The sequence below is a fragment of the Succinimonas amylolytica DSM 2873 genome (genome assembly GCF_000378405.1).
In the GTDB taxonomy this organism is placed as follows: domain Bacteria; phylum Pseudomonadota; class Gammaproteobacteria; order Enterobacterales; family Succinivibrionaceae; genus Succinimonas; species Succinimonas amylolytica.
The window spans coordinates 862,798-906,134 of the sequence record NZ_KB899636.1; the positions used below are offsets into that span (position 1 = coordinate 862,798).

Here is a 43,337-nt window from a genome sequence, read left to right on the forward strand (position 1 = left end):
TTGGTTCTACACGGATGCTGTGGTGAACGGACTGGGCCGGGGTTAAAATGAAAGTCTGTTTTCTGGATGAAAAAATGTGCTGAATATAGGTAGGCTAGAGCAGTTATGTGAGGGTTACTCTGAAGTTCGACAGTTGGTCTTAAAAAATTGCCCGAAGCCCAATGGTGGCTTGCTTTTTTGCCTAAAAAGGTTAATTTGAGGGTTACTTTACTAGGAGAGAATATTCGGGACTCATCAGGCATAAACTGGATATGAGGCTCCGTTACGGGGATTAAACGGAGAATGGGACATAGGAATTACAGTTTTGAAGAACTCCAGGGCGCCAGGGACATCAAAATTCCTGAACCCATAGGCCTTTTGCAGCAGTTCGCGGCTAAGGAAACTGTCATATTTTTCAAATTCCAGGTTGCTGACGGATTTTGCCAGCTCCTCTTCGGTAGGGGGATTCATACTCAAAATGGTTTTTACTGTATCTTTAAACCTGATACTGGTAATTTCCGGAATGTAAATGTAGCTGCCAATTTTTTTAGCGCGGCGAATACCGTGCTTTTTTAGAATTTGGACTATGGTGTGCATGATACGATCTCCCTTCCATGGCAGAAGGTAGATTCCGGTAATGCCGATAATAAAGCGATTATCTGAAAGGTTGAGATCCTTGAAATGCCGGCGCCCCTCTTCAAAATGCTTCTGTGCTGTCTTGTTGAGGTATGGCAGAGGTTTTTCTCCAATGTAGAGCTCCAGCATTTTTTCCCGTACTCCGTCGTGAATTCTTCCGCTGTTACCGTCAAGCAGAAGCGGATCTGTATCTTCTTTGCAGCTTCTAACATAGATTTCATGCTTTTCGTCGCTGAGGTACACCACCTCCCATCCTTTACCGGCGAACAGAAAAGTATCTCCTACCTCCAGAGGTTGGTTCAGTGGGATTGTTCCAATTTTCTGGCCGTTGTTGTCGATGGTATATTCCTCCTGAACCTTGAAGGCGCTGTAGAAGCTGTAATTTGAAAGCAGCTTTTCTCCCGTCAGGCCCAGAGTAAGACAACCGTCCCCCATTTGGGTTAGCAGGTCATGCTTGCCCAAAGAATGCAGAAGATCGCCGAAGGTTTGAGGATCCACGAGATTGAACGGTCCTGTTTTGCAGAGCAGTCTGTAGAGACTTCTAGCCTGAACATTGCCGTACTGTGCCGTTACCGCCAATACCTGCTGCGTCAGTGTAGACAGGGCATATTCATGTCTTGTGGGCGGTTCGAACCATCGGTTAAGTACCAGTTCGATCATGGCGGCAGAGGAAAATGTTTCATCACGAAGAAGGGCATTAAGTGCCGGTTTTTCGTTTTCAGGCTCCTGGATTTCTGGAATGAATATCCGTAGTACGGCATCCTTGTCGCGCCTTCCGGATCTTCCGATTCTCTGACGTAGACTGGCTACTGACTGAGGTGAGTTTATTTGGGCAATGGAAGATATGTCGCCGATATCAATTCCCAGTTCCAGAGTCTGGGTGCAAATGGCTGTAGTGGGAAGGCGTCCTTCCTTAAGCCGGTTTTCCAGTCTTTCCCGAAGATCCTTGGACAGCGAGCTGTGATGAGGGAAGAATTCCACCGGGACAAAGTTGTCCTGACACAGTCTGGTGAGAGTTCCTGCTATTAGTTCGGTTTTGTTGCGGCTGTTGGCGAAAACCAAATTTGTACTGCCCCGGAGAAGCCGGAAAATATCCCGGGACAGATATTCATAATCCTTAACTTCGTCTTCGGGAGTGGCGGCTTTGCGAATATCGTAACCCCGAATCTGGAGTTTTATGCCCTTGGATCCTGCGGAGCTTTCAATAATTTCAGTGTTTCCTGTGCTGTTGGGCCGCAGCCACTGTTTCACTGATTTTATATTGCTGAGCGTGGCACTGAGAGCTATCCGCGGAATCTTCCTCTTCTGCATGAATTCAATGCGATGCAGCTGGCTTAGGAGCTGGTAACCGCGTTCAGTACCGATAAAGGCATGAAACTCATCTATGATAAAGTAGGTTAGATTTCGAAAACTGGAGATACACCATTCCTGGTGATTTATTAGCAGAGATTCCAAAGATTCCGGAGTGATCAGAATAATCCCCTCCGGGGCATTGAAAAGATTCTTTTTGTGGCTGAAGCCAATATCGCCGTGCCATGGAGTTACTGAAATGCCGGTAGCCTCTCCCAGGGCGTTGATGCGTTTATACTGATCGTTTATCAGTGCCTTTAGAGGGCTTATGTAGATAATTCTGACGCCGGGAAGGTTTCGGGAGAGAATTCTGGTGCATGCCGGAAGAAAAGCGGCTTCTGTTTTGCCGCTGGCAGTGGCAGCACTGATGATAATATCATCCTGAGCCTTCAATACTGGCATGATGGCCTTTTCCTGAATATCGTGAAGACGTGTCCAACCCTGGCGGTTAAGCCATTTCAGGATTACAGGATGCAGATTATTGATGTTGGTATCCATGCGGTTCAGAGAGTAAATCCGGTCAGCTCGTCATCGTCCTCAGCGTTACCACTGCCGTTATCTCCGTCCATACCAAGATTGTCAGAGTTTTCGATACCCACCTTGACATCCTGAAGCAACTTTTTCCAGTCCAGGGAAGGATTCTGTTCGATTACTGAAAGGAGATCCACAAAGGCCTTAATAGTATTGCGAGGAGTTTTGAAGTAAGCATCTCCGATATTCTGGGAGCAGTGGGTGAGGAATTTTTCCAGAGCCTCATCAGGAACCAGATACTTATCCTGATCGTAAAAAGCGAAGATGTTTCTGATATTGCAGAGAAGAATGTAAAGCTCCTCCGGGGTAAGATTGTCCAAATGCATTACCGGACCGGAAAGATCGTTTACTCCGGCCTTCTTGGCAAAATTATTAGCAGCAAGACGGGATCTAAGGGCCTCATAGCTGAACAGCCCCTTCCGGGGATCTTCCAGAAAATCCGGGGTGCCGCCGAAGATAAAGCCGAGACCTCTGACATTTCCCTGCATACAGTCATTTATGATGCGTAGGATTTGTTCGTAGTTTGCCTCGCGGGATCTGATGTTGTGGATTTTGTAAAGGTTTACCATCTCATCCATGCTTATCAGGAGCCCTTTGTATCCGGCAGCCTGAACAAAAGCACTGAGCAGTTTGAAGAAATCATAGATGGAGGCATCATCCACAATGGTTCTGACTCCGAGCTCCTGCCTGGCTTCGGTTTTGGTGTGATATTCTCCCCGAAGCCATTTTACGGCATTGTTTTTAAGATCGTCGTTTCCAGAATCATAGCCTTTCCAATAGGCCTGAATTACCAGAGCGAAATCATAGCCGCCGACAAAATCATTGAGAAATGCCAGCCTGTCTTTGATGATTTTACCGGGATCTCCGTCAGGATTCTCTTCCCGGAGTCCTGTGATGAACTTTTCGATAACGGAGTTCAGGGCACTGCCGTTGGGTCTTGCTCTGGTGGCCATATTCCGTGTCAGTTCCTGATAGAGATTGAGGGCCTGACCGCTGGAGGCCTGAAGTCTTCTGTCGGGTGCCAGGTCTGCATTCATGGTCACCAGCCCCTTTTCCAGGGCGATAGTTTTTACCAGTTGCAGAAAAAAGCTTTTGCCGGCTCCATAATCCCCGATAATCATCTTGAAAGAGCTTCCCTCGTCGGCAATGCAGTCAATATCCTTTACCATGGACTTGATTTCGTTAACACGGCCTACCTGGATATACTGAAGTCCGGTTCTGGGTGTTACCCCCGCACGTAACGACTGAATTATGGAATCTCTTTCTCTTTGTCTGATTTTCGGGGTCATTTGTTCTGCCTTAAATTACCTGGATCCCTGAATTATAGACCATCGGTTTTTGAGTGCCATAATTTTTCTGAAAAATCTCTGGGGAGTTTCTCAATTTTGGGCAACGGCTGGCAATAGCCGGGAAAGAACAGATAGTGTCAGCCGGAAATGCCGTATTTTTTAAGCTTCTTGCGGAGAGTGCCGCGATTGATTCCCATAATCCGGGCGGCTTTTGTCTGATTGCCGGAGACGTATTTCAGAATTCTTACAAAGAGGGATTTCTCCACTTCCTGAATTACCTGATCGTAGATATTGGAGGGCTCGTTCTGCGCGTTATCGTTAAGAAAGTGAATGACAGATATGGAAATATTGTCGCAAAACGGGTTAATGGTGTATTTGCTGGCCAGGCTCTGGGGTTCGTTTTCGGTATTACGGACTCCGAAATTGGTGCTGTCCATTGCTGCGCGGTTTTGATTCATTCCGTCTGACGTGAAATTTAACATTTTTTGACCTTCATTGATGATTGTATTTCGCCCCTGCAACGGGTGTCGGAATACCGGAGGTTTAAGAATTCCTGCGAACCCGGGGCTCTCTTTCGTAACAACGGGGCGTATATTATTATTTTTTTTGCTTTTTTTAAAGCTGATTTTGTGATTTAGGTAAAAGTTTTTTGGGGGTTTGGTGATTTTTTGAACCGAGCGGACCTGAAGTGGGCAGGGGAAATGCGCGAAAACAGTGGCAGCTATTATGCCTGGGGTGGAAACGCTGTGCAAAATCTCAAAACCAGGCATTTGCACAGTCCAACATAACGTTTTTAGACATTAGGAAAGATGTGGTTCACCATTTCCCTTCTATTTTCTTATCCCGCTCACCAGACACCATTCTTCCCGGAACACCGGTTCATTGAGCTTAAACCACTGTGAATAAATCTCCTGAATCTCCGGACACTGGGAAGCAATGATTCCTGACAGCGCAAAGCTTCCTCCGGGAGCCACCATACCGGCAATTGTCGGAGCCAGCTCTCTCAGGGGGCCGGCCAGAATGTTTGCCACGAGAACATCCGCCTTGATTTCCTGGGGAGTATCCTCCGGAAGATAGAGACTTAGTCTTTCTGCTACGCCGTTTCTTTCTGCATTATCTTTGCTGGCGGTGAGAGCCTGAGGGTCAATGTCGATGCCTACGGCTTCCGGAGCTCCCAGCTTAAGTGCGCTTACTGCCAGAATGCCGGAACCGCAGCCAAAGTCGATTACTTTTTTGTTTTCCAGATGAAGACTGTCCAGCCAGTTCAGGCACATGAAGGTCGTGGGATGTGTACCGGTTCCGAAAGCCAGTCCGGGATCCAGCATGACGTTTACCGCATCAGGATCGGGAATTTCGCACCAGCTGGGGCAGATCCAGAGCTTTTCTCCGCATTTCAGGGGATGGAACTGGTTCATCCATTCCCGAACCCAGTCCTTGTCCTCCAGTTGTTCCGCCCGGCAGGTGATTTCGTCGTGGAAGTGATCTTTGAAGAACTTAATTATCGGTTCCGGATCGGTGTCCGCCTCGAACAGGCCGGTTACGGTGGTGTTTTCCCAAAGCTTGGTCTCCCCGGGAAGAGGCTCGTATACCGGAGCGTCCTCGGTATCGGTGTAGGTCACACTGGCAGCTCCGAATCCGGATAGCATGCCGCTGATTTTTTTTGCCTTTTTGCTAACCGTTCCGATTTTAATCTGTATCCAGGGCATAGACTTCCTCCTGTGTGCTGAAAAATGATTTGAATTTGCTGTCTTCCAGGGCGTAAGGCCTGATTTCCCGGTATTCGGTCTGGACATCAATGTTCAGGGCATCCGCATATATAAGAAGCTGCTTTCTGATTATTTCGGCGTTGTTTTCCATTTCAATCTGGCAGAGCATGGTTTCGTTGTCCAGCTTCATTTTGCAGCCGATAAGTGAAAGCGAGCCGGCATTAACCAGGTTTGCGGTGACAATTTTCATCTGCAGCTCTTTATCAGTTGCTTCTCCGACCCAGATGACATTGTTGAAGCCCCCCATGATTTTCAGAAGCTCCAGAGCTCTGACGCTTTCATCACGGTAAACAGCCTTGTTTCTAAGCTCTATAGTGACAGCCCTGATTGCGGACATGCCCCGGCTCATAGCCTCGGCATAGGTCCCCTGAAGCTCAATTACCATATATGCCAGAGCCATGGAGGCACTGAATACTGCTATTCCGGTAATGATAAACGAGGGATCGGAAACCACAATGTCTGACAGCATGACATCCGGTCGATAAAAAACATCCGGATTTACCAGAACATCAAATTTAACATTGCAGGTAACCAGATAAATGATAGTGCAGATTACCAGGTAAAGTGCGAAAAGTGAAGGGTACAGCCATATCATGGTCATCATGAGCAGAGCGATGCTCATTCCGGTACTGCCGCTGCTCAGGGCCAGAAGAAACAGGAGAATGGTGAAATATTTGTGTTGTACTCCTTCCCACAGGGCCACCGCTCCGAAGATTCCTGACAGCACGCAGAAGAAACAGAGCAGTGTTCCGGTGTAGATGCCGTTACTGCTGCGAAACACCGGAGAGGCTGCAACTATCTCAAGAATTCTGTCTCCGGAGCCGAACGCCTGAGCTGTCTGGCATAGTGTTCCGTAGATGAAACTGAAAAAATCTGTAGTTGAAACAGAGAACAGGGCATATCTGATACCTGATATGGCATAATGCAGGATAGCCCATACCGGAAAGGTCAGTACCAGAGTGAAGATGAGTACAAAAAAACCGGCCAGAACATAATTGAGGAGGGGTTCTCCCAGAGAGGAGCTTCCGGAATTTGCCGGAGATGGCACTGAGGCGGCAAAGGGGGCAAGAAAAGCTGCCACAATTCCTGGAGATACCGACTGGGTGCCGCAGACCTTTACAATTTCAAAGGCGGTGACATAGGAAATGGCGCAGCCGAAAAGCCGCCAGAATTTATTATCCTGTTCGTATATAAGAGAGCAGGCCAGTGCAAAGGTAAGCGTTATGAGACTGGAATTCGAAAGCAGTCTGATGTCTGCAGGATCAAAGATATACACCCCGGTTGTATCACACAGTGTGACCATGGCTACGGGGAGCATAATCAGAAGGGTGCGATAGTTAATGTTTGGATGCATGTGACAGGTCTGACTGGTTAAAATTGTGAAGCGGGTCATATAATAATAAAATTTGCCGGTTCTGAACAGATAGAGACGCAGATTATTTTTAAAAAGTTGTTTTTTTGAAGTTCGGGATACTAACAACTATTGTTTAAAGACCTGTAAAATACGGATTATGGCTGCGGAAACAGGGATGGGGGGCATCTGGTGTTTTCGGTTCGCTTTTTTTGTAATGTTGAGGGAGTTCCGGATTCATTTTTATGAAAATCCTACGTCGCGATGCCGCAAAATTCGGTCCTCTGCCGAAATGGAAACTGGATCCGGTGCTCACGGAGTTATTCTGGAAGCGCGGTATCAGGAATACTGCAGAGCTTTCATATTCTCTCCGGAATCTACTGCTGCCGGATTTCAGGGATATGGATCGGGCCAGGGAGATCATTGGTCTGGCCGTGATGGAACGAACCAGGATTAGGATCATTGGGGATTATGATGTGGACGGAGCCACTGCTACGGCTTTGGCTATGAGATTTTTTCAGGATCTGAAATTCGGAGAGGCCGATTTTTATGTTCCCAGGAGGCATAATGACGGCTACGGTCTTAGTGCCGCCATGGCGGAGAAGGCTGCAGCCGATGGTGTGGGCCTTATTGTCACTGTGGATAACGGCATTTCCGCCCTGGACGCGGTGTCCCGGGCCCGGGAGCTGGGGATCCGGGTGGTGGTTACCGATCACCACATCCCGGGCGAGAAACTGCCGGAAGCCGATGCAGTGGTGGATCCCAAAAGGAAGGACTGTCCGTTCCGTTCCAAAAATATTGCCGGAGTCGGTGTTATTTTTTATGTACTGACACAGGTGCGCTCATATCTCAGAGAAAATGGGTGGTTTCGGGAACAGGGGATTCCCGAGCCGAGGATGCAGGACTATCTTGATCTTGTGGCCCTGGGAACCGTATCTGATGTGGTTCCTCTTGATTATAACAACCGGATAATGGTGCAGTACGGCATCGGTCTTATCAGGAAGCATAATACCACCTGCGGCATTGACGAGCTTATCAGGGTTTCAGGAGTTTCTGCTGTAAAAATCACCAGTTCCGACATTTCTTTTTCTCTGGGACCGAAACTGAATGCCGCCGGGAGAATTGACGATATGAGCTACGGGGTGGAATGTCTGGCTGCCAGGGATGCCGACACTGCCCGGAGAGATGCCAGTATTCTTTTTAATTTCAATATTCGGCGGCGGGAAATGGAGTCTGAGATGATGGCAGCTGCCGAAGATCTGATCCGGAAAATGCCGGGGCATGACGTATCCGGAGGAATAGTAATCTATAGTCCGGATTTTCATTCTGGGATCTCCGGAATTATCGCGGCCCGGCTTAAGGATCGCTACCGGGTGCCGGTAATTGTTTTGGCGGATGGTCTTCAGGAAAATACTGTCGTAGGCTCTTGCCGTTCGGTGGATAATTTCAGTATGCACGGAGCACTTGAAAGGATCTCCGATATGCTTCCGGGGGTGGTGCTGCAATGTGGCGGACATGTTAGGGCAGCGGGCCTTACCATGCGGCGGGACGGTATTCCGGCCCTGCGGGATAAATTTGCGGAGCTGGTGCGGGGATTCATGAGAACCGGAGTTTCTGAGGAGACCTTTGAGAGCGACGGCGAGCTTCCGGGGGCATATTTTATTCCCAGCTTTGTACGCACGCTGGTTTATGATCAGCCATGGGGGGAGGGCTTTCCGAATCCGGTATTTGACGGGGTGTTCTTTATGAGCCACCAGACGGTGATGAAACAACACCTCAGATTTCGGCTTTCACTGGCGGACGGTCGCAGCTTTCCGGCTTTTTATTTCTACTACGATGAAAGATTCTGGCCCAATCAGAGTGTCACCATGGTGCGGGCTGTGTACTGTTTTCAGATCAGCAGCAACAGCAACTCAGGCAAAATCAGTCTGATTGTAAGAGCTATGGAACCGGCCATGGACAAAAAAGAGGAGAGGATCCTTTGGAATGGCGGGTTGGGGATCCCTTATGCGGATTTCCGGTGAGGCGGCACAAATGAAGCCGGGATGAAATATTCTGGCCTTGCTGCGCTACCTAACCGGCGGCGTTATTCGTCCTGAATGGCCAATGCCTCTTCGCTGGCCAGAAGATTGGCCACGGTCTGCTGTCCCAGCGGTTCGTAGGTTTCCCGCTGAACTTTCTTCACGACTACCAGCTCTTCTCCCTTTTTGTCATATTCGTCACGTTTGTGGTCGGCCTCGTCAAGCCAGGCAATGGAATCGGTTACGGCCCGGATAACCATGTCGTCCATTTCCTGACGCTTTTCGTCAGAGGTGAAGTAGAGCATGTCCACATCGTAGCGCACATAAAGAGCGGGAAGGCGGTTCAGCGTCATGCAGAAAAGATCCGTGAGATAGTCAGTATCCCGGGTCTGGGCGAGCTCCAGGGCGTTTATGTAGTCCCGAACCAGCTTTTCGTAATAATTGTGGACTTCTTCGATTGTTGCCATAAGTTTGTTACCTGTTATTCAAATGTAAGGTCTGCCGCAAGGGAGATTCCGGGGCGACAGTCTTATGTAGTCTGGCTCTGTGTGTGGTCTGTCAGTCATCTTCAGCCTCGCTTTTCAGGCTGCCGGTCAGTTTTTTATGTTCTTTTCGGTCGTGTTTGGCCTCGGCTTCCAGCATCTTTCTAATATATTCTTCCGCACCGTCAATATTGGGAGTGAGTCCGGCCTGGGACTGACCGGCCGCGTAGACGGCAGCACCGATAATACCGGCCAGGTTCAGGGTTTGTGCCGGTACCACGGGGGTTCTGACCCGGATTTTTTCCTGGTACTTGACAAAGCTCTTCGATGCCCCGCCACCCAGGATGATAAGATCCGGATTGAAAAGGAACTGCAGCCTTTGGAGATAACGGTTGAATCTTTTTCCCCATTTGTTCCATCCCAGATCCTCTCGCTGTCTTGCGGCATCGGAACAGTAGTGTTCGGCGATATCGTCAGAGAGAATAAGATGACCGAGTTCGGTGTTTGGCATCAGAACTCCGTTTACGAATATTGCCGATCCCAGGCCTGTTCCGATGGTGATCATCATGACAATGCCGTTTCGGTGTTCCCGTCCGATTCCGAAGTTCATTTCAGCAATGCCAGCGGCATCAGCATCATTAAGCACAAATACCGGACGCCCCAGGGTTTCGGTAAAGAGCTTCTCCACCGGGGTGTTGATCCATGTTTGGTCGATATTGGCAGCTGTAAAGGCAATTCCATGGTGTACTGTGGCCGGAAATCCGCAGCCGATGGCTTCGTAGTCGCTGAACTTTGAGGCCAGCTCCTGGAGTGTGGCTGCAACTGCCTCGGGAGTTGCCGGCTGCGGAGTTGCGATACGGATTTTTTCTGACAGAATCTCTCCGGTCTCGGTGTTTACAACGGCTCCTTTTATTCCGGAGCCTCCTATGTCTACTCCCAGTGCAATCATCCGCATTTCCTCCGTAAATCCTTAACTGTATCCTGCCCGGCAGTCAGGGCGTGTCTAAGCTATTATAATTTTTTGAGATTTGAGTTAATCCTTTTATCTTGAAAAACAGGCATTTACTATTTTAAATTGTGAGCAAAATTTGTTTTTTTAATTTCGTTCCGAATGAGGAAGCTGGAGTTTCAGATTGTTTTCAGCGGGAGAATTTTTATGGTGGCTTTCTCCGAGTTTTCGGAGCTGTGCCTGAATAGCCATTTCAAGAGTACGGGGATATGCAACGGTGCCAATTCGGGCACGGAGTTTTTTTAGAAGCTCCGGATTTCCGGGAGCATTGGCTGAAGCGGCAAATACGTTTCTCATAAATGCCTGATAGCCGATTCGGTGGATTGGACTCCCTGCAAAGACCTTTAAGAATTCCTCGTCTGTCAGATCCAGAAGAGCAGTCAGCTTAAGAAAATCCCGGGAATATCGGTTTTTTAAATCGGAATCCGGGATGAGCTCCGGCGACTTGTGTTTTTTGCTCCGAAGAAGTCTTCGGTTTTCAGGGCAGGAAAGCTGGCATTCATCACAGCCATAGATGCGGTTCCCCACAGCTTCTATCATCTCATCGGGGATTTCTTCGGGGTTTTCAATGGTAAGATAGGAAAGGCATTTTTCGATTTTAAAGCCTTCTGGGGTAAAGGCCTTTCCCGGACAGCAGCGACGGCAACGGTCGCACCCGGGAGGGCATGGGGGCGGACAGTTTTTCCGGGGAAGACAGTTGAAAGCAGAGTTTTCCGAAATTTCTGCCTTCAGGCTAGTCAGAAGTTCACCCAGAAAAATCCAGGAACCGCCTTCCTTTATTCGAACCAGGTTATTTCGTCCCCGTATTGCCGATCCCGTGATTTCGGCAAAAAACTGTTCGTAGAAGGGGGCGCTGTCCGTAATTGCCCGGGTTTGAATTTCTGGTATCAGATCTTTAAGGAAGCTTCCGATAATGTTAAGCTTTTTTCTGAGAACCCGGTGATAGTCTCGTCCCAGAGCGTAAATACTGATACGCCCGCTGTCCGGCTCGGAGTAGGGGAGCTCCTGGAAATATGGCAGTGCAAAACTCATGATGATTCCGCAATCTGGTAAAATCAGAGCGGGATTGTTGCGCACCTCCTGATTCCTGGCGAGATAGTAAACTCCGGCAGGAATGCCGTTCCTGAGATGCTCTGAAAAGGATTTTTCACCCCCGGGGGCCTGATCCGCTGTGGAGAACCCCAGGGGAATCAGGCCGATTTCCCGGGATTTCAGGGACACTGCTTTCAGGAGTTCCGTATAATCAGTGCCGGTTTTTCCGGATTTTGGGGAGATAACAGTCATGAAGCACTCTTCTTTCAGCGGAAAACAAACAGCTGGGTCTTGCAGCATTTCTGTGGACCCTGATTTCCGGGATACCGCTGTCCCGGAATCGTGCGCCGCAGATTTTATCCGGAGTTTTCTGACGGACAGAAGCAAAAAGGGCATTAATAATTTATCAGATATTGTTCTCAGTGTCGCCGCCACCAGGAAAATTGAGCAAATATATCTGACAGAAGACGGTTTTTCTTTGATGGATAAAGCCGGTACCGCCATGGCCGGGGAGATAATGAAGTTTTATCCGTCTAGAGAAATTCCGTTTGTTATTTTTGCGGGTAACGGCAATAACGGCGGAGACGGGTACGTTGTCGGACGTGAGCTCATCAGAAACGGCTATCGTTATGTAGTAGTGGTGCAGACGGTGCCCCAGAAGAGCGGAATAGCCGCAGTTCGGGCCCGGGAACGCTATCTTGCCGCAGGAGGTGTTCAGGAATCCGGAAACGGCGGGTGCGTGGACAGCGTCCGGATTTCCGGGATTATTTCATCCCTGAGGGCGTCGGGAATGGGAGTTCCACCGGTGATTATTGACGCCATTGCCGGGATTGGTGTGCTCTCGGCGCGTCCCGGCAATCCGGATTTTGAGAGGATGGCCGCTGCAGTACGGGAAATAAACCGAAGCGGCTGTGAAACTGTAAGTCTGGATGTGCCGTCTCTGCTGAATGCCGATACCGGTGTTCCCGTGGTACCGGGGCTGGCGGTGCGGGCCGTTATGACTATTACGGTTTTCACAAAAAAGCCCGGACTTCTTTTGGGACTGGCCGGAGATTTTGCCGGCAGCATTGTCACTGTGCTGGATCAGCTGCCGGAATTTGCGGTCAATGCCCGCAGAGTTCAGGAGGGTGAAAGGCTTTATGCCATGGATTATCATGATCTGGAAGCCTTTTTGCCGGTACGTGCCCGCTGTGCTCACAAGGGTAATGCCGGAAGGGTGCTGCTTGCAGGAGGCTGTCCGGGTATGGAGGGGGCTCTTATTACCGCGGGAAGAGCGGCTCTCAGAAGCGGTGCCGGGCTTGTCAGAACGACATTTTTAAGTGAAAAACGGGATGCCATGAATTTTTTGCAGCCGGAAGTCATGACCGGCACTCCGGAGACTCTAAGAAATGATCTTGGCTGGTGTGACTGTGCGGTGGCAGGCCCAGGAATGGGGAGATCTGCCCGGTCTTTCGGGATGTTCCGGGAGATTTTCGGGAGAGCCAGAACGCTGGTGGCGGATGCCGACGGACTCAAGTGGCTCCGCAGGATGCGGGACAATCCGGCGGCAAGACCGGAGAATCTGATTCTTACTCCTCATGTTGGAGAAGGTGCCATACTGGCGGACCGGACAGTTTCGGAGGTTCTGGACGACCCGCTGGGCACGGTCAGGAAAATAGCGGAAGGCTATGGAGCGATTGTTGTTCTCAAGTCGGCAACTACAATGGTGTCAGACGGCAATCATACGGTAATTCTCAGTACCGGATCCCGGGGCATGGCCTCTGGCGGCATGGGCGATCTTTTGTCCGGGGTTATTGGAGCGCTGATTGCCGGAGGAATGGAGCCATTTCAGGCGGCGGTTTTAGGAGTGGCAGTTCACGGAGAGGCTGGTATTCAGTCTGAAAAAGCGGACGGTGCCATCGGAATGTGTGCCGGGGATCTTCTGCCATTTATCAGAAAGCTCCTTAATGGCAGATAAGTACCTATTTGTTTATATTTTGGTAGATAACAGGAGACAGAAATGTACAGAATGACTGCCGGCGGCATTTTCCTTGAAAATGAGTCTGATACGGAAATCCTAGGGGGAATTATGGGGGAAGCGGTAGCTGAAAGCACAACCATTTTTCTTCTCGGGGATCTTGGTGCCGGGAAAACTACCTTTACCAGAGGCTTCCTGCGATCCCGGGGCTGGCAGGGAGTAGTAAAGAGTCCGACATATACGCTGGTGGAGGCCTATGATTTTTCGGAGATTCCTGTCTGGCATTTTGATCTGTACCGGCTTCAGGACCCAGAGGAACTGGAGCTTCTGGGAATTCGGGACTACTTTGCGGATCGCAGTGTTCGCATTGTGGAATGGCCGGAACAAGGGCGAGGATTTTTGCCTCAACCGGATGTTATTGTCAGAATCAGCTATTATGATGGCGGGAGACTACTGACTGCCGAAGGGATGACTGCTCGGGGCGCCGCTGCTGTTACGGCGTTTTCCAATAATATCTCTGCTTCCATTTCAGGTGGCAGAGTTCCAGGTTCCGATAGTTCGGGTGCTGCAGTTTACTGATTTTCAGAAGATGGCGCAGTGATCGTTTTTAAATCCTGAAACCTCTTTCATGTAACAGGATAAATATCGTTTTTAAAATGCTATAATCCTGAAATTCAGATGTTTTCAGAGTCAAGTGGTTGGATGAAATGTATAAAGCGTTTTTTATTTCTTTTCTTGCCCTGTCCGTTTCCGCGCTTCTTGCGGGGGGAGCTGCGGCCAATGAAATATTGAACGTTCAGTCATCCGCCTGTGTGCAGGGAAAAAATGACTGTACCCGTGTCATCTTCACAATGAAAGATCCTCCGAAATTCAATGTTTTTAAAACAAAGGATGATCGCACGGAATATACGGTGGTGCTTAGCGATATCGCGGATCCCTCAAAGAAAACAGGAGTTATTTCCATAAAGAGATCCAGCGTGATTTCCAATGTAGGAATCAAACGGGCACCACGAGGGCAACATGATCAGGTTCACTATGTGTTCTTTCTCAAAAGCGGCGTGACTCCTGGTGTTAAAAAATCCGGGAGTTCCTTCTGGGTAGATTTTCCGCATCAGGAGCCGGGAGCGTCGAAAGGGGAGTCCTCCACTTCCCCTGCAGCGGATTCTCCAGGATACTCTAGGAAAGAGCATGCAACTTCTGGCAATTACGAACCTGACGACAGGAAGACTGCCAAGAACCGTAATGAATCTGATACAAAGCAGCTTCCATTTTCCGGGAAGGAAAATGGTAATGCTCATGCCGACAGCAGAGATTCGGAAAGGTCAGGCAGCTCCGGGTTTTCAAAGAATGACATCTCGGCGGACAGAAGAGATTCGGTGCCTGCCGGGAAGAAGCCTGCTCCAGGAAATGAGGGAAAGCCTGGTGGTGAAAACAGGACTGATCGGGAAGCCGGCAGGGAAACTGTCCGGGAGACAAATAGCGGGAAAAACGGAGACAGCGTAAAGAAAACGAATTCTGTCAGTGCCGGGAATCCCTCCAGAGGAAAGAAGAGTCTTCAGGATATCCGGGAACTTGAGGAAGAACTGTTTCAGGATTTAAATTCCGAGGGGGATAACAAGACTCCATCTGAATCCCTGGAAAAACGTTTGGCCGCTCCTGAACCGCCCAAGCCGGCGGCATACAAGCGAAAATCCTCCGCCACTTGTACGGTGGTTGTTGATCCGGGGCACGGCGGCAAGGATCCCGGAGCTATCGGTGTAGGCAACGTGCAGGAGAAGGCGGTGACACTGGGTATTTCCCGAAGTCTTGTGGCATATCTTGACAGTGATCCTTTGCTGGTGGGCAAGCTGACCCGCAACAGGGATATATTTATTGAACTGGGGCAGCGTTCCCAGATTGCCAGAAACAAGAATGCCAACTTTTTGATTTCCATTCATGCCGACAGTGCTCTAAACAGTCAGGCCCAGGGCGTATCAGTGCTGGTACTTAACCGGGATCGTGCCAACAGGGAAAATAACAAGAGCGTGCAGAATAATGACAATACCAGGATGCTTTCCGGACTAGGAGAATTTCTTAAGGATCATGCCGATCCGATGCTTCAGAAGGTGGCGGTGGATATGGCCTCCAATACCAGCAGATCTGATGGTAATGATCTGGCTAAAGAGATTCTTGGTAGTTTGGGCAAGATTACCACGCTGCATAAGTCCGTGCCCATAAACAGATCTCTGGCAGTGCTTAAGGCTCCGGACATTCCTTCGCTGCTTATTGAAACAGGATACCTTTCCAATCCTGACGAAGCCAGTCTTCTGGCCACTGGAAAATATCAAAGAGCCATTGCTCATGCCATATATCTCGGCATCAGAAGCTTTGTGTACAAGAACAAGGACACCTTGAGATGTGGTATTACTGCCAGAGAGCCAGCTGATGAACATCGGACGACTCCGGCAAAGAACAGAAGGACTACCGCAGGAAACAGTAAGGCCCCTGCCACCGGTCAGACTGTTATCTATGTGGTAAAAAAGGGAGAGTATCTGGCAAAAATTGCCCAGAATCATGGAGTATCCCTGGAGTATCTGAGAAAGCTGAATCATCTTTCCAGCGATAAAGTGCATACGGGGCAGCGTCTTAAGGTGCCTAAGAAAAAATAATGGCGATTCATCTTCTGCCACCGCAGGTGGCCAATCAGATTGCGGCCGGCGAGGTTGTGGAACGACCAGCAGCTGTGGTCAAGGAGCTTATGGAAAATGCCCTGGATTCAGGAGCTGACAGTATCAGTGTGGTTATTGAAAACGGCGGTTCCCGGCTGATTCAGGTCCGTGATAATGGTTCCGGCATCCCCAGAGACGAGCTTCCTTTGGCTCTCAAAAGACATGCCACTTCCAAAATTACTTCTATTGAGGATTTGGATCATCTCCTCAGTATGGGGTTTCGCGGAGAGGCGCTGGCTTCCATTGCTGCCGTTTCTAGGCTTCTTCTGGTTTCTCGTCCCCGGGAGCAGGAAATGGCCTGGGCTGTCAGTGTTGAAGGTTTGGGGCAGGACCCCGAGCTTCACCCGGCTGCTTATCCGGAGGGAACCTCGGTAGAGGTACGGGATCTGTTTTTCAACACTCCTGCCAGAAGACGTTTTCTGCGTTCCGAAAAGACAGAATTTTTGCAAATTGAGGAAATATTCCGAAGACTGGCACTGTCTAGGAGGGAGGTGGCCTTTTCACTTAAAAACGCTCGGCATTCTATTTACGATCTCCGGAAGGCTCAGGACGAAAAAAGCTATCGCGAAAGACTGAAATCCATTATAGGAAACGGCTTTTTAAATGATCTTTTGCAGTTTTCCGAAGAAAGCTCCGGAATTTGTTTTTCCGGGTATGTCAATCCTGCACCGGTAGCGCATCCCTGTCAGTATTTTTTTGTCAATGGACGGATCGTCAAGGATAAAACCCTGGTTCATGCTATCAATACTGCTTTTGAGGATGAATTTGGAGAAAAGAGATCGGTTCAGTATGTCTTCTTTCTGGAAATGGATCCTGGTGAAGTGGACATCAACGTGCATCCTCAGAAGTACGAAGTACGTTTTCAGAAAGCCAATGAAATCCATGATTTTATCGCCTTGGTTCTTAAGAATTCCCTGAGAAGAGCCCAGCAGCTTCTTCCGGAAACCCTGGAGGAGACCATGAATCCGGATCCGGAACATGGTTATACCCCGCGTCCGATAGCTGTCAGAGACTCCCGGATTCAGGATCTCAGAAGGGAGAGTCTGGGGACAAAATCTTTTCGGGATACTGGAGCAGACGCAGTTTCCGAAGAGCAGTGTGAGCAGGCGATTTTCAATGCGAATTCTGCTGCAGTATCTTCTGCACTTTCTTCCGGAGTCAGGGATTCACATTCTGCTGATGCAGCGATTATTGATTATGACGGCACGGTACCGGCATCTTCTGAAAGCGGGCCGGATGAGGTATATCGGCGGCTTTTCGGAAACAGAACAGGAAAAAAGGAGGAAGCTGTCTCTGTTCCGCCGAATTCCGGACAGATCTTTTCCGCGCCCGCACATCTCCTGCCTCAGAGAACCGATTTTCAGAATGGAAGCGTTTTTTCCAAAGATATCGCTAGGTATAATGCCAACGCCAGGGCTCAGGAGTTTTCCAAATCTCTGCTGGATTTAAGCAGGGCGAATCCTATAGGAGGCGGCGAAAAATCCGGTTTAGGAGAAATCCCTCAAAATGATGGAATCAGAACCGGAATTTGCGCTAATTCCGGTAGGCCCTCTGTACTGGAGTCTTCTGATCACCTTTCTGGATCTGATGTAGCTACCGGTTATAGTCCCCGGACAGATTTCGGGACGGATTTGGAAACGGATCTGTTACCGTGGATCGATACCCATTCCGGTGATTCTCTTTTTGTTCCGGTGCTTATTCCGGAAAGAGATTATGTTGTCGCCAGGTTGGCTCAGCAGCTTTTTCTGGTTAATACTAAAAAGCTTGCCGCCAGCCTTTTTATTTGGAGACTTCGTGAGAGACTGAAAATGAGGGCTGGGGATCTTTTACGGAGATCGGATCTTCCCGTACCATTCTATTTCCATATGACTCGCAGTTTATCTCCCGAGATGCTGAATGCTCTGGCGGAACTGGGTTTTGTCATTGAGGCCGGTCTTTATGATGCCGGAGCTACTGCGGTGCCGGCACTTGTGCGGGGAAGCGATTTCGGAAAATTTTTCAGGAATTTTCTGGGAGATATTGATGAAGCTGCGGTTCTTGATGAGCTGCAGGATCCGGCGGGACAGGTTACGCTCTCCGGAAACGGAATATCTGTATGCACCTCCCGGACCCTGGTGAACGCCTTTTTTGAGGCTCTTTTCCTCGAAAAAACGCCCACTTTTTTCAGTCAGGAAATGACGGAAAGAATTCTGAGGGCGGTTCCTGATGCTGACTTTATTGCGGAGCTGTCTCAGGACGTTATATGGGAAATCCCTCTTGAAATGATGATAAGGGAGCATTTTTCTCATGATTGAAGGTACTGATGCTATTGTGCTGATGGGCCCAACTGCTACCGGAAAAACCAGTCTGGCCATCAGGATTGCTCAGGCTCTGGACGGAGAAATTGTCAGTGTTGATTCGGCTCTGGTTTACCGGGAAATGGATATTGGCACTGCCAAGCCTGAAGCCTCTGAAATGGCCGGAATTCCGCATCATCTGATATCCGTGAGAGATCCCGGAGATCCCTATAGCGCAGCTGATTTCAAGGCTGATGCCGACAGACTGATTCCTGAAATCCGGAAACGTGGCAGGGTTCCGATTCTGGCCGGGGGAAGCATGCTTTATTTAAAGGCCTTTGAGGAAGGTCTTTCCTGTCTTCCGGAAACCAGTTTGGAAGTCAGAAGTCAAGTTAATGAGCTTATTGAAGAGAAGGGGCTTCCTCATGTTCGGGATTGGCTCAGAGAGTTTGATCCGGAATCCTGGGAAAGACTTGCTGCTAATGATGTTCAGCGCATTGGAAGAGCCTGCGAGGTTTATCTTATGACCGGTAAATCACTGACAGAGCTTATCAGAAGTCAGCCCAGAACAGGGTGCTCCTGGAGACTGAGACGGTTTGCACTGCTTCCTGATCCGGAAAGAAAACTGCTGCGACCGATAATCAGGAAACGTTTTGAAAAAATGCTGGCAGACGGATTTGAGGCAGAGGTCAGGAAGCTGTTTGAAAGAGGGGATTTGACCCCGGATCTTCCGGCTTTGCGATCCGTTGGCTATCGTCAGATGTGGCAGTATCTGTCCGGGGAAATATCGTATGAGGAAATGATGGAACGGGCTGTTATTGCCACCTGTCAGCTGGCCAAAAGGCAGATGACCTGGATTCGGGGGTGGAAGCAGCCATATACCGCTCTGGAGATGGGCGCTGCCGTCAATCTTGAGATAATTCTGCAGGAACTGAGGGAGCCTGTCACTGCTGAGAAAGGGTAGGCATGATGATTGTAAAAAACAGTTTTCAGACGGGAAAAAGTGATCTGATTGTCAGTATTTTCATGTTATTGAAAATATTTGTTTCGGTTAAGTGTTTTTTATTATCATTATAGGAGAAGAATTTTCAGGGCGTTGCAGCCGTAAGGCGAATTTTTAATTTGACGGCTGTCAGTAAGTTCCTGCTAATTGTCCTGTAAAACATGATTACTTAGTGTATAATGTCGTGCTTTTAGTAGCTCTTTGTTAGGAGCTGTTTGATTTTTGAGATATGGGATGGCGTGGTCGGACGCGCAGTCCGGTATCGGAAGGATGGCGTGATTTTGCGGTTTTGTTCGGGGATTTCGCCAGTTGATTATAATTATTATTTGTTTATCGAAGGAAAAACTGTTTTTATGTCAAAAGGCCAGTCATTGCAAGATCCGTTTCTGAATACACTGCGGAAAGAGAGAATTCCGGTATCCATTTACCTTGTGAACGGCATTAAGCTTCAGGGGCAGGTGGAGTCATTTGATCAGTTTGTAATACTGCTTAAGAACAATGTAAATCAGATGGTTTACAAGCATGCCATTTCTACGGTTGTTCCCGCAAAGGCCGTTGCGATTTCTGACGACGATGCGGTTCCGCAGGTTCCTGATTCCAAGGAGAAGTAACACCTGCTTTTACGCAGATGATGTTTTTAGGCTGAGGAGTTCAAGATTACAGCTCTTTTCGATTTCGATGAACGCTACAAGGGTGGTGCTAGGGCATTCCTTGTCAGCGTTAATTTTTCCCAAAATGATGATTCGGGCAGTCTGGAAGAGCTGAAGATGCTCGCTATTTCATCAGGTGCCGAAATTGTCGGTATTCTTACATGTACCCGATCCTCTCCAGATCCCAAGTATTTTATTGGTTCCGGCAAGGCAGCCGAGCTTAAATCACAAGTGGAGTTCTGGGACGGAGAGACCGTTATTTTCAATCATGAGCTTTCCCCCTCCCAGGAACGGAATCTCGAAGGCCTTCTTGGTTGTAGGGTGATTACCAGAACTGCGCTTATTCTTGATATTTTTGCAGATCGTGCCAGAACCAGAGAGGGCAAGCTTCAGGTAGAGCTTGCTCAGCTGGGGTATCTTGAAACGAGACTGGTCAGGGGATGGACGCATCTGGAGAGACAGCGGGGTGGATTCGGTCTCCGGGGCGGTCCTGGTGAGACCCAGCTGGAATATGACAGACGCCTGCTCAAGGAAAGAGTTAACACCCTCCGGAGGGAACTGGCGGTTGTCGAAAAGCAGCGAGATCAGGGAGGGCGAGCCCGCTCACGCCGTGGGCTGCCGGTGGTGTCACTGGTGGGATACACCAATTCTGGAAAGTCCACTCTTTTCAATACCCTTACTAATGCAGATGTTTACGCTGCGGATCAACTTTTTGCCACGCTGGATCCTACTCTGAGAACTGTCACTCTGCCCAGGACTGGCAAAACTGTATTTGCTGATACCGTTGGTTTTATAAGAGAACTGCCCCATAATCTGGTGGCTGCCTTCAAAGCTACCTTGCGGGAGGCTCGGGAGTCGGATCTGGCCCTTATGGTGATTGATTCCGGCGATGAAGACATGAAAGAAAAGATTGCCTCGGTAGAGGAGGTCATGGAGGATATCGGAGCGGGGAGTGTCCCGGTTCTGAAGGTATACAACAAGATTGACAGGATTCCGGGGATTTCACCTCATGTGGAGCATGACAGCTCCGGGATGCCCTGTGCGGTCTCCATTTCCGGAAAGGAAAAACTTGGTATTGATCTGCTACTCCAGGCTATTTCGGAGCGCCTGGGCCGGGATCGTGTCTGTTTGGAGCTCTGTCTTCCTCCCGATGCTGGAGCCTTAAGGCAGCGACTTTTCGAGATGGGGGCCATAGATTCTGAATCCTACGACGATATCGGCTGTGATCATCTCCGGATTACGCATTCCCTGACTGAGCTGGCTAGGCTTTCCGCTAGGTTTGGCGGAGACCTGGAGCGTTTTGTGACTGTTCCTGCGGGATTCAGGTTTCATAAAGAGTCATGGGAGGACTGAGTTTTTCAGTTTTTGCCCGGAATTCCCTTCATAAAATTCCTTTCCGCAAGGTGTCTTTCATTATTTGCTGTGAACGGCTATAATTCACTGTCATTTCTTTTACAGTTTCGCCCCCTTTGGAAGAGGAGTTTTGTCATGTCCTGGAATGAGCCTAGCGATCACGGAGACGGCCGTGGCCGGGATGATCACGATAAGCGTGATCCCTGGCAGAGAGAGCGGCGTCCCGATAACGGCAATGGCAGCGATAACGGGTTCGCTTTTATATCAGATTTCTGGAAAAAGCTTTCCGGAGGCAACGGAGGCAGTCCTTTTGACAGAAAAAGAACTTCGCCTGTTACTGGAATCTGTCTTATTCTTGGTGTTGCTGTTTTGGGGATCGCTGCTACCGGATTTTATACGGTGCGTGAGGCGGAGAGGGCTGTGGTGCTTTCTCTGGGCAAATTTGACAGGGTTGAAGAGCCAGGATTGCACTGGTACTGTCCTTTTCTTCAAAGCTATAAGACCGTTGATATTCAGATGGTTAGATCGACCAGATCCAAGGGATCCATGCTTACTCAGGATGAAAATGTCGTCAATGTGGAGATGGAAGTTCAGTACCGGGTGGACAATCCCGTTAATTATCTCTACCGGGTTGTTAATCCCGATGACAGCCTGAATCAGGCAACTGACAGTGCTCTCAGGTACGTGATCGGTCATACCTCCATGGATGATGTGCTGACAAATGGCCGTGAAAGAGTAAGACAGTCTACCAGGGAGCTTTTGGGCAATATCATCTCTCCATACAATATGGGCATTACCGTTGTTGATGTGAATTTTCTGCCAGCGCGGGCACCGGATGAGGTAAAGGCAGCTTTTGACGATGCTATTGCCGCACAGGAGGATGAACAGAGATTCAAGCGTGAAGCAGTGGCCTACAAAAATGAAGTTCTGCCGAAGGCCGAAGGCAAGGTTCGCCGTATTGTCGAAGAGGCCGAAGGCTATCAGCGCGAGGTTGTAGCCAAGGCTCATGGTGACGTGGCCCGTTTTGAAAAGATTCTTCCGGAATATCTAAAATCTCCCGAGATCACAAAGCGCCGGATCTATCTGGAAACCATGGAGGAGGTTTATGCAAAGAATCCCAAGGTGATCATCAATACCGGTAGCAAGGGAGCCCAGCAGCTGATGTATCTTCCGTTGGATCAGCTTATGAAGCAGGGAGGCAGGGAATAATGAAAATATCGGGGAATGCCCTTATTGCTGCTCTGGCACTGCTTGGAATTCTGCTTTTTAATGCAGTGTTTGTCGTGCATGAAGGGGAGAGAGCTTTGGTAACGCGTTTTGCCAAGGTAATTCGGGACAGCAGCGGCCAGATTATTGTCTATGAGCCGGGTCCTCATTTTAAATGGCCCTTTGTGGAGAAGGTAAAGCTTCTGGATGCCAGAATTCAGACTTTGAATTCCAACGAGGATCGTTTTGTTACTGTGGAAAAGAAGGATCTTATTATTGACTCCTATGTGAAATGGCAGATTGAGGATTTTGTTAAGTTCTATCTATCCACCAAAGGGGATCGTTTTCAGGCAGAGAGTCTGCTCAGAACCAAGATTACAAACAGTCTCAGAAGCCAGATTGGTCTTCTGACCATCAAGGAGATTGTTTCCGGAAAAAGCGATGACAAGGCGGTAGCTGGCAAGGAAGACAGTCAGGATTCCAAGAGGGATCAGGTGATGCAAAAGGCTCTTCAGGCCACTTCCGTTTCTGCCCGGGATCTGGGAATCCGGATTATTGATGTCAGGATGATGAAGATTAATCTTCCGAAAGAGGTTTCCGATTCTATTTACCAGCGTATGCGGGCGGAGCGCGATGCTGTGGCCAGGTTGCATCGTTCTCAGGGACGTCAGGAAGCAGAGGCTATCAGAGCCAATGCTGATCGTCAGGCAGTGGTAAAGCTGGCTGAAGCTGAAAAGCAGGCAAAGACCATCAGGGCGCAGGGCGAAGCGGAAGCAACCCGGATATATGCAGACTCCTATTCCAGAAATACTGGACTGTTTGATTTTCTGAGAAGCATGGATGCCTATCGGAACAGTATGGACAGGGGCGGCAATATTATTGTTACCGATGAGGATAACGAGTTCTTTAAGTATATGAAGTAATCCTTTTTGCGCTTGTTTCCTTACCGCTTTTTGCTGACGGATGACAGCAGACAAACCTCCGCTACCCTGACGGGGTGCGGAGCTTTTTTTTGGGGTATCTTCTGGCGGCGATTCAGGTTTTGGAGAGATAGCGTGTCAACATGGGGATTTTTTGTTAAAATCATTCTGTTTGATTGTTAAACTGCTGCTTTCGTAGTACCGGGAAGCAGCCATTTGTTTTAGTGGCAGAGAAAATGGCTCAAAGTGTAGTTGTCTTAGGCACCCAGTGGGGTGATGAAGGAAAGGGTAAGATTGTAGATTTGCTTACTGGAGAAGCGGATTATGTGGTTCGTTATCAGGGAGGAAACAACGCCGGTCATACTCTTGTAGTTGATGGCAAAAAGCAGGTGCTACGCCTTATTCCTTCTGGGATTCTGCGTCCTGGCTGTACCTGCGTAATTGGAAATGGCGTAGTAGTTAATCCGGAAGCTCTCATGGGGGAGATTGCCGAACTTGAGTCCAAGGGGGTTCAGGTAAGGAACAGAATGGTTATTTCTCCCGCCTGCCCTCTGATCCTGCCGTATCATATTGCCATAGATCGATCCCGGGAGGCCAAGCTGGGCAGGAAAGCTATCGGTACTACTGGCCGCGGTATCGGTCCAGCCTATGAGGATAAAGCCGCCAGAAGAGCAGTTAGGGTCGGGGATCTGTTTAATATGGACGATTTTGCCGACAAGCTGAAGACGGTTATGGAATACCATAATTTCTGTCTTACCAGCTATTACGGTCAGCCGGCTGTTTCCTATGAGGAAGTGCTGGAGAGCTGTCGTAAATATGCGAAGGATATTTTACCGATGGTGGCCGATGTTACCTCTCTTCTTGCAAAGGCTCGGGAAAAAGGCTGCCGGATCATGTTTGAGGGAGCTCAGGGTGCTTTCCTGGATATTGATCAGGGGACTTATCCGTACGTTACATCATCAAACACTGTAGCCGGAGGAGTCAGTACCGGAGCTGGATACGGACCGCGACATATTGACTATATCGAAGGCATTGTCAAGGCCTACACTACTCGGGTTGGCGGCGGGCCTTTTCCTACCGAGCTTTTGGACAGTGTGGGGGATTATCTCTGTGAAAAGGGCGCGGAGTTTGGGTCGGTAACCGGCAGACGGCGGCGTTGCGGCTGGTTTGACGGGGTGGCTATGCGGCGTTCAAATCAGATGAATTCTCTGTCAGGGCTCTGTCTTACCAAACTTGATGTTCTCGACGATCTTGATGAAGTTAAGATCTGTACCGCCTACAGAAAGTCAGATGGCACTGTTATTGATTATTCTCCGCTGGCAGCCGATGACTATAAGGGGCTGGAGCCGGTTTATGAGGTTCTTCCCGGCTGGAAACAGTCAACATTTGGTGTCAGCAAGTATGAGGATCTGCCGGAAAATGCCAGAAAGTACATTAGGCGTATTGAAGAGGTTTCCGGTGTCAGAATTGATGTGATATCCACAGGTCCGGATAGGGAACAGACTATAATTCTGCATCATCCTTTTGAAGTATAGCGGAGTTCGGCGCTGTACCGGCTGATAAATGTAGTGGTGCCTTAAAACAGGTATCCGACAGGAAAGGGGCGAGAGAAATCCGCCCTTTTTTCGTGTTGAGACAGAAGATATTATTCCAGAAAGCCCCGGAATAGTGTTTTTTACTGCTGAAATATTTGTGCTTCTGTCATCTTTGCCGATTTGGGCTAGATGGTGCATACAGAAAACTGTTATTGTTTGAAAATGTTTTCTTAAACACGGGCCGGCCCACGGAAAACCTTTCTGAAATATGCTATATTACCCATCAGGGTATTTGGTGCCGGCTGTTTTAAAATTGTTACACAGATATGGATTCTCAGTGTCGTATTCTGCTTGTCGATGGCGACAATGCAAATCTGCTGGTCATGCAGCAGATTCTTGACAGTGCTTATGAAGTGGAATTTGCATTCACTGCCCGGGAAGCTGCTTTTAGGCTGGCCTCTGGAAGTTTTGACCTTATAATTTCGGGATATACTCTGCCAGATATGGCGCTCCCGGATTTTTTATCAAGTATTAAAAGAATATCCAAACCTCGAGAGATACCGGTTATTGTAATGAGTGATGATGATGATCCTGCAGTGGAGGAAAACAGCTTTCGTCTGGGGGCCCAGGATTTTATCAGCAAGAATTCCCGGATCGGTGTTATTGAGAATCGGGTAATGCGGGTTTTGGAGCTGTATCAGTACCGTGCTGGTATGGAGCGCCGCTATCAGGAACAGGAAGATAAGCTTGAGAGGATTCGCCAGAACATTGTTGAGGCATTTGCTTCCATTATTGAACCCAAATTCCCGGGGGTATCTTCTAACTACAAACACTCATTCCGCAACAATCTTGTACACTGGAGTTACTCATCGTCAGGATTAACCTTAGGTATGGAATTATGTGATTTTAAAACATCACCATGTTTTATGTAATAGTTAGGGCAGGTAATTTTAAACTTGTTATATAGTCGCGTTGCAGAACTTTGGGCTTCACTTGTTATAATTTTTGTAGCATAAATTACACACTTTTGATTTCTTAGACCTAAGTACAATTCAACTGAATTGAGATAAGTCTGATTCAGCTTTTTTTGTATATATAAGTTCATGGTTGCAGCTATTTGACAAAGAAGTAAATGTCCTAATACCCTTTCTTCGTTATGAACTCTTAACGGCATTAATCTACTCAGTCCTTTCCCTAAATCAAAGTATTGTTCAACAATAAGACGATTATAATACACATTTAGAATCTCATCAGTTTTGTATGGTAATGATGAAATAATTATGAACATTCCAGACGTTTCAAATAATTCATGAAATGCACTGCCAATTTTCTTTAATTTCTTTTGAGATAACTTTTTAGAATTAACAATAGCCTTATGATTTTCAGATGAAGCTGCATCTACATCAAAACACAAATACGCATATGCTTCTTTTTTAATTGTTCCGATATTGCAATTTACTCGTTTTACATAAACAAACCTCCCCATAAATGTAACTAAATTTTCCGGTCTTCGCAATTCATTTTTACCTTGTTCAACAATATTATCGTATATGGTCTTTAGTTTTTCAGGTAATCTTGCAACAAAATCAATATTGGCATAGTAGAGGTTGTCAATGTTCTTTTCTGATAAGTAACCTGCATCAAGCAAGGCCATGTCAGTGTTTACGCCATACCCATTAAGCACTGTTATTGTTTTAGATAGCGTCGATACATCGTTTATATTCCCAGGGATTGCTCTGAAAATTAATGGGTAGCCTGAATCTCTTTGAATAGCTGATATCATTCGAACTTCATTACTAATGATATTATTATGATTGCTTACATTTGTAAGTTCAATTTGAATATCATTAGGTAAGCCAGTGCTATCTATAACAATAGCAGGATCGTTAGAAATTTTTTCTTTAATCCAATCTATATGAGATTTGAAGAATTTTTGTCTTATTTCCTCTTTCCCTAAAAATGAGAGGAATTCACTTATTCGTTGTGAGTGTAAATCAGCATTGGGATATAATATTTTGACAAAATTACCATCATACCAAGTGTTACAATGCATACATGAAATATCAGTAAGCACATAAAACATGACCATGGAATATAATGTATCTTTGTTTTTATATCCGATGCTATTGAGCACTTTATCATAATTCATTTGATGAATTAATTCATTAATGAAAAACGAATCTCCGAAATCTAAAATTAACTTAGGTTTCTTTCTTTGATCGTTTTGCAAAGTACCTGTAAAGGAAGGATCTGCTCGAAGAAATTGGTTGTTTTCAATATCATACTTAAAAACACCTCTTTCCTTGCTGTAGAAAATATTATTTTTCTCATCAATTACTCTGCCTAGATATATCGTACCCTTTTTCCGTATTTTTCCATTTTCGCGATATGAAGTTCCTGGAACCTTAGCATACTTATAGTTACCTTTATATTGGAAGGATAACCTATTTGGGCATTTTGCGGCATTATCTGACATTTGTAGTTACCATTTATAAACCTGTAACTACATTATAGCACAACAAATTCGTCCATAGCAACGGGAAATACAGATAAAATAAGGAATTGAAAGGGATGTTTGGTGGTGTAGAACTAGGTGTAGTTACCAGAAACTACAGGGAATTTGGGTTGAAGGAAGAGATCAGCTCACGGGTATGCATATTCAGAGGACGGCATCATATGTGTCCATGGTGGTGAGAGGTCTGGTAAAAAAAGGATATTACTTTGATGAACTTGAGGACGAGGCGGTTCGCGAGGCTATTGTGCAGTCCGCACCTCTTCACGATATCGGGAAAATTGCCGTTTCCGATGTTATTCTCCTGAAGCCGGGACGGCTTACCCATGAGGAATTCGAGATCATGAAACAGCATGCCAGAATCGGCGGGCGAATGATCAAGGAAACTTTGAAATCCATTGAAAAACCTCTGGTTCTGAGAACGGCAGTGGATATGGCTACCTATCATCATGAAAAATGGAATGGCAAGGGGTATCCGGATGGCCTCAGGGGGGAGCAGATTCCCTTATGCGCCAGGGTAATGGCGATAGCTGACGTATTTGATGCTCTGGTGTCCAAAAGGTGCTACAAGGAGGCGTTTTCATACGAGCAGTCCTTCAAAATAATCCAGGAGGAGTCTGGCCAGCACTTTGACCCCAGGATTGCTGAAGTGTTTTTGTCAATGAAGGATGAAATTATCGGGATGTCAGAAAGCTGGGCTCTAGGGGGGGGACGAGGATCTCTGCTGTCTGGGGTAGCAGTTCCGGAAATTTCTGCTGGTAAGTAGAGAGAATACGCCGTGTCAGCGGGTTCTTTTTACTGCCATTTCTGCCAGATTCAAAAGCTGTTTCCGGTACGGACTTTCTGGAAAGATGTTCAGAGCGTTTCTGGCATTGGCGGCTTCTTGTTCAGCTCTCTTATAGCAACGGCTGATGGCTCCGGTTTTTTCGGCCAGATTCATGATGGCGTCAAGATTGCAGGTCTCCATAGCCTGAAGTGCCTCCTGCTTTTCATGATCCGGGAGAGCGTTCAGAATATAAATTAGCGGCAGCGTGATTTTGTGATTATGAAGGTCGTCCCCGATATTCTTGCCAAGCTCGTCTGCACTGGATGTGTAATCCAAAATGTCATCAGCTATCTGGAAAGCGTTTCCGAGATAGCGGCCGTAGTCAGTTAGTCCCTGAAGCTGAGCCTCTGAGACTTTGAAGAGAAATCCCGGAATCCGTACTGCGATTTCAAAAAGCACTCCGGTTTTAGCATAAATGGTGTGATAGTAAGTTTTCTCACTGAGTTCCGGATGGTCGATATTTCCCATCTGCTCAATTTCTCCGGATGCAATAGTGCTGACTGCGCGGAAGAAATCTCGGAAAATTTCCGTGCTTTCGGTAACTGAAGCCAGATCGAAGGCTTTGGTGAAAAGATAGTCTCCACCCAGTACAGCCACAGAGTTGCCGAAAAGACTGTTGACACTTTTCCGTCCCCGGCGCATTTCGCTTTCATCTATTACATCATCATGCATTAGAGTGGCGGTATGAAGAATTTCAATGGCTGCTGCCAGTTTCATAACCTTCTCATCATGAACCGCATCCGGACTGATAAGCCCTGCGGACAGAAGCAGCAGGGTCGGGCGTATTCTTTTTCCGCCGCCGAGAATGAGATGACGGCATACGCTGTTTACCAGTTCTACCGGTGAATTCATTTCACTCATGATATACCGGTTTACCTTTTCCAGCGGTACGGAGAGCAGTTCTTCAGTACTGGTCATGTAATATCTCTTTATAAAATACAGTTTGGCGCATAGGGGAAGGCCGGGAACATTATACAGTTTTTCTGGCCTGCGAAAAAGAACGAGCCTGTGGCGGTCCGTAAGTCCACTGGCAGAAAATGCTGATAGGTACCTGAAGGAAGATTCGTGAAAAAAGAGAGATTCGCTTATTTTTGCGATGCGGAGGAAGAGAGTGACATTAATTGAAAAAATATTAGGCATTTTTGTTGCGTATCTGTGATCCAATTTGTATAATACGCGCCATCATATTGTTATATCTAAAGATTTTTGTCCCTGCTAACCCTCACGGGTTTCGGGCTATGGAGTTTTAAATGTACGCAGTTGTATTGACTGGCGGCAAACAGTATCAGGTTTCTGAAGGTGATGTTATTTCCGTTGAGCTTCTCAAGGACGCTCAGAAGGGTGCATCTATCGAACTCGACAAGGTACTGATGGTTGCTGATGGAGACAACGTAAAGGTTGGCGCTCCTTATATTGATGGCGGAAAGGTTGTGGCTGAGGTTGTTGATCAGACTCAGGGCGAGAAGGTAACTATTACCAAGTTCCGTCGCCGCAAGCATTTCCAGAAGGTTTTCGGGCATCGTCAGAGATACACCGAACTCAAGATAACCGGTATTAACGCTTAATCAGGAGAGTTATACAATGGCACATAAGAAGGCAGGCGGTAGTTCCCGCAACGGTCGTGATTCCCAGGCTCAGCGTTTAGGTGTTAAGGTGTACAGCGGTACTGCAGTGCAGGCTGGTTCTATCCTTGTTCGTCAGCGCGGCACTCAGTTCCATGCTGGTGCTAACGTTGGTGTAGGCAAGGATTATACTCTTTTTGCCAAGGCTGATGGTGTTGTAAAGAATTACGTATCCGGTCCTAAGAATCGCAGATATGTAAGCATTATTCCTGCTTAATCAGCTTCTTTTGGATTCCCGGGCTCTACCGATTTTTGATTGGTAGGGCTTTTTTTTGCCTAAGGGGGTAGAGTAATGAAATTTGTTGACGAAACTCAGATACGTGTCGAGGCTGGTGATGGAGGTAATGGTATAGTCAGCTTTCGGCGAGAGAAGTATATTCCAAAGGGCGGACCTGACGGTGGCGACGGCGGCGACGGAGGGGATGTTTTTGTCGTTGCTGATGATAATCTGAATACTCTGGTGGATTATCAGTATCAGAAATTTTTTGCGGCTGGCCGGGGATCAAACGGAGGGAGTTCCGACTGTACCGGAGCAAGAGGTGCTGATGTTACTCTCAGGGTTCCCGTGGGTACCCGTATTATTGATGCAGATACCGGAGAAGCTTTGGGAGATCTCCTGAAAAAAGGGCAGAAGCTTCTGGTAGCTAAAGGCGGTTTTCATGGTCTGGGAAATTCCCGTTTCAAGAGCTCGGTGAACCGGGCTCCGAGGCAGAAGACTGATGGATCTCCTGGAGAAAAGCGCTTTATCAGGCTGGAACTGATGCTGATGGCTGACGTTGGATTACTGGGGCTGCCCAATGCCGGAAAATCCACTTTCATTTCCGCAGTCAGCGCCGCTCGTCCGAAAATTGCTGATTATCCCTTTACCACCCTGGTTCCTAGTCTCGGTGTGGTTCGGGTTTCGGAGGGGGCCAGCTTTGTGGTGGCGGATATCCCGGGACTTATAGAGGGAGCTAGTGATGGTGCGGGATTGGGACACCGGTTCCTTCGCCATCTGGAACGCTGCCGGGTGCTTTTGCATCTGGTGGATATGAAGCCAATAGACGGATCCGATCCGGCAAAGAACATTGCCGTTATTGAAAGTGAGCTTCGGAGATACAGTGAAAAGCTTGCTGAAAAACCGCGCTGGCTGGTATTCAATAAATGTGATGTGTTTTCCTCCGAGGAGCAGGATGAGATTGTATCTTCAGTACTTGCGGCCATTCCGGAACAGCCGGACAGGTATTTTGTAATTTCTGCTCTGGCTCACAAGGGTACTGATAGTCTTTGTCAGGAGGTAATGCAGCTCATTCAGGATTTGGCGGATCAGGAAAAACAGAATGAGACAGATACGGCAGCCCGGGATTTTGTGTGGACGGAAAGACCGGAGCCTGTCAGAGAGGAGCGTCCCGATGATATTCAGGAAGAATTCGCTCAGGAAATTTTATGAGTTCAGTGATGAACCCTCCGGAGGAACAGCAGTATCTGGAACTGTTTTCGGAAGTGGCTGTCAGACTGATGGAATCCAGTGCCGAGACCCGTTTGGTGGTGCAGACCACAGAACGCATCGCCAGGGCCTTCGGCTATCCGGATATCCAGGTTATTGTACTGTCCGGAATGGTATGTATTTCTGTTAAAACTTCAGGAGGATACCAATCTCTGACCAGGAAAGGAATGCTCCATGGCATTCAGATGGACGTACTTGCCGAAATAACCGGACTCTGTCTGGAGGCTGAGCAGGCCCGGGTATCATTTACTGATTTTCAGAACAGATTCCGGAGTATCAGAACCCGGGAGATCAATCCCCTGCTGCTCTGTTTTGTGATTGGCCTTGCTACTGCGGCTTTCGGATGGTTGAATGACGGAAGCTTCCTGGCCGGGATTTCAGGATTTCTTGCAGGTTTTATCACCATGGCGTTTCGGGTTCTTCTCCAGAAATATGTACTGTTCCCGGTTTTTGTGTTTGGTTTTTTGGGTTTTTTTGGGACGCTGATTTCCTATTCTCTGGGGGTTTATATTTTTCGGCTGCCTCCGGATGATCTGGGAATTGCCTTGGTTATTGGAGTACTGCTGCTGGTTCCGGGATTTCCTTTTGTAAACGGAGTGCTGGATCTTTTTAAAGGGTACTACAGTATGGCCTTTAACAGACTGATGATCACCACGATCCTGCTGACATCGGTTTCCCTGGGGATTACCGCAGCGCTACATTTTCTGCCGCTTGGGTTCTGGAGCTATAAATAATGTTTGCCGATTATGTGCTAAAAACGCTTCTGGCAACTCTGCCTGCGGTGGCATTTGCCCTGCTGTTTCATGTGCCGGCGCGGTATCTCGGTTGGTGTGCCGCCGGCGGAGCTTTTACCTGGTGTTCCAGGATGGTTTTGATGCGGGAGTTTTCATTAGGTATTGTCACGGCGACTTTTTTGGCGGTAACGCTGATGAGTCTTGCCTTTATCGCCATTGCTCCCAGACTGAAGGTGCCGCGTCCGCTGTTTACGGTGGCCAGCATCATTCCTGTAATCCCCGGACGTAATGCTTACCTGACTTTGTTAAGTGCTATACAGATTTATGATGGTACCGGCCCTCGGCTTCAAGAAATTGAATCCTTTTGTTTTAATGGTATTACCACCGGGGCTATAATGCTTGCAATGGGGGCCGGAATTGCCCTGCCTCCGCTCTTCTTTTATCGCAAACGTCCGGTGGTCTGATATGCTTTCTATTATTGTTGCTCATACTGAAAATTTTGTTATCGGAAGGGGCGGGAAAATGCCCTGGCATTTGCCCAGGGACCTCAGACGTTTCAAGGATTTAACCTGGGGACATGCGATTATTATGGGCAGAAAAACCTATGAAAGTATCGGAGGTCCGCTGCCGGGAAGGCTGAATATCGTAGTTACCGGAAATCCTGATTACCAAGTGGCTGAAGGTGTTGTCAGGGTGGCAACTCTGGCCGAAGGTGTGCGTCAGTCGGGGGCGGATAAGGAGGTCTTTGTCATCGGAGGCGGTCAGCTTTATAAAACTGCATTCCCCCTGGCGGATCGCTTTTATATTACTCTTATAAAGGCTCATATAGATGGTGATGTCTTTTTCCCTCGCTATTCCCTGGAAGACTTTAATGTGGTGAGCAGCGAGGAGGTTCCGGGGGATATGAAAAACGCTTTTGCCTTGGAATTCCTTACTCTGGCAAGAAAGTCTCATTTCCTGTAACAGGATGTCCGGCGGAAGCGAGGTTTTTTATGGCGGTTTACTGTGTGGGCGATATTCACGGCTGCTATGATGAATTCAGACGTCTTTTGAGGGAAATGAATTTTGATCCGGCCAGTGACGAGCTTCTGCTTACCGGAGATATTATCGGCAGAGGTCCCCGGCCTCTGGATACCGTCCGTTACATCATGGATCTTGGAGAACGGGCGACTTTTGTGCTGGGTAATCATGATTTGAATTTTCTGGCAATTGTTTATGGTTTTCGGGAACCAAAAAGAAAAGATATGCTACAGGAGCTCCTGAATTCGCCGGATCTGGAGGATATTGCGGAATGGTTTTCCCGTGCCCCTCTTGCCTTCCGGCATCCCCGGGTTCCCCTGTTTCTGGTTCATGCCGGAATTATCCCTGAATGGGATATCGACGATGCTGTCAGATTTTCCCGGGAGGCGGAGCAGGTGCTCGGGAATCCTGTTACCAGAAGCAGGTTTCTGCAGAATATGTTTGCCGATACCCCTGACAGATGGGATCCTGGACTGACGGGGATCGATCGTATCCGCTTTATTGTGAATGTTCTGACCAGAATTCGGCTGTGCCGGCCGGATGGTACTCTGGATTTCAAAAACAAGAACTCTCCCGAGGAGGCCGCAAAAGAGGGGCTGAGACCATGGTTTGAGCGAGGGGGATTTTCTCCGGATACTGGTCGCTCTGTGCTGGTATTCGGACATTGGGCTGCTCTGGGAGGCAGATGCCGGATACCCGGTATAAAATCTCTGGATACCGGGTGCGTCTGGGGCGGTAGACTTACTGGCTGGTGTTTTGATACCGATACGGTTTTCAGCGTTGCTTCCGGATATAGCATTCCTCGTTAAAGGCTATCCCAGTTAGGAATTCCGGTATATCCTCCGGAGTTAGGAAGACCTGACGGTGTGTTTTCTGTTTTCGTTTTTTATGCTGCCCACGTTTCCACCATGCTCTTCGGAGCGTTCCCTACTTTAAGCTGCTCATTGATTCTGAACGTTCTGCTGGTTAATACCGGTATTGATATTTTTTATTGTAATTAATATTGAAATTAATTATAGTCTTCTGGCATAACGGCTGTGATACGGTATGAATGTCCGGCACGCCAGAATGATACTGATAGAAAGCTTAAGACGAGGTGATAGAGAATGCCGTACATTAAAAAGGATTTTATTGAGCGTCTGATCGATCGGGTTGACATTGTCGATGTTATCGGATCCCGACTGACCTTAAAGCGTTCCGGAAGCAGTTATATGTGCTGCTGTCCCTTCCATAATGAAAAAACCCCCAGTTTCAGTGTTAACCAGCAGAAGCAGTTTTACAACTGTTTTGGATGTCATAAATCCGGGAATGTTCTGGGTTTTATTATGGATTATGATCAGCTGAGCTTTCCGGAGGCGGTGGAACAGCTGGCAAAGGAAGCCGGGGTTCCTGTGGAGTACGAGGAAAGTTCCGGCAAGACTCAGGAAAAGAGGGAGTATGATGTCGACTTCTACGAACTGCTGGAGCAGGCCGCCGGATATTACGAAGCAGAACTTTCAAGACATCCTGAAGCCCTGGCATATTTGCATGGCAGGGGATTGTCCGATGATACTCTCCGACGGTATCATGTGGGTTTTGCCCCGGAATCTTGGGATTTTCTGATAAAAAAACTGGCAGGAGACAATCCTAAAATCCTGAAGGCAATGGCAGAACTCGGTTTGGCAACGCAGAGCCAGCAGGGAAAGATCTATGATACCTTCAGAAATCGGGTGATGATCCCTATTCGTGACAAAAGAGGCCGCACCATTGCATTTGGCGGCAGGGTTCTTGATGATTCCAAACCCAAGTACATCAATTCCAGAGAAAGTCCGGTATACAAAAAAGGGCACGAACTCTTTAATCTTGATTCCATACGAAATCTGCGGGACAAAAATCTTTCCTATATTATGATTACCGAGGGGTATATGGATGTGATTGCCCTGGAACAGTCAGGTATTCATAATGCGGTGGCTTCGCTGGGAACAGCCACTACCCCGGAGCAGATGAATCTTCTTTTTAAGCAGTCAGACAGGATTATTTTCTGTTATGACGGTGATTCTGCGGGACGCAATGCGGCCTGGCATGCCCTTAATACAGCACTTCCGGCTCTCAGGGACGATAAGCAACTTCAGTTCTGTTTTCTGCCTCCGGAGCATGATCCTGATACCCTAGTGAGAACTCAGGGGGCCCAGGCTATGATTGATTATCTGGAGCATGCGGAAAGCCTTCCGGAATATATTGTGTCCACACTGGAGAAGGAATACAGTGTTGCTGATGACGGCAGCAGAGTAAACTGCATTGACAGAGCCTCCGAGCTTTTGAGTATGATGCCTGAAGCCACGCTGACAAGGACTGCTGTTGAGAAAAGACTGGCAAACCTAGTGGGATGGTCTCAGGAAAGTCTGCATTCCAGTATTGATACCGCCATAGATAATATCCGGGCCAGAAAAGCTGTTCGCGGAGCGGAGCTTCGGGAATCTTCCCGGAAGCAGGGAGGATATGCCGATCCTGACGCTATTCCCATGACACCCATGAGAGCTGTGGTAGCCAGACTGGTAAAGGATCCGGAGCTTCTCAGGGCCATTCCCGAACCGGATCGGATGGTGGCTCTTCTGAATGAATATGCCAGAGACCGCAGTTCGGTGCTTCTGGATCTTATCTCGAAAATTAAGGCCTCCCCGGATACCACCACGGGAGCCATTCTGGAAAAATACCGGGAATCTGGCAATGTGGGAAAGCTTATCGGGCTTTTGGCGGCGAGATCTGACACCGAAGTTGAGCAGGAAGGTTTTGTGGAGATTAAGATTATTGATCTTCTGCACTTTATAAAAAACATTCTTATGGAGCATCTTACGGCCAGAACGCAGGCCCTGAGGATAAAGGGGCATAAGAATGGCGGGCTTGATACTAAAGATCTTATGGAATTTCAGTATCTTGAAACCAGAACCCGGGAGCTTTTGGCAGACAGAGGCCGTGAGGGCTAATTTTGCGGGCTGAAATCTGAAAAAACAACCGAAGATCTTTATTTTCCCCCCTTTAAACTTATTTTAAGTGGTGTAAAATATGCGCTTTCAGATAGATGTCGTTTTTTGGGAAGCGGCTCTGTCTTCGGTTGTAAAGAACTCTTAACTCTGGAGAAATGTTTTTATATGGAAGAAAAGCCGTCATCAATCCTGGCGATGCTTACTCAGGAAGGCAAGAGAAAGGGTGGCTATCTCACGGTAAAGGAGATTAAGGAAAAGCTTCCTGAAGAATACTTTGAATCTGAAAAGCTGGATGAGATTTTTCAGGTTCTGGCAGAACGTGATATCCAGATTTGCGAGAAAGAGCCGGAAGAGGGAGATTTGGTGCTCAATCAGACGGCTGGCGAAACGGAAAATCTTATTACCGATATCGGTAGCTCTTCTGACCCGGTCAGAATGTATATGCGTGAAATGGGTGCAGTAAACCTGCTTACCAGAGAGCAGGAAATCAACACTGCGAAGCGTATCGAAGAGGGAAAGAGCCGTGTACAGTCCCTGCTGTCTGATTTTCCGGCCTCTGAGGAGATTCTTCTCAGACATTTTGATAATTATGAAAAGGGACTTTGCAAGCTTTCGGATGTGATTATCGGTTTTCAGGAAAACTCTGGGTTTGATGAAAACGAGGTTTCAGCCGATAGTGACTGCCTTTCCGCGGATGATGAGGAAATCAATATTGATGGTCTTGACTCGTCCGTAGATACCAGCGGAGTTATCGATGATGTCGAAGATGATGGTGAGGAAGCTGAGGACAGTTCCGGAGAATCTTCCGATATTGATGATCCTGAAAAGGATGGTACTGAGTCGGATGATTCCGATGATGCCGTAATGCCTGCGGACGGGGAAACTCTGGATGTGGATCCGGTTCTTGCAGCGGAGCGCATTGCAGTTCTCAGAAAAAATTACAATGCGGCCATGAAATCTCTCAAGCGATTCGGCAGAGGAGCCAAGACTACTGAGAAGCATTTTGCTGAAATGAAGGAGAGCTTTTGCGGCTTTGTAATCAACAGCAAGCTCAACGAGGAGATACTGACAGTAGTCAGAGATTTTGCCGAAAGACTTAAAAATCAGGAGAGGCAGATTCGATTGATTCTCGTTAAGAACTGCGGCCTCAAGCCTGAGGAATACCGGCGTTATTATTCCGAATCAAAAAAGGAGGCGTCTTCCGAATGGTATGAGCATATCATAAAGCTCAAGAAGCCTTTTGCCAAAAAAGCTGTAGTTTATGAGAAGCAGCTCCTCAGTGCAGTGGAATGTCTCAGAGGTATTGAAAACGATTCTCAGACCAGAATATCGGAAATCCGCCGTATCAGTCAGGAAATCATGATGTGGGAGGCCAAGACCAAAAAGGCCAAGTCGGAGATGATAGAGGCAAATCTGCGTCTGGTGGTTTCCATTGCCAAGAAGTATATTAATCGTGGCATGCCTTTTCAGGATCTGATTTCCGAGGGTAATATCGGTCTAATGAAGGCTGTGGATAAATTTGAATATCGCCGGGGCTACAAGTTTTCCACCTATGCCACCTGGTGGATTCGTCAGGCCATAACCCGTTCGATTGCCGATCAGGCTCGTATTATCCGGGTGCCTGTGCATATGATTGAAACCATGCATAAGTACAATCGGATCGCCCGCCAGATTCTGCAGGAAAAGGGGCATGAGGCCACTCCAGAGGAGATCTCTGCCAGAATGGGGATTTCCGTGGAAAAGATTCAGAAGGTAATGAAGATCTCCAAGGAGCCGATGTCGATGGAGTCACCCATAGGTGATGACGAGGATTCCAGACTGGGAGATTTTCTGGAAGATGAGACTACTCAGATGCCTCAGGATCTGGCTGCTCAGGATAATCTCAAATTTGTTATTGAGAAGATCCTTACGGATCTTTCTCCCCGTGAGGCTATGGTTCTCCGTATGCGCTATGGCATTGGGATGCCCTCGGATCATACGCTTGAAGAGGTAGGCCAGCATTTTGGACTTACCAGGGAGCGTATCCGCCAGATTGAGGCCAAGGGACTCCGTAAGCTCAGACATCCTACAAGATCTGAACCATTAAAGAGTTTTGTTGATAATTAACAGCTTTTAAGTATAAGGAAAATCGCAGATTAAAGTCTGATGTAAAGTCAGACTTTATAGCGTAACACGTCTATTAATGTGACTAAGATCATATTTTTTCAATTCATCGTTTAACATACTGTCTCTACAGGATCTAAAATCCTATACCCCATTTAAATATGGGAGTCCTCTTTTTTCATATTTCTGCGCCGCTGTACTTCTTTCAGCAGGGCCTTTCTGTTTTTTTTCTGTGATAAAAAGGGCGACAGTTTCAATTTTTCATGGTTCTTTGCATAAGTTTTTATGGCGGCCCCTTCGGGAGTGGTGCCATCTATTAAGGCGGTATAATGGAAAATTCTTCTGCATTTATTTCGTTAAGACAGCTTATTATTGATGGTAAAGAGAGAGGATATCTTACAAAATCAGAGATCAAAGAGCATTTGCCTGCCGAATTTGAGGATGATGAAAAACTGGAGGATTTTTTCCAGCGCTGCGAGGAAATGGATATTCAGATTTATGACAAGCCGCCTGAATCTGACGATCTGATTCTGAACCAGACAGCCTCTGAAACCGAAAAGATGATATCCGATATTGGAAAGACTTCGGATCCGGTAAGAATGTACATGAGGGAAATGGGAAGTGTGGGACTTCTGGATCGCAAAACAGAGGTGCAGATAGCCAGACGAATCGAAGAAAGTGTGCGCGGAGTACAGTCATGTCTAGGGCGCTGTCCTTTAGTGGTAAAGCAGTTTCTGGATCAGTTTCAGGAGATTTCCAGTCAGAATTCCCGGGTATCCGACCTGGTTTCAGGTTTCCGTCCTGAAAGCGAAGAAGAGGCAGAAGGAGATGATGTCAGGGAAGATGAGGCACCTTCATCCGATACCGGGAATATTGATGATCTGGCAGATGCTTCCGGGGAAATATCTGAGGATGAGCCTGCCGGTTCCGATAATGATGCGGATGATGATGGTGATGTCGGAGCTGTTAAGGATGACGGGGACATGGATGATGCCGGGGGAACCGGGCCGTCTCTAGAGGAGGTTGCAGCTCAGATGGTTTATCTGGAGAAGGCTTACCGTTCTTTTGAGAAGTCCCGTGTTAAAAACGGTCTCAGACACTCGCAGACCCATCGGGCCCTTACGATAATGGAGAAGGAGTTTGTCAGATTCAAACTGCCCCAAAAGGAGCTTTCCTATCTTTCACGGGTAGCGCAGGATCATTTTTCGGAAATGCGTCCTCATGACGATTACATGTCAGATCTCCTTAAGAAGCGCTGTTCCATGGATCTTCCATCATATCGCAAGTATTATCTCGATAACAAAAAGCCCTTTGACAAGGATTGGTTTGATGCGGTTACAGGGCAGAATTGTCCTTTCGCAGCCAAGATGCTGGGACTTCGAACGCAGATTCTTGATGAGCTTGAGAGAATTTCGGGTATTGAGGACAAGATCTGTATCGAGATTTATAAACTCCGGGATCTGAAAAAGGAGCTTATTCTACTGGATCAGAATGCCCAGAAAGCCAAAGGGGAGATGATTAATGCCAACCTCAGGCTGGTAATATCCATTGCCAAGAAGTATACCGGAAGAGGCATGCAGTTTCTGGATCTGGTTCAGGAGGGCAATATTGGCCTTATGAAGGCTGTGGATAAGTTTGAATACAAGAGAGGCTTCAAGTTTTCCACTTATGCCACCTGGTGGATTCGGCAGGCTATTACCAGATCCATAGCGGATCAGGCCCGAACCATCAGAATTCCGGTACATATGATAGAGACTATCAACAAGCTTAACCGGGTTTCCCGGCAAATGCTTCAGGAGAATGGCAAGGAGCCCACTCCGGAGGATCTGGCAAAGAGGATGGGGCTTCCGGTGGACAAGATCCGGAAGGTTATGAAAATTTCCAAGGAACCTGTTTCCATGGAGAAGCCGGTGGGGGATGATGAGGATTCTCATTACGGGGATTTTCTGGAGGATACCACGCTGCCGATTCCCGCCGATGTTGCTACAGTCGACAGTCTCAGGGACATTACTGAAAAAGCTTTGAGCGGACTCTCTCCCCGTGAGGCTCGTGTTATCAGGATGCGTTTCGGTATTGGGATGAATTCGGATCATACTCTTGAAGAGGTTGGCAAGCAGTTTGACGTTACCCGGGAAAGAATACGTCAGATTGAGGCCAAGGCTTTGCGCAAGCTACGACATCCCAGCCGATCTACTGCGCTCCGCAGCTTCTTGGACAGCAATCAGGAAGCGGTTTAGACTTCAGGATATTCAGGCAGAATTCAGGGTAATTTCAGGTAAAGAGGGCTTTTAAACAGGCCCTTTTTTATCTGCCAAAGGGATACCAGAGTGGATACTGGCATATAACTGCGTTTTTCAAGGCTGTCAGGATTTTGAGAATATGTAAAAATAGCGGTATTGGGCGGTTTTTACTGGTTAAAAAAGTTTGTTGGAGATGTAGACAATGTTCATTTTGACTTGTATAATTGCTTCCGTTCCGCGGCCCATTAGCTCAGTCGGTTAGAGCAGACGACTCATAATCGTTTGGTCCACTGTTCAAGTCAGTGATGGGCCACCATAGGGATTCTTCCTAAGTCTTCATTTCTTTTTTCATTTTCTGATGTCTTCAATCACCGTAACTGTCTCAGATTTCACTGTTGAAGGAATTGGTCTGGGAGTATATAACGGAAAAAAAGTTTTTGTACCCGGTGTTTTTCCGGGAGAAACTGCTGTTGTCGAGTCTATTGTCGAAAAGACAGGATATATTTCCGGAAAGCTTCTGAAAATTATTGACAAAAGTCCGGACAGAATTTCGGATTTTTGCGCCATTAGGTGCGGCGGATGCTCCTTTACCGGCCTTTCCTATGAAGCAGAGCTTCGATTCAAATCTGATTATCTGCTGCGGCTTTACGGAGATCTTCCGGGCTTCACCGGGGCGCTTTACCGTGGGGTTACCGGAATGAAAGATCCATTCCGTTACCGTAATAAGGCTGTTTATATGGGAGGGCGTGATCAGGACGGCAGATTTGTTCTTGGTCTTTACGAACGAGCTTCCCACATAATTGCCGCTATTCCTGACTGCAGTCTGGAGCCGGTCTGGATGAATCGGCTCAGAAATGGAGTACGGGATTTTATAAATGGTCATGACGACGATCCGGAAATGACAGATTTTGCTGAAAATCTTAGATACCTGTTTTTAAGAGGGCGGGCAGCAGGAGATTCAGTGGTTCTCGATGCTGGACGATGTGCGGTGCTGGTTCTAAGACGAGGTTTTGTTCCTGAACCGGTGCTGAGGTATCTGAAAACGGCGGGGATTTCCAATATTATCATTAATTTCAACAGCACTTCAGGAAACCGGATTTTCGGGGAGAATTTCCAGGTTGTCAGTGGGAATCCTTACGCAGTAATGCCTCTTTATGATCGGCTTTTTCTTGTCAAGCCAGAGTCTTTTTTTCAGATAAATACAGAGATTACCGAAAAACTTTATGACAAGGCCATTCAGCTTTTGAATCCGGCACCTGATTCTGTGATAGCAGATCTTTATTCCGGTATTGGTACCATATCGTTGCGTTTGTCCGAAAGAGTTCTTGAGGTATATGGAATAGAGGTGATTTCGGAGGCAGTCAGGGATGCGGAAAATAACAGCAGGGGATTCGGCATTACCAATGCCAGGTTTTATGCAGGATTAGTGGAAGAGGTGCTCCCGAAGCTTGTTGATGAGGGCGTGAAGTTTGACGGTGTAATTCTGGATCCGGCCAGAAAAGGACTTGAGGAAAGCGTTATAAACACCCTGGCTGCTCTTGATGTTCCTGTAATTGTGTACATATCATGCAATCCAAAAACCCAGAAACGGGATATAGCGCTGTTTCTGAAACTCGGTTACCGGATGGATTGTCTATATGCTTTTGACATGTTCCCGCACACCTGCCACGTAGAATCAGTGGTAAAGCTCACTCGAGTCAGGAAGTGCAAATAATGCCACTTTTAGGGCTAGGGATCGCGTTTTGCGTGGTCTGAAACCCGATATGAGGATGAAATTCAGCAGGAGCTTTTGGAACACCTCATTTCAGACAGAGTGCCATTAGAATGTTTTTGCAGCAAATATGCGGATTGAGCTTCAGGTTACTAAACCGGCAAAATATGGTACTGGATATCTTTCTGACGGACGGGTTCAGAAAAGACTTAAAATTCATGTAAGTGACTATCCTCGGGATTATAAGAAATAGTGACATACGTGGGATAAGATGTGGAGCTTATACGATTCTGGGTACTGATTATTGGGATTGTTGGAGGAAATTCATGGATAAAAATAAGGACTGTGATTTTCGGGTAATTTCAAATCAGGTGAGATTTGGCTGCGGATACCGGACACAGAATGGAAAAAGGCAGTACTTTGCATGGCATGGAGTCCCGAGCCGCAATGATGATTTCTTTACCACAAGCCTGATCAGCGAGAGCGAGTATGATGAGATCTGTGATGAGTACCCGGAAGAAATTATTGCCGACAGAGCTACTGGAGAGCGCTTTCGCAGCAAATATGTGGACAACCATCAGGTGATTCTGGAGGGGTGGAACGAATTGCTGTGATGTAACCGCAACTACCAAACACCGGTTTTTGGAAATTTCCGTGCATGTATGCAGAAACGGGGCTGTAGTTTCATTATCTTGCGTCGGAATATAGCGGATTGGCTAGTGATATTTTCGAGGTATTGATATTAGGTCTTAAACCGTCTTTTTAAGGCTTCAGGGTTTTATCATACGTTCCTGTCTATGAGGAAAGCTCTGCCGGCTCAGAATGATGAAACGCCGGCCGTGATAGCCGGGATTAATCCGGAAAAGGATTCTCTTCCGAAGACTGTATTTGGCTTTTCCTTTGCGGCTCAGACAATCGCTGAAAGAATGCGGAATCGCATCCCGCTGAACAGAATAGCGCAAGGAAATCAGCAATAGCCTGGGATTTAATGTCTCAAGGCAGCAGCTGGCAAGGTATTCAGCTTTTTCAGCAGAATGGATACTGCCGGCATACGAATATCTGAAGG

At 47.6% G+C, this 43,337-nt stretch carries 34 protein-coding genes, 1 tRNA gene and 1 pseudogene; 26 read left to right on the forward strand and 10 right to left on the reverse strand.

Annotated elements, in window-relative coordinates; genetic code table 11:
* Positions 1-234: 234 nt before the first annotated feature.
* The 5 genes from F557_RS18675 to F557_RS0103840 all read right to left on the reverse strand — a co-directional run bounded on the left by F557_RS18675 (position 235) and on the right by F557_RS0103840 (position 6,905).
* Positions 235-2,463, reverse strand: coding sequence for a DEAD/DEAH box helicase (locus F557_RS18675; protein ID WP_019000931.1), 2,229 nt, complete (start codon positions 2,461-2,463; stop codon positions 235-237).
* Between the two features lie 5 nt (positions 2,464-2,468).
* Complete coding sequence (locus tag F557_RS0103825) at positions 2,469-3,785, reverse strand: ATP-binding protein (RefSeq protein ID WP_019000932.1); 1,317 nt, start codon at positions 3,783-3,785, stop codon at positions 2,469-2,471.
* Positions 3,786-3,922: 137 nt separating this feature from the next.
* The gene (locus F557_RS22575; protein ID WP_019000933.1) at positions 3,923-4,267 is read right to left on the reverse strand and encodes a helix-turn-helix domain-containing protein; all 345 of its coding nucleotides are present in this window, start codon (positions 4,265-4,267) and stop codon (positions 3,923-3,925) included.
* Positions 4,268-4,615: 348 nt separating this feature from the next.
* Positions 4,616-5,491 carry a 50S ribosomal protein L11 methyltransferase gene (prmA, locus tag F557_RS0103835; protein ID WP_019000934.1) on the reverse strand — a complete coding sequence of 292 codons (876 nt, stop codon included), beginning with the start codon at positions 5,489-5,491 and terminating at the stop codon, positions 4,616-4,618.
* The gene (locus tag F557_RS0103840) at positions 5,472-6,905 is read right to left on the reverse strand and encodes a hypothetical protein (RefSeq protein WP_157617739.1); all 1,434 of its coding nucleotides are present in this window, start codon (positions 6,903-6,905) and stop codon (positions 5,472-5,474) included. Before F557_RS0103840 ends, prmA begins: the two co-directional genes overlap by 20 nt.
* Positions 6,906-7,147: 242 nt before the next feature.
* Here F557_RS0103840 and recJ point away from each other — a divergent pair, with 242 nt between their 5' ends.
* Positions 7,148-8,926, forward strand: coding sequence for a single-stranded-DNA-specific exonuclease RecJ (gene recJ, locus F557_RS18685; RefSeq protein ID WP_019000936.1), 1,779 nt, complete (start codon positions 7,148-7,150; stop codon positions 8,924-8,926).
* A gap of 62 nt (positions 8,927-8,988) precedes the next feature.
* Here recJ and F557_RS18690 read toward each other — a convergent pair whose 3' ends face one another.
* The 3 genes and pseudogenes from F557_RS18690 to queG all read right to left on the reverse strand — a co-directional run bounded on the left by F557_RS18690 (position 8,989) and on the right by queG (position 11,698).
* Positions 8,989-9,390, reverse strand: a complete 402-nt coding sequence (locus F557_RS18690; RefSeq protein ID WP_019000937.1) for a late competence development ComFB family protein — start codon at positions 9,388-9,390, stop codon at positions 8,989-8,991.
* A 229-nt stretch (positions 9,391-9,619) separates the two neighbouring features.
* A pseudogene (ppgK, locus tag F557_RS0103855) lies at positions 9,620-10,354 on the reverse strand (polyphosphate--glucose phosphotransferase); the annotation flags it as partial.
* Between the two features lie 147 nt (positions 10,355-10,501).
* Complete coding sequence (queG, locus tag F557_RS0103860) at positions 10,502-11,698, reverse strand: tRNA epoxyqueuosine(34) reductase QueG (protein ID WP_019000939.1); 1,197 nt, start codon at positions 11,696-11,698, stop codon at positions 10,502-10,504.
* Between the two features lie 52 nt (positions 11,699-11,750).
* Here queG and F557_RS0103865 point away from each other — a divergent pair, with 52 nt between their 5' ends.
* From F557_RS0103865 to F557_RS0103915, 11 genes are all read left to right on the forward strand, one after another.
* A complete protein-coding gene (locus tag F557_RS0103865; protein WP_169335156.1) occupies positions 11,751-13,403 on the forward strand; it encodes an NAD(P)H-hydrate dehydratase in 1,653 nt (550 codons plus the stop codon).
* Between the two features lie 42 nt (positions 13,404-13,445).
* Positions 13,446-13,982: a tRNA (adenosine(37)-N6)-threonylcarbamoyltransferase complex ATPase subunit type 1 TsaE gene (gene tsaE, locus F557_RS0103870; RefSeq protein WP_019000941.1), complete on the forward strand. Its 537-nt coding sequence runs from the start codon at positions 13,446-13,448 to the stop codon at positions 13,980-13,982.
* A 128-nt stretch (positions 13,983-14,110) separates the two neighbouring features.
* Positions 14,111-16,051 carry an N-acetylmuramoyl-L-alanine amidase gene (locus F557_RS20960; RefSeq protein ID WP_052310516.1) on the forward strand — a complete coding sequence of 647 codons (1,941 nt, stop codon included), beginning with the start codon at positions 14,111-14,113 and terminating at the stop codon, positions 16,049-16,051.
* Complete coding sequence (mutL, locus tag F557_RS20965; RefSeq protein WP_019000942.1) at positions 16,051-18,405, forward strand: DNA mismatch repair endonuclease MutL; 2,355 nt, start codon at positions 16,051-16,053, stop codon at positions 18,403-18,405. Before F557_RS20960 ends, mutL begins: the two co-directional genes overlap by 1 nt.
* Positions 18,398-19,351: a tRNA (adenosine(37)-N6)-dimethylallyltransferase MiaA gene (gene miaA, locus F557_RS0103885; protein WP_019000943.1), complete on the forward strand. Its 954-nt coding sequence runs from the start codon at positions 18,398-18,400 to the stop codon at positions 19,349-19,351. Before mutL ends, miaA begins: the two co-directional genes overlap by 8 nt.
* A gap of 392 nt (positions 19,352-19,743) precedes the next feature.
* Complete coding sequence (gene hfq / locus F557_RS0103890; protein WP_019000944.1) at positions 19,744-20,001, forward strand: RNA chaperone Hfq; 258 nt, start codon at positions 19,744-19,746, stop codon at positions 19,999-20,001.
* A 45-nt stretch (positions 20,002-20,046) separates the two neighbouring features.
* Positions 20,047-21,393 carry a ribosome rescue GTPase HflX gene (gene hflX, locus F557_RS18705; RefSeq protein ID WP_044142602.1) on the forward strand — a complete coding sequence of 449 codons (1,347 nt, stop codon included), beginning with the start codon at positions 20,047-20,049 and terminating at the stop codon, positions 21,391-21,393.
* Between the two features lie 135 nt (positions 21,394-21,528).
* On the forward strand, positions 21,529-22,602 hold the full coding sequence (hflK, locus tag F557_RS18710; protein ID WP_019000946.1) for an FtsH protease activity modulator HflK: 1,074 nt from the start codon (positions 21,529-21,531) through the stop codon (positions 22,600-22,602).
* Complete coding sequence (hflC, locus tag F557_RS0103905) at positions 22,602-23,522, forward strand: protease modulator HflC (RefSeq protein WP_019000947.1); 921 nt, start codon at positions 22,602-22,604, stop codon at positions 23,520-23,522. Before hflK ends, hflC begins: the two co-directional genes overlap by 1 nt.
* 233 nt (positions 23,523-23,755) lie before the next feature.
* Positions 23,756-25,054 (forward strand): adenylosuccinate synthase, encoded by a 1,299-nt coding sequence (locus F557_RS0103910; RefSeq protein ID WP_019000948.1) that lies wholly within the window; start codon positions 23,756-23,758, stop codon positions 25,052-25,054.
* A 326-nt stretch (positions 25,055-25,380) separates the two neighbouring features.
* Complete coding sequence (locus tag F557_RS0103915) at positions 25,381-25,986, forward strand: response regulator (protein ID WP_019000949.1); 606 nt, start codon at positions 25,381-25,383, stop codon at positions 25,984-25,986.
* Here F557_RS0103915 and F557_RS0103920 read toward each other — a convergent pair.
* Positions 25,917-27,530, reverse strand: coding sequence for a transposase (locus F557_RS0103920; protein ID WP_019000950.1), 1,614 nt, complete (start codon positions 27,528-27,530; stop codon positions 25,917-25,919). The two genes, F557_RS0103915 and F557_RS0103920, sit on opposite strands and share 70 nt — an antisense overlap.
* Before the next feature lie 175 nt (positions 27,531-27,705).
* On the opposite strand from F557_RS0103920, the gene F557_RS18715 reads away from it, so the two are divergent.
* Positions 27,706-28,332, forward strand: a complete 627-nt coding sequence (locus tag F557_RS18715) for an HD-GYP domain-containing protein (RefSeq protein WP_019000951.1) — start codon at positions 27,706-27,708, stop codon at positions 28,330-28,332.
* Between the two features lie 15 nt (positions 28,333-28,347).
* On the opposite strand, the gene F557_RS0103930 is transcribed toward F557_RS18715, so the two are convergent.
* The gene (locus F557_RS0103930; RefSeq protein ID WP_026297742.1) at positions 28,348-29,310 is read right to left on the reverse strand and encodes a polyprenyl synthetase family protein; all 963 of its coding nucleotides are present in this window, start codon (positions 29,308-29,310) and stop codon (positions 28,348-28,350) included.
* A gap of 332 nt (positions 29,311-29,642) precedes the next feature.
* On the opposite strand from F557_RS0103930, the gene rplU reads away from it, so the two are divergent.
* The 13 genes from rplU (at position 29,643) to F557_RS0104000 (ending at position 42,885) form a co-directional block, all read left to right on the forward strand.
* Positions 29,643-29,957: a 50S ribosomal protein L21 gene (gene rplU, locus F557_RS0103935; RefSeq protein WP_019000953.1), complete on the forward strand. Its 315-nt coding sequence runs from the start codon at positions 29,643-29,645 to the stop codon at positions 29,955-29,957.
* A gap of 16 nt (positions 29,958-29,973) precedes the next feature.
* A complete protein-coding gene (gene rpmA / locus F557_RS0103940; RefSeq protein WP_019000954.1) occupies positions 29,974-30,231 on the forward strand; it encodes a 50S ribosomal protein L27 in 258 nt (85 codons plus the stop codon).
* 75 nt (positions 30,232-30,306) lie between these two features.
* Positions 30,307-31,443, forward strand: coding sequence for an Obg family GTPase CgtA (gene cgtA / locus F557_RS0103945; RefSeq protein WP_019000955.1), 1,137 nt, complete (start codon positions 30,307-30,309; stop codon positions 31,441-31,443).
* A complete protein-coding gene (locus F557_RS20970) occupies positions 31,440-32,234 on the forward strand; it encodes a threonine/serine exporter family protein (RefSeq protein ID WP_019000956.1) in 795 nt (264 codons plus the stop codon). The genes cgtA and F557_RS20970 overlap by 4 nt, the downstream gene beginning before the upstream one ends.
* Complete coding sequence (locus tag F557_RS0103955; protein WP_019000957.1) at positions 32,234-32,698, forward strand: threonine/serine exporter family protein; 465 nt, start codon at positions 32,234-32,236, stop codon at positions 32,696-32,698. Before F557_RS20970 ends, F557_RS0103955 begins: the two co-directional genes overlap by 1 nt.
* Before the next feature lies 1 nt (position 32,699).
* Complete coding sequence (locus F557_RS0103960; protein ID WP_019000958.1) at positions 32,700-33,197, forward strand: dihydrofolate reductase; 498 nt, start codon at positions 32,700-32,702, stop codon at positions 33,195-33,197.
* Positions 33,198-33,226: 29 nt separating this feature from the next.
* Positions 33,227-34,063: a symmetrical bis(5'-nucleosyl)-tetraphosphatase gene (locus tag F557_RS0103965; RefSeq protein ID WP_019000959.1), complete on the forward strand. Its 837-nt coding sequence runs from the start codon at positions 33,227-33,229 to the stop codon at positions 34,061-34,063.
* A 297-nt stretch (positions 34,064-34,360) separates the two neighbouring features.
* A complete protein-coding gene (dnaG, locus tag F557_RS18725; RefSeq protein WP_019000960.1) occupies positions 34,361-36,217 on the forward strand; it encodes a DNA primase in 1,857 nt (618 codons plus the stop codon).
* 165 nt (positions 36,218-36,382) lie between these two features.
* Entirely contained in the window at positions 36,383-38,323 is a 1,941-nt protein-coding gene (gene rpoD, locus F557_RS0103975) for an RNA polymerase sigma factor RpoD (protein WP_019000961.1), read from the forward strand.
* 326 nt (positions 38,324-38,649) lie between these two features.
* Positions 38,650-40,557 (forward strand): RNA polymerase sigma factor RpoD, encoded by a 1,908-nt coding sequence (gene rpoD, locus F557_RS0103980; RefSeq protein ID WP_019000962.1) that lies wholly within the window; start codon positions 38,650-38,652, stop codon positions 40,555-40,557.
* A 242-nt stretch (positions 40,558-40,799) separates the two neighbouring features.
* Positions 40,800-40,876 (forward strand) — tRNA-Ile (locus F557_RS0103985).
* Positions 40,877-40,918: 42 nt separating this feature from the next.
* Positions 40,919-42,274, forward strand: coding sequence for a 23S rRNA (uracil(1939)-C(5))-methyltransferase RlmD (rlmD, locus tag F557_RS0103990; protein WP_019000963.1), 1,356 nt, complete (start codon positions 40,919-40,921; stop codon positions 42,272-42,274).
* Positions 42,275-42,597: 323 nt separating this feature from the next.
* Positions 42,598-42,885, forward strand: coding sequence for a hypothetical protein (locus tag F557_RS0104000; RefSeq protein ID WP_019000965.1), 288 nt, complete (start codon positions 42,598-42,600; stop codon positions 42,883-42,885).
* The last annotated feature ends 452 nt before the right edge of the window (positions 42,886-43,337 follow it).

Coding starts and splice junctions, on each gene's coding strand:
- F557_RS0103825 (WP_019000932.1), bottom strand. CDS start 3,785: ATGACCCCGAAAATCAGACAAAGAGAAAGAGATTCCATAATTCAGTCG.
- F557_RS20970 (WP_019000956.1), top strand. CDS start 31,440: ATGAGTTCAGTGATGAACCCTCCGGAGGAACAGCAGTATCTGGAACTG.
- rplU (WP_019000953.1), top strand. CDS start 29,643: ATGTACGCAGTTGTATTGACTGGCGGCAAACAGTATCAGGTTTCTGAA.
- rlmD (WP_019000963.1), top strand. CDS start 40,919: ATGTCTTCAATCACCGTAACTGTCTCAGATTTCACTGTTGAAGGAATT.
- F557_RS0103930 (WP_026297742.1), bottom strand. CDS start 29,310: ATGACCAGTACTGAAGAACTGCTCTCCGTACCGCTGGAAAAGGTAAAC.
- F557_RS20960 (WP_052310516.1), top strand. CDS start 14,111: ATGTATAAAGCGTTTTTTATTTCTTTTCTTGCCCTGTCCGTTTCCGCG.
- F557_RS0103960 (WP_019000958.1), top strand. CDS start 32,700: ATGCTTTCTATTATTGTTGCTCATACTGAAAATTTTGTTATCGGAAGG.
- prmA (WP_019000934.1), bottom strand. CDS start 5,491: ATGCCCTGGATACAGATTAAAATCGGAACGGTTAGCAAAAAGGCAAAA.
- F557_RS0103840 (WP_157617739.1), bottom strand. CDS start 6,905: ATGCATCCAAACATTAACTATCGCACCCTTCTGATTATGCTCCCCGTA.
- hflC (WP_019000947.1), top strand. CDS start 22,602: ATGAAAATATCGGGGAATGCCCTTATTGCTGCTCTGGCACTGCTTGGA.
- F557_RS0104000 (WP_019000965.1), top strand. CDS start 42,598: ATGGATAAAAATAAGGACTGTGATTTTCGGGTAATTTCAAATCAGGTG.
- queG (WP_019000939.1), bottom strand. CDS start 11,698: ATGACTGTTATCTCCCCAAAATCCGGAAAAACCGGCACTGATTATACG.
- miaA (WP_019000943.1), top strand. CDS start 18,398: ATGATTGAAGGTACTGATGCTATTGTGCTGATGGGCCCAACTGCTACC.
- rpoD (WP_019000961.1), top strand. CDS start 36,383: ATGGAAGAAAAGCCGTCATCAATCCTGGCGATGCTTACTCAGGAAGGC.
- F557_RS0103915 (WP_019000949.1), top strand. CDS start 25,381: ATGGATTCTCAGTGTCGTATTCTGCTTGTCGATGGCGACAATGCAAAT.
- F557_RS0103955 (WP_019000957.1), top strand. CDS start 32,234: ATGTTTGCCGATTATGTGCTAAAAACGCTTCTGGCAACTCTGCCTGCG.
- tsaE (WP_019000941.1), top strand. CDS start 13,446: ATGTACAGAATGACTGCCGGCGGCATTTTCCTTGAAAATGAGTCTGAT.
- hfq (WP_019000944.1), top strand. CDS start 19,744: ATGTCAAAAGGCCAGTCATTGCAAGATCCGTTTCTGAATACACTGCGG.
- dnaG (WP_019000960.1), top strand. CDS start 34,361: ATGCCGTACATTAAAAAGGATTTTATTGAGCGTCTGATCGATCGGGTT.
- F557_RS18690 (WP_019000937.1), bottom strand. CDS start 9,390: ATGGCAACAATCGAAGAAGTCCACAATTATTACGAAAAGCTGGTTCGG.
- F557_RS18675 (WP_019000931.1), bottom strand. CDS start 2,463: ATGGATACCAACATCAATAATCTGCATCCTGTAATCCTGAAATGGCTT.
- F557_RS22575 (WP_019000933.1), bottom strand. CDS start 4,267: ATGTTAAATTTCACGTCAGACGGAATGAATCAAAACCGCGCAGCAATG.
- rpmA (WP_019000954.1), top strand. CDS start 29,974: ATGGCACATAAGAAGGCAGGCGGTAGTTCCCGCAACGGTCGTGATTCC.
- cgtA (WP_019000955.1), top strand. CDS start 30,307: ATGAAATTTGTTGACGAAACTCAGATACGTGTCGAGGCTGGTGATGGA.
- F557_RS0103920 (WP_019000950.1), bottom strand. CDS start 27,530: ATGTCAGATAATGCCGCAAAATGCCCAAATAGGTTATCCTTCCAATAT.
- F557_RS0103965 (WP_019000959.1), top strand. CDS start 33,227: ATGGCGGTTTACTGTGTGGGCGATATTCACGGCTGCTATGATGAATTC.
- mutL (WP_019000942.1), top strand. CDS start 16,051: ATGGCGATTCATCTTCTGCCACCGCAGGTGGCCAATCAGATTGCGGCC.
- recJ (WP_019000936.1), top strand. CDS start 7,148: ATGAAAATCCTACGTCGCGATGCCGCAAAATTCGGTCCTCTGCCGAAA.
- F557_RS18715 (WP_019000951.1), top strand. CDS start 27,706: ATGCATATTCAGAGGACGGCATCATATGTGTCCATGGTGGTGAGAGGT.
- rpoD (WP_019000962.1), top strand. CDS start 38,650: ATGGAAAATTCTTCTGCATTTATTTCGTTAAGACAGCTTATTATTGAT.
- F557_RS0103910 (WP_019000948.1), top strand. CDS start 23,756: ATGGCTCAAAGTGTAGTTGTCTTAGGCACCCAGTGGGGTGATGAAGGA.
- hflK (WP_019000946.1), top strand. CDS start 21,529: ATGTCCTGGAATGAGCCTAGCGATCACGGAGACGGCCGTGGCCGGGAT.